Source organism: Pseudomonas cistanchae, assembly GCF_054483635.1.
This window is the reverse complement of sequence record NZ_JBTLWN010000008.1, coordinates 1-52,668: the sequence shown is the minus strand read 5'-3', so window position 1 is coordinate 52,668 and position 52,668 is coordinate 1. Positions and strand designations below refer to the sequence as shown.

At 60.4% G+C, this 52,668-nt stretch carries 47 protein-coding genes and 1 tRNA gene; 20 read left to right on the top strand and 28 right to left on the bottom strand.

Features of this window, described 5'->3' with window-relative positions:
- From ACX0MV_RS20090 to rpsU, 6 genes are all read right to left on the bottom strand, one after another.
- On the bottom strand, window positions 1–1,767 hold a 1,767-nt coding region (locus ACX0MV_RS20090; protein WP_458984275.1), incomplete at its 3' end, for a M10 family metallopeptidase.
- 250 nt (window positions 1,768–2,017) lie between these two features.
- Window positions 2,018–2,094 (bottom strand) — tRNA-Ile (locus ACX0MV_RS20085).
- A 12-nt stretch (window positions 2,095–2,106) separates the two neighbouring features.
- Window positions 2,107–5,841: an EAL domain-containing protein gene (locus ACX0MV_RS20080; protein ID WP_458984274.1), complete on the bottom strand. Its 3,735-nt coding sequence runs from the start codon at window positions 5,839–5,841 to the stop codon at window positions 2,107–2,109.
- A gap of 96 nt (window positions 5,842–5,937) precedes the next feature.
- Window positions 5,938–7,782, bottom strand: a complete 1,845-nt coding sequence (gene rpoD / locus ACX0MV_RS20075; RefSeq protein WP_458984273.1) for an RNA polymerase sigma factor RpoD — start codon at window positions 7,780–7,782, stop codon at window positions 5,938–5,940.
- Window positions 7,783–7,849: 67 nt separating this feature from the next.
- Entirely contained in the window at window positions 7,850–9,820 is a 1,971-nt protein-coding gene (gene dnaG, locus ACX0MV_RS20070; RefSeq protein WP_458984272.1) for a DNA primase, read from the bottom strand.
- 141 nt (window positions 9,821–9,961) lie between these two features.
- Window positions 9,962–10,177 carry a 30S ribosomal protein S21 gene (gene rpsU, locus ACX0MV_RS20065; protein ID WP_003296736.1) on the bottom strand — a complete coding sequence of 72 codons (216 nt, stop codon included), beginning with the start codon at window positions 10,175–10,177 and terminating at the stop codon, window positions 9,962–9,964.
- Window positions 10,178–10,382: 205 nt separating this feature from the next.
- Between rpsU and tsaD the strand changes: the two genes are divergently transcribed.
- Window positions 10,383–11,408, top strand: coding sequence for a tRNA (adenosine(37)-N6)-threonylcarbamoyltransferase complex transferase subunit TsaD (gene tsaD, locus ACX0MV_RS20060; RefSeq protein WP_458984276.1), 1,026 nt, complete (start codon window positions 10,383–10,385; stop codon window positions 11,406–11,408).
- 39 nt (window positions 11,409–11,447) lie between these two features.
- On the opposite strand, the gene plsY is transcribed toward tsaD, so the two are convergent.
- A complete protein-coding gene (plsY, locus tag ACX0MV_RS20055; RefSeq protein ID WP_458984271.1) occupies window positions 11,448–12,017 on the bottom strand; it encodes a glycerol-3-phosphate 1-O-acyltransferase PlsY in 570 nt (189 codons plus the stop codon).
- Window positions 12,018–12,090: 73 nt separating this feature from the next.
- Between plsY and folB the strand changes: the two genes are divergently transcribed.
- A complete protein-coding gene (folB, locus tag ACX0MV_RS20050; protein WP_458984270.1) occupies window positions 12,091–12,447 on the top strand; it encodes a dihydroneopterin aldolase in 357 nt (118 codons plus the stop codon).
- A complete protein-coding gene (folK, locus tag ACX0MV_RS20045; protein WP_458984269.1) occupies window positions 12,438–12,974 on the top strand; it encodes a 2-amino-4-hydroxy-6-hydroxymethyldihydropteridine diphosphokinase in 537 nt (178 codons plus the stop codon). Before folB ends, folK begins: the two co-directional genes overlap by 10 nt.
- Window positions 12,975–13,138: 164 nt before the next feature.
- On the opposite strand, the gene ACX0MV_RS20040 is transcribed toward folK, so the two are convergent.
- The 11 genes from ACX0MV_RS20040 to ACX0MV_RS19990 form a co-directional block, all read right to left on the bottom strand.
- A complete protein-coding gene (locus ACX0MV_RS20040) occupies window positions 13,139–14,368 on the bottom strand; it encodes a multifunctional CCA addition/repair protein (protein ID WP_458984268.1) in 1,230 nt (409 codons plus the stop codon).
- Window positions 14,369–14,604: 236 nt separating this feature from the next.
- Complete coding sequence (locus ACX0MV_RS20035) at window positions 14,605–16,173, bottom strand: SpoVR family protein (RefSeq protein ID WP_458984267.1); 1,569 nt, start codon at window positions 16,171–16,173, stop codon at window positions 14,605–14,607.
- Window positions 16,170–17,441, bottom strand: coding sequence for a YeaH/YhbH family protein (locus ACX0MV_RS20030; RefSeq protein ID WP_458984266.1), 1,272 nt, complete (start codon window positions 17,439–17,441; stop codon window positions 16,170–16,172). Before ACX0MV_RS20030 ends, ACX0MV_RS20035 begins: the two co-directional genes overlap by 4 nt.
- A 99-nt stretch (window positions 17,442–17,540) precedes the next feature.
- A complete protein-coding gene (locus ACX0MV_RS20025; RefSeq protein WP_458984265.1) occupies window positions 17,541–19,463 on the bottom strand; it encodes a PrkA family serine protein kinase in 1,923 nt (640 codons plus the stop codon).
- A gap of 277 nt (window positions 19,464–19,740) precedes the next feature.
- Window positions 19,741–20,070, bottom strand: coding sequence for a thiosulfate sulfurtransferase GlpE (gene glpE, locus ACX0MV_RS20020; RefSeq protein ID WP_458984264.1), 330 nt, complete (start codon window positions 20,068–20,070; stop codon window positions 19,741–19,743).
- Window positions 20,067–20,888: a symmetrical bis(5'-nucleosyl)-tetraphosphatase gene (locus ACX0MV_RS20015; protein WP_458984263.1), complete on the bottom strand. Its 822-nt coding sequence runs from the start codon at window positions 20,886–20,888 to the stop codon at window positions 20,067–20,069. The genes glpE and ACX0MV_RS20015 overlap by 4 nt, the downstream gene beginning before the upstream one ends.
- On the bottom strand, window positions 20,888–21,268 hold the full coding sequence (gene apaG, locus ACX0MV_RS20010) for a Co2+/Mg2+ efflux protein ApaG (protein WP_458984262.1): 381 nt from the start codon (window positions 21,266–21,268) through the stop codon (window positions 20,888–20,890). The genes ACX0MV_RS20015 and apaG overlap by 1 nt, the downstream gene beginning before the upstream one ends.
- Before the next feature lie 184 nt (window positions 21,269–21,452).
- Window positions 21,453–22,256 carry a 16S rRNA (adenine(1518)-N(6)/adenine(1519)-N(6))-dimethyltransferase RsmA gene (gene rsmA, locus ACX0MV_RS20005; RefSeq protein WP_458984261.1) on the bottom strand — a complete coding sequence of 268 codons (804 nt, stop codon included), beginning with the start codon at window positions 22,254–22,256 and terminating at the stop codon, window positions 21,453–21,455.
- A 140-nt stretch (window positions 22,257–22,396) separates the two neighbouring features.
- A complete protein-coding gene (pdxA, locus tag ACX0MV_RS20000) occupies window positions 22,397–23,389 on the bottom strand; it encodes a 4-hydroxythreonine-4-phosphate dehydrogenase PdxA (RefSeq protein WP_458984260.1) in 993 nt (330 codons plus the stop codon).
- A 140-nt stretch (window positions 23,390–23,529) separates the two neighbouring features.
- Entirely contained in the window at window positions 23,530–24,822 is a 1,293-nt protein-coding gene (locus ACX0MV_RS19995) for a peptidylprolyl isomerase (RefSeq protein WP_458984259.1), read from the bottom strand.
- Entirely contained in the window at window positions 24,803–27,571 is a 2,769-nt protein-coding gene (locus ACX0MV_RS19990; protein ID WP_458984258.1) for an LPS-assembly protein LptD, read from the bottom strand. The genes ACX0MV_RS19995 and ACX0MV_RS19990 overlap by 20 nt, the downstream gene beginning before the upstream one ends.
- Before the next feature lie 126 nt (window positions 27,572–27,697).
- Here ACX0MV_RS19990 and ACX0MV_RS19985 point away from each other — a divergent pair, with 126 nt between their 5' ends.
- From ACX0MV_RS19985 to ACX0MV_RS19975, 3 genes are read left to right on the top strand one after another with little or no spacing between them, the layout of a single operon-like run.
- Window positions 27,698–28,723 (top strand): aminoglycoside phosphotransferase family protein, encoded by a 1,026-nt coding sequence (locus ACX0MV_RS19985; RefSeq protein ID WP_458984257.1) that lies wholly within the window; start codon window positions 27,698–27,700, stop codon window positions 28,721–28,723.
- A complete protein-coding gene (murU, locus tag ACX0MV_RS19980) occupies window positions 28,720–29,391 on the top strand; it encodes an N-acetylmuramate alpha-1-phosphate uridylyltransferase MurU (RefSeq protein ID WP_458984256.1) in 672 nt (223 codons plus the stop codon). The genes ACX0MV_RS19985 and murU overlap by 4 nt, the downstream gene beginning before the upstream one ends.
- 1 nt (window position 29,392) lies before the next feature.
- Window positions 29,393–30,154, top strand: coding sequence for a TerB family tellurite resistance protein (locus tag ACX0MV_RS19975; protein ID WP_458984255.1), 762 nt, complete (start codon window positions 29,393–29,395; stop codon window positions 30,152–30,154).
- A gap of 13 nt (window positions 30,155–30,167) precedes the next feature.
- Here the strand turns inward: ACX0MV_RS19975 and ACX0MV_RS19970 are convergent, their stop codons facing one another.
- Complete coding sequence (locus ACX0MV_RS19970) at window positions 30,168–31,178, bottom strand: alpha/beta hydrolase family protein (RefSeq protein WP_458984254.1); 1,011 nt, start codon at window positions 31,176–31,178, stop codon at window positions 30,168–30,170.
- 132 nt (window positions 31,179–31,310) lie between these two features.
- On the opposite strand from ACX0MV_RS19970, the gene rpe reads away from it, so the two are divergent.
- The 6 genes from rpe (at window position 31,311) to trpC (ending at window position 36,934) form a co-directional block, all read left to right on the top strand.
- Window positions 31,311–31,985, top strand: coding sequence for a ribulose-phosphate 3-epimerase (rpe, locus tag ACX0MV_RS19965; protein WP_458984253.1), 675 nt, complete (start codon window positions 31,311–31,313; stop codon window positions 31,983–31,985).
- The gene (locus tag ACX0MV_RS19960) at window positions 31,982–32,674 is read left to right on the top strand and encodes a phosphoglycolate phosphatase (RefSeq protein ID WP_458984252.1); all 693 of its coding nucleotides are present in this window, start codon (window positions 31,982–31,984) and stop codon (window positions 32,672–32,674) included. The genes rpe and ACX0MV_RS19960 overlap by 4 nt, the downstream gene beginning before the upstream one ends.
- A gap of 267 nt (window positions 32,675–32,941) precedes the next feature.
- The gene (gene trpE / locus ACX0MV_RS19955) at window positions 32,942–34,450 is read left to right on the top strand and encodes an anthranilate synthase component I (RefSeq protein WP_458984251.1); all 1,509 of its coding nucleotides are present in this window, start codon (window positions 32,942–32,944) and stop codon (window positions 34,448–34,450) included.
- An 11-nt stretch (window positions 34,451–34,461) separates the two neighbouring features.
- Window positions 34,462–35,058: an aminodeoxychorismate/anthranilate synthase component II gene (locus tag ACX0MV_RS19950; protein WP_458984250.1), complete on the top strand. Its 597-nt coding sequence runs from the start codon at window positions 34,462–34,464 to the stop codon at window positions 35,056–35,058.
- A complete protein-coding gene (trpD, locus tag ACX0MV_RS19945; RefSeq protein WP_458984249.1) occupies window positions 35,055–36,101 on the top strand; it encodes an anthranilate phosphoribosyltransferase in 1,047 nt (348 codons plus the stop codon). Before ACX0MV_RS19950 ends, trpD begins: the two co-directional genes overlap by 4 nt.
- Window positions 36,098–36,934, top strand: coding sequence for an indole-3-glycerol phosphate synthase TrpC (gene trpC / locus ACX0MV_RS19940; RefSeq protein WP_458984248.1), 837 nt, complete (start codon window positions 36,098–36,100; stop codon window positions 36,932–36,934). The genes trpD and trpC overlap by 4 nt, the downstream gene beginning before the upstream one ends.
- A 52-nt stretch (window positions 36,935–36,986) precedes the next feature.
- On the opposite strand, the gene crp is transcribed toward trpC, so the two are convergent.
- A complete protein-coding gene (gene crp / locus ACX0MV_RS19935) occupies window positions 36,987–37,631 on the bottom strand; it encodes a cAMP-activated global transcriptional regulator CRP (RefSeq protein WP_458984247.1) in 645 nt (214 codons plus the stop codon).
- 233 nt (window positions 37,632–37,864) lie between these two features.
- On the opposite strand from crp, the gene ACX0MV_RS19930 reads away from it, so the two are divergent.
- Window positions 37,865–38,287 carry an OsmC family protein gene (locus tag ACX0MV_RS19930; protein WP_458984246.1) on the top strand — a complete coding sequence of 141 codons (423 nt, stop codon included), beginning with the start codon at window positions 37,865–37,867 and terminating at the stop codon, window positions 38,285–38,287.
- Between the two features lie 235 nt (window positions 38,288–38,522).
- Window positions 38,523–39,317, top strand: a complete 795-nt coding sequence (gene speD / locus ACX0MV_RS19925; protein ID WP_458984245.1) for an adenosylmethionine decarboxylase — start codon at window positions 38,523–38,525, stop codon at window positions 39,315–39,317.
- A 68-nt stretch (window positions 39,318–39,385) separates the two neighbouring features.
- Here speD and coq7 read toward each other — a convergent pair whose 3' ends face one another.
- Complete coding sequence (coq7, locus tag ACX0MV_RS19920; protein ID WP_458984244.1) at window positions 39,386–40,033, bottom strand: 2-polyprenyl-3-methyl-6-methoxy-1,4-benzoquinone monooxygenase; 648 nt, start codon at window positions 40,031–40,033, stop codon at window positions 39,386–39,388.
- A 118-nt stretch (window positions 40,034–40,151) separates the two neighbouring features.
- Window positions 40,152–40,490 (bottom strand): histidine triad nucleotide-binding protein, encoded by a 339-nt coding sequence (locus tag ACX0MV_RS19915; RefSeq protein WP_458984243.1) that lies wholly within the window; start codon window positions 40,488–40,490, stop codon window positions 40,152–40,154.
- Window positions 40,491–40,568: 78 nt separating this feature from the next.
- Here ACX0MV_RS19915 and ACX0MV_RS19910 point away from each other — a divergent pair, with 78 nt between their 5' ends.
- Window positions 40,569–42,050 carry an AAA family ATPase gene (locus tag ACX0MV_RS19910; RefSeq protein ID WP_458984242.1) on the top strand — a complete coding sequence of 494 codons (1,482 nt, stop codon included), beginning with the start codon at window positions 40,569–40,571 and terminating at the stop codon, window positions 42,048–42,050.
- 12 nt (window positions 42,051–42,062) lie between these two features.
- Here the strand turns inward: ACX0MV_RS19910 and ACX0MV_RS19905 are convergent, their stop codons facing one another.
- From ACX0MV_RS19905 to hemJ, 4 genes are all read right to left on the bottom strand, one after another.
- Window positions 42,063–42,848 (bottom strand): SDR family NAD(P)-dependent oxidoreductase, encoded by a 786-nt coding sequence (locus ACX0MV_RS19905; RefSeq protein ID WP_458984241.1) that lies wholly within the window; start codon window positions 42,846–42,848, stop codon window positions 42,063–42,065.
- Between the two features lie 48 nt (window positions 42,849–42,896).
- The gene (locus ACX0MV_RS19900) at window positions 42,897–43,874 is read right to left on the bottom strand and encodes a DUF805 domain-containing protein (protein WP_458984240.1); all 978 of its coding nucleotides are present in this window, start codon (window positions 43,872–43,874) and stop codon (window positions 42,897–42,899) included.
- Between the two features lie 188 nt (window positions 43,875–44,062).
- The gene (locus tag ACX0MV_RS19895; RefSeq protein WP_458984239.1) at window positions 44,063–45,025 is read right to left on the bottom strand and encodes an NAD(P)H-dependent flavin oxidoreductase; all 963 of its coding nucleotides are present in this window, start codon (window positions 45,023–45,025) and stop codon (window positions 44,063–44,065) included.
- Between the two features lie 17 nt (window positions 45,026–45,042).
- A complete protein-coding gene (gene hemJ / locus ACX0MV_RS19890; RefSeq protein WP_458984238.1) occupies window positions 45,043–45,471 on the bottom strand; it encodes a protoporphyrinogen oxidase HemJ in 429 nt (142 codons plus the stop codon).
- Window positions 45,472–45,605: 134 nt separating this feature from the next.
- Between hemJ and argC the strand changes: the two genes are divergently transcribed.
- From argC to erpA, 4 genes are all read left to right on the top strand, one after another.
- A complete protein-coding gene (gene argC, locus ACX0MV_RS19885; protein ID WP_458984237.1) occupies window positions 45,606–46,640 on the top strand; it encodes an N-acetyl-gamma-glutamyl-phosphate reductase in 1,035 nt (344 codons plus the stop codon).
- Window positions 46,641–46,756: 116 nt separating this feature from the next.
- The gene (locus ACX0MV_RS19880; protein ID WP_458984236.1) at window positions 46,757–47,371 is read left to right on the top strand and encodes a DUF6776 family protein; all 615 of its coding nucleotides are present in this window, start codon (window positions 46,757–46,759) and stop codon (window positions 47,369–47,371) included.
- A 9-nt stretch (window positions 47,372–47,380) separates the two neighbouring features.
- Complete coding sequence (locus tag ACX0MV_RS19875) at window positions 47,381–47,791, top strand: bactofilin family protein (RefSeq protein ID WP_458984235.1); 411 nt, start codon at window positions 47,381–47,383, stop codon at window positions 47,789–47,791.
- Window positions 47,792–47,868: 77 nt separating this feature from the next.
- Window positions 47,869–48,219 (top strand): iron-sulfur cluster insertion protein ErpA, encoded by a 351-nt coding sequence (gene erpA / locus ACX0MV_RS19870; protein ID WP_458984234.1) that lies wholly within the window; start codon window positions 47,869–47,871, stop codon window positions 48,217–48,219.
- Window positions 48,220–48,281: 62 nt separating this feature from the next.
- Here the strand turns inward: erpA and ACX0MV_RS19865 are convergent, their stop codons facing one another.
- Both ACX0MV_RS19865 and ACX0MV_RS19860 read right to left on the bottom strand, forming a co-directional pair.
- On the bottom strand, window positions 48,282–49,373 hold the full coding sequence (locus ACX0MV_RS19865; protein ID WP_458984233.1) for an anhydro-N-acetylmuramic acid kinase: 1,092 nt from the start codon (window positions 49,371–49,373) through the stop codon (window positions 48,282–48,284).
- Window positions 49,374–49,376: 3 nt separating this feature from the next.
- Window positions 49,377–50,786, bottom strand: coding sequence for a peptidoglycan DD-metalloendopeptidase family protein (locus ACX0MV_RS19860; protein WP_458984232.1), 1,410 nt, complete (start codon window positions 50,784–50,786; stop codon window positions 49,377–49,379).
- A 197-nt stretch (window positions 50,787–50,983) separates the two neighbouring features.
- On the opposite strand from ACX0MV_RS19860, the gene tyrS reads away from it, so the two are divergent.
- The gene (tyrS, locus tag ACX0MV_RS19855; protein WP_458984231.1) at window positions 50,984–52,183 is read left to right on the top strand and encodes a tyrosine--tRNA ligase; all 1,200 of its coding nucleotides are present in this window, start codon (window positions 50,984–50,986) and stop codon (window positions 52,181–52,183) included.
- The last annotated feature ends 485 nt before the right edge of the window (window positions 52,184–52,668 follow it).

Sequence of the window (52,668 nt, the reverse complement as noted above, 5' to 3'; positions counted from 1 at the left end):
CAGTAGGTCTGAGCCTGAACCGCCAGTGGCTTGAGCCACTGCGGCAGATAGATTGGCGGTGATGCCTTTGGTTGCATAAGTATAGGCAGCCGTGTCGGTGCCAGCGCCACCATCCAAGATATTGTTACCAGCTCCAGCATAAATTAGGTTGTTAAGATCGTTACCTGTTGCATTGGCGGAGCCACTCGATAAGATGCGCAGATTTTCGACATTGGCGCCAAGGGTGTAGGCAGAGAGGTAGCTGTAAACGGTATCGGTGCCGCCAGTGCTGGCTACGGCATTGGTTTCGCTGATGACATCGGCAGCGCTCTCGACGAAGTAAGTATCGTTACCATTACCGCCAATCATCCGGTCCGCACCAGAACTGCCATTTAAGATATTGGCCGCTGAGTTGCCTATCAACGTGTCGCCATATTTGCTGCCAGTGAGATTTTCAAAGTTCTTCAGTAGGTCTGAGCCTGAACCGCCAGTGGCTTGAGCCACTGCGGCAGATAGATTGGCGGTGATACCTTTGGTTGCATAAGTATAGGCAGCCGTGTCGGTGCCAGCGCCACCATCCAAGATATTGTTGCCGGCCCCGGCATAAAACACATTGTTAAGATCGTTACCTGTGGCATTGGCGGAGCCACTCGATAGGAGGCGCAGATTCTCGACATTGGCGCCAAGGGTATAGGCAGATAGGTAGCTGTAAACGGTATCGGTACCGCCAATGCTGGCTACGGCGTTGATTTCGCTGATGACATCACCGATGTCTTCTACGTAATAGATGTCGTTACCATCGCCGCCGCTCATAGCGTCGGCCCCTGCGCCACCATTGAGTGCGTTGGCCCACTGATTGCCAATCAGCGTATCGGCATAAATCGAGCCCAGGGCATTTTCAATTCGCGCGCCGTAAGCAATAGCCAAACCATTGTTGATTGAGCTGATGGAGCCCGATGTTTCGTACTTTAAAAAAGACTGTCCGATAGTGCTGAAGGTGCCTGGGTTCAGGTTGAGCGTAACCGCAGCATTCTGATTGCTGGCATTTAAGGTATCAACGCCGCCTGCGTCCCAGATGGTTTCGAAAACGGGCTTGTTTGCTGCCCATTGGTAGGTGTTGTTCCCAGTTTGCCACTGCATGTTCGCGCCATACATATGCTGTATGGCAGCTATATCCAGCAGCATCGGCGTCGTCGGCTCAAAACTGTAAGCATCGGTATAGCTCATTACGGTATAGCGCACATCCTCGTACTCGATAGGCAGTACATTTGGATTGCCGCTGTCGTTTTCGAACGAATGCTTCAGACCGAGGGCGTGACCGATTTCATGGACGAAGGTGAGATAGTCGTAGGTACCCGGTGTTGGATTGGCAGCAGAGGTCGACGGGCCAATCCAGACATCGCCTGACACCGGAGCGTCGCCCGGCAGATAAGCCCATGCGGCAATGCCAGAGCCCATGTCCGCATAACCCCCGAAGCGAAGGTCGCCTGCGTTGAGGAGCGAATCGGTGGTCAGCGAGAAATCTATATTTGCCACTGTGGCCCACGCGTCAAGCGCCTGGGTTACTGCAGTTTTTTGATTGCTACTCAGCTGGTAGCTGTTGAGATATTCGTCGTCGTACGAATAATTGCTCGCGTAGTACGAACGGCTGGAAAGAAAACTGTAGGAAAGCGTTGCGCCTGAGCCTAGAGGGCCACCCCACTTGATGCCGTACATCAGGCTATCAATAAGAACATCACCTGAAAGGATAATTTCGGTGGAGAGGGTAGATCCGTTGGGCCTTGGCATGGCGATTTTCTATCCGTGGTGGTCTCAGGAACACTCATTTCCTTGTGGTAATGATGTGTCGGTTCGGGCGAAAGCGTCTTCATGCGAACCTATAGCGGGCCGCAATTGTACTTTCTGAATCGCCGAAGGGAAGAGCCGCAGTTGAGTAAACGCTAACTAATATGATGGGCGGTGGAGCGCCGCCATTATTGATGTCCCGCGTAACCGAACAGCAGAAACAAAAAAGCCGCGCAATGCGCGGCTTTCAAGTTGGTGGGCCCAGCAGGACTCGAACCTGCGACCAAGGGATTATGAGTCCCCTGCTCTAACCAACTGAGCTATAGGCCCGAAGGCGCAGGATTATACCGGCGCCTTTCTGCCAGTGCCAAGGGAAGTACGTGGGGCGAGGAAGTTATTGGCGAAAGCGTCGGCGGGCAGCGGGCGGCTGATGACGAAGCCCTGGATCTGCTCGCAACCTTCGGCGGCGAGAAACTGTTCCTGCTCGGTGGTTTCCACGCCTTCAGCGATAACCGTGAGCTTCATGCTGCGACCCAGGGCGATGATGGCGCGGGCGATGGCGGCGTCGTGCGGGTCGTCGGGCAGGCCGCGGACGAATGACTGGTCGATCTTCAGGGTGTCCAGCGGCAGGCGCTTGAGGTAGCTGAGTGAGGAGTAGCCGGTACCGAAGTCGTCTATCGCCAGTTGCACGCCGAGGTCCTTCAGCTTGTGGAGGATGGCCAGTGCTTCTTCGGCCTGGTTCATGATGAAGCCTTCGGTTATTTCCAGCTGCAACAGGCGCGGGCTGAGGCCGCTTGCATTGAGCAGCGCTGCTACGCGATCGACCAGTTGGACCTGGCGCAACTGTGCGCCGGCCAGGTTGACCGAAAGCGGGCCGAACGGCGCGTGGCCGGCTTGCCAGTCGCGCATCTGTCGGCAGGCCTGCTCCAGCACCCAGTCGCCCAGTTGCAGGATCAGCCCGGCTTCTTCGGCGATTGGAATGAAGCGATCCGGCGGGATGTCGCCAAACACGCTATGCGGCCAGCGTATCAGCGCTTCAGCGCCGACCAGTTCGCGGGTCTGCAGGCATAGTTTGGGTTGGTAATACAGGCGCAAGTCGCCGTTCTCCATGGCGCGGCGCAGCTCCTGCTCCATCGCCATGCGCTCGTTGGCCTGGAATGTCAGGGTGCGGGTGTAGAACTCGATGCGGTTACGCCCCTTGGCCTTGGAGTGGTACATGGCCGCGTCGGCGTTTTTGACCAGGGTCGCGACGTCTTGACCATCATCCGGGTAGAGGCTCACGCCGATACTGGCGCTGATGAACAGGTCATGGTCGTCTACCTGGAAAGCGGGTGCGAAACAGTCCAGCAGCTTGCTTGCGACCAGCTGCGCATCCTGTGCGTTGTGCAGACCGGGCAGCAGGATGATGAATTCGTCACCGCCGAGGCGGGCGACGGTGTCGATATCGCGCAGCTGGCTCTTCAGGCGCCCGGCAATGCCGGTGAGCAACTGATCGCCAACCGGATGGCCAAGACTGTCGTTGATGTGCTTGAAGCGATCCAGATCAATGAACAGCACGGCGCCTTGATGGTTATCGGTGCGCGAGTGCTCCAGTGCCGCGCGCAGCCGCGTTTCGAACAACAGACGGTTGGGCAGACCGGTCAACGGGTCGTGGTGGGCCTGGTGGTCGAGGCGCGCCTGGGCGTGTTTCAGTGAGGTGATGTCGGAGAACACACCAACGAAGTGGGTAATCTGGCCGGCCTTGTTGAACACGGCATTGATGGTCAGTAGTTCGGGGTAAGGCTCGCCGTTCTTGCGTCGGTTCCAGATTTCCCCTTGCCAGTGGCCATGCGCTTCGAGCTGATGCCACATGGTGCTGTAGAAGGCGCTGTCGTGTTGGCCGGATGCCAGTAGCTGCGGCGTCGCGCCGAGCGCCTCATCCTCGCTGTAGCCAGTGATTTCGGTAAAGGCGCGGTTGACTGCGACGATGCGTTGCTGGGTGTCGGTGATCATCACGCCTTCGGCGGTGCTCTCGAAGACGGTGGCGGCCTGCTGCAGTTTTACCTGCATGACCTGACGCTCGGTGACATCGCGAGCGATGGTCAGCAGGCAGGGCTCGTCGCCGATCGGAATGAGCTGCGCGGACAGTTCGCACAGGCGAATCTGGCCGTCGCGGGTGCGGATGGAGGCCGTCATGTCGCGCACGCTGCCGTGCAGTTTCACCTGTTCGATCATGCGCGCGCGGTCCTGTGGGTTGGCCCAGATGCCGAGGTCGAGGGTCGAGCGGTTGGCGACTTCGCTGAGGCTGTAGCCGGTGATGCGGCTGAAGCCTTCGTTTCCGTCGAGCAACAGACCATCACTGGCGCGGGTGATCAGCAGGCCGTCGGGTGAAGCATGGAAGGCCTTGGCGAACTTCTCTTCGGAGATCTGCAGCTGCTGTTGGGTTTCCTTCAGCAGACTGATGTCGCGCACTACCACCATCAGCGCCTTGTTGTCGGCGAGCTGGACGGTCTGCGCGGAGATCAGCCCGGTAAAGACGCGCCCGTCGCGGCGGCGGAACGGAATTTCCAGGTTATGCAGGCTTTCGCTCTGCAAGCGCTGCAGCAGCGTCGGCCCAATGCCTGGGACGCCCCAGATGTCGAGCTCGGTCGCGGTCCGGCCGATGGCCTCGGCGACGGGGATGCCGGTTTGCTGCTCAAAGGCATCGTTGACCTCCAGCAGACGCCCTTCCTCCAGGCTGGCGATCACCAGAATGTCGGGGCACTGCTGGAAGACCGAGGCAAACTTCTGCTGCGAAAGACGCAGGGCCTGCTCGGTTTGCTTCGCTTCGCTGATGTCGATCATCAGACCGCTCATCAGCAACTGATCGCCTTGCTTGCTCAGGGTAACAATGTCGCGAATCCAGAGGATGCGGCCGTCGGCGGCAAACATGCGGTAGTCGAGGCTGTGATCGCGGTGGGCGGCGCACTCCTGACGACAGTAGTCCGTCGCGCGTTGCAGGTCGTCCGGGTGCAGGTTTTTTGCCCAGAAGCCAGGTTGTTTCCAGTCGGCCAGGGGGTAGCCAAGCAGCTTTTCCGCATGCTGCGAGACAAAGGTGAAGGTGAAGTCAGAGAGCTGCGCCTCCCAGGCGATTGCCGAAAGGTTCTCGACCAGGCTACGGTAGTGCTGCTCGCTGGTGCGCAGCTCCTGTTCGAGCGCATTGCGGGTGGCAATTTCAGCGCTCAGGCGGCGATTGATGCGTACCACCGCCGCGATGATGGCGGTCAGTACCAGTAACGCCGGCAGGCCGTACAGCAGAATCGTCGGCCAGAGGCTGCGCCGCTCAAGATCGGTACCCACCCACTGCGCTTGCAGCTCGGCGATTTCGGCGCGGCTCATGTCGGCGAAAAGCTTGTCGAGGATGCCGACCAGGATCGGCTGATCGCGGGGTGTCGCCATTGCCGGCTGATAGCGATAAGGCGTGTCGCCGCTGATATACAGGCCTTCGAGCTTGAGCTCGCGCAGGCTCCAGGTGCTGGACGCCAGGTCGCCCACCAGCGCATCCGCCTGACCGGTGGCCAGTGCCTGCAGCGCCGCGCTCACCGAGGGCAGTGGCAGCAGAGTCAGGTCCGGGTGTTGGCTGCGCAGCAGTTCGTGGGGGGCGTAGTCCTCGACCACCGCGACTTTCAGGCCGTACAGCTCATCCATGGTCTGCGGCCGCGGGCCATCGTTCCGCGCGAGGATGACAATTGGGAAGTCCAGGTAGGGCCGGGTGAACGACAGGTAGGCCTGCCGCTCGGGGGTCGCCATCACGCCTGGGAGCAAGTCGATCTCGCCGCGTTTGGCCTGGCGCAGCACATGAGCCCAGCTGCTCGGTTCCACCGGCTCCATGCGGATGCCGAGGCGCTTTTCGATCAGCTTTATATAGTCGGCGGACAGCCCCTGATAGCGCTCCTCCTTATCGCGAAACTCGAACGGCGGCCAGGAGGCGTCCACGCCCAGGCGCAGGACCGGGTGCTCGGCAAGCCAGGCACGCTCCTCGTCGCTCAGGGTCAGGGCTGCTGCCGGTGAAATCCATTGGACCAGGCACAACAACAGGATGGCCGAAAGTCGCCGCATGGCAGTCTCGCGTGGAAGGGTATTTGTCGAGTGTAGACCGCTGGCGGCGCGGCGCCGCAGATAGCAAAACCCCCGGTTTGGGCCGGGGGTTTGCTTTTACTCGTCGAGGAAGGAGCGTAGGTGCTCGCTTCGCGTCGGGTGGCGCAGCTTGCGCAGCGCCTTGGCTTCGATTTGACGAATTCGCTCGCGGGTTACATCGAACTGCTTACCAACCTCCTCAAGGGTGTGGTCGGTATTCATGTCGATGCCGAAGCGCATGCGCAGTACCTTGGCTTCACGCGCGGTGAGGCCGGAGAGTACTTCGCGGGTGGCTTCCTTGAGGCTCTCAACGGTGGCGACATCGATTGGCGACTGCATGGTCGAGTCTTCGATGAAGTCACCCAGATGAGAGTCTTCGTCATCACCGATCGGGGTTTCCATGGAGATCGGCTCTTTGGCGATCTTCAAGACCTTGCGGATCTTGTCCTCGGGCATCTCCATGCGCTCGCCCAGCTCTTCCGGGGTCGGTTCGCGACCCATTTCCTGCAACATCTGCCGGGAAATGCGGTTGAGCTTGTTGATCGTCTCGATCATGTGCACCGGAATACGGATGGTGCGCGCCTGGTCGGCAATCGAGCGAGTGATCGCCTGACGAATCCACCAGGTGGCATAGGTCGAGAACTTGTAACCACGGCGATATTCGAACTTGTCCACCGCCTTCATCAGGCCGATGTTGCCTTCCTGGATCAGGTCGAGGAACTGCAGGCCGCGGTTGGTGTACTTCTTGGCAATCGAGATCACCAGACGCAGGTTCGCTTCAACCATCTCTTTCTTCGCGCGACGAGCCTTGGCCTCGCCGATCGACATGCGACGGTTGATGTCCTTGATTTCAGCGAGGGTCAGCTGGCTTTCTGTTTCTAGAGCAGACAGCTTTTGCTGGCAGCGCTGGATGTCGCCCTGCAGGTTGCCAATGGCTTCGGCGTACTTGGCTTTGCCCTTGGCCAGGCCTGCGGCCCAGGCTTCGTCGGTTTCGTGGCCTGGGAAGAGGCGCAGGAAGTCGGCGCGTGGCATGCGTGCATCACGCACACAGAGCTGCATGATGGCGCGCTCTTGGGCGCGCAGACGATCCAGGGCGCCGCGAACGCGAATCCCGAGCGCATCGTACTGCTTGGGCACCAGCTTGATCGGCATGAACAGCTCGGCGAGGGCTTTGAGCTCGGCAATACCTTGCTTGCTGCCACGTCCGTGCTTTTTCAGGGCCTTGTTGGCTTTTTCCAGCTGATCAGCGATTGCCGTGAAGCGGCGCAGGGCTTCTTCCGGATCCGGACCGCCGTCGCCTTCTTCTTCCTCTTCGTCGCTGCTGTCGTCTTCGCTATCGTCGTCCGTGGCCTCTGCGTCGCCATCTTTGGCGGGCACAGGGGCTGCGGCTTCGGCGGGTACGATGCCGTCATCTGGGTCAATGTAACCGCTCAGTACTTCAACCAGACGGCCACCTTCGGTGGTCACGCGGTTGTATTCGCTGAGAATGCTGTCGACGGTGCCCGGGAAGTGGGCAATCGCCCCCATGACTTCGCGTATGCCTTCCTCTATGCGTTTGGCGATTTCGATCTCGCCTTCGCGGGTAAGCAATTCCACGGTACCCATTTCACGCATGTACATGCGCACTGGGTCGGTGGTGCGACCGATATCGGTTTCAACGGCAGCGAGTGCAGCAGCGGCTTCTTCAGCAGCTGCTTCGTCGGTGTCGGCCTCGGCCAACAACAGGGCGTCCGCATCCGGAGCACTCTCGAATACGTTGATCCCCATGTCGTTGATCATGCGGATGATGTCTTCCACCTGTTCCGGATCGGAAATATCCTCCGGCAAGTGGTCATTGACCTCCGCGTAAGTCAGGTAACCCTGCTCACGACCACGGCTGATCAATTCTTTCAAACGAGATTGCTGTTGCGCTTTACCGGACATAACACCCTATCCACTGAAGGTCTTGGCGGGCTAAAAATAAGCCGCAGATTATACCCGAGGAAGACCCTTACGCGCCAGTTGGGCTCGGGACTAATGGAGATTCATTTCGGCTGAGCAGGTTGCGCAGCTGATCTTTCTCCTCTGCGCTCAACTCGCTCTGACGGGCTTTGCGCAGCAATTGTTCCAGGCTGCGCTCGCGTTGGCGATCAACAAGACTAGTTATAGTGTCGAAAAACTGTTGTTCAAGGTTATCGGCCGAAATCAGCCATTCCTTTTCTGCCAGGGCCCGAAGTAAGCGGCCTTGCTCGGTGCCATGCCAGCGCGCGATCAGTTGCAGCGAGCGCAGTTTGGGGTTCTTCTGCAGGGCGCCGAGCAAGGCGACCAGCAGTTGGGCGTAGGTGTCGTCTTCTGCCGCGAAGTGGCTGACGTCGGCAACGTTGGCCGCCAGTTCGGGGTGATGCAGTAAGGTGCGTAATGCACTCAGGTGAGGCGACTCGACGTTAACTGCGGTACGCGGTGCGCGGGGTGTGAAATCACCGCGCCCCTGTTTGCGCCACTTGCCGCCTTCCTTCTTCCAGTTGCTTTTGCCTGAGGTGCGCTCAACGCCGATCTGGCTGGGGTTTTCATATTCGTTGCGACTGGGCGCAGCGTCGTAATAAGCGCTGTCGGGGATCGTCAGGTAGTCAGGCTGATCGGCGTGGGCGGTACTTGGCGCGGCTTGCGTGGATCGTCCTGCGGGCGCCAGCTGGCTCAAGGCTTCGCCGCTCAGGCCGGTGATTTCGGTCAGCCGCTGGCGCATCAGCGTGCGCAGGTTGTTGCCTGGAATCTTTTCAATCAATGGCGCGGCCAGCGTTACCAGGTGGGCCTTGCCTTCCAGCGAGCGCGGGTCGGCTTCTTCGCTCAGTTGCTGGAAGAAGTAATCGGCCAGCGGTTGCGCGTGCTGGTTGATGCGGGCGCGAAACGCGTCGGTGCCTTCGCTGCGCACCAGGGTGTCGGGGTCTTCGCCGTCGGGCAGAAACAGAAAACGCGCGCGCCGGCCATCTTGCAGGCTTGGCAAGGTCGCTTCGAGGGCGCGCCAGGCGGCATTGCGGCCCGCAGCGTCGCCGTCGAAGCAGAACAATACGCTGGGCACGACACGAAACAGGCGCTTGAGGTGCTCTTCGCTGGTGGCGGTGCCGAGGGTGGCGACGGCGTTGCGCAGGCCTTGTTGCGCCAGGGCGATCACATCCATGTAGCCTTCAACCACCATGATCTCATCAAGGTCGCGGTTGTGCTTGCGCGCTTCGAACAGTCCGTAAAGTTCCTGGCCTTTATGGAAGACCGGTGTTTCCGGCGAGTTCAGGTACTTGGGCTTCTCGTCGCCCAGCACCCGGCCGCCAAAAGCGATCACGCGGCCGCGGCTGTCACGGATCGGGAACATGATGCGGTCGCGGAAGCGGTCATAGCGCTTGCCGCTCTCGGCGTTTTCGATCAGCAGACCAGCGTCGATCATTGCCTTTTGCTGCAGGCTGTCGCTGGCCAGGTGCTTGAGCAGGTTGTCCCAGCCGGGCGGTGCGAAGCCCATGCCGAAGTCACGAGCAATCTCCCCGGACAGGCCGCGGCCTTTCAGGTAATCAATCGCGGCTTTACGTTGCGGGTGACTTTTCAGTGCCTGCTTGTAGAACTCGGCGGCGGCAGTCAGTAGCGGGTAGAGCGGCGAATCAGTGGGTTGGCGCGGCTTGTTGCTGCGGCCGCCTTCCTCGCGTGGCACGTCCATGCCGGCACGCTTGGCCAGGTCCTCGATCGCCTGGGGGAAATCCAGCTGATCGTGGTCCATGACGAACCCGAGCGCATTGCCGCCAGCGCCGCAGCCGAAACAGTAGTAGAACTGCTTGTCCGGGCTGACACTGAATGATGGGGTTTTTTCTTTATGGAATGGGCAGCAGGCCGTGTAGTTCTTGCCAGACTTTTTCAGCTGGATGCGCGACGCCACCACGTCGACGATGTCGGTGCGGTTGAGCAGATCATCGATAAAAGACTGTGGGATCAGGCCGGCCATAGGCACTCAGAATACTGCCGTGCGAAACGGCTGGACAGGTGCGCATAAACAGAAAAACTCCGACCATTCGCCAGCAAGCGAAGCGGAGTTCAAATGCAATGCCCGGCCGAAGCCGGGCATTCAGGCGTTACGCAGTACGTATTAGTACAGGCGAACGCTGCGGCGCTGTTCGCGCTGCACTTTCTTGGCGTGACGCTTAACAGCAGCAGCTGCCTTGCGCTTACGCTCGGAAGTCGGTTTTTCGTAGAATTCGCGGCTGCGAACTTCAGCCAAAACACCGGCTTTTTCACAGGAGCGCTTGAAACGACGCAGAGCTACGTCGAAGGGTTCGTTCTCTTTAACTTTGACGGCTGGCATCCAGGGCGTACCTTCTTTATTACCGGGGGTGACGTTGCTCCTGGCAGATGGCGCTGGAGAACGTAGGTTTTTAAGGGTTGCGGATGTTACCGCCTAGTCACCAGGAATGCAAAGCCTCTGATCGAAAAGCGCTGGTCGGGTCGTCGCGGCCGCTATTATCATGCGCGCCTTCGAAGTTGCACCTCTCTACTACAAGGCACTGCCCATGCTGGTTCTGGGATTGGAAACCTCCTGCGACGAGACCGGTGTCGCGCTTTATGACAGTGAGCGTGGCTTGCTGGCCGACGCACTGTTCAGTCAGATCGATCTGCACCGTATCTATGGCGGCGTGGTGCCCGAGCTGGCCTCCCGCGATCACGTCAAACGCATGCTCCCGCTGATTCGCCAGGTGCTGGGGGAGGCCAATTGCATCGCTGGCGATATTGACGCCATCGCCTATACCGCAGGTCCCGGTCTGGTGGGTGCGCTGTTGGTCGGCGCGTCCTGCGCCCAGGCGCTGGCCTTCGCCTGGAATGTGCCCGCGCTGGGAGTGCACCACATGGAGGGCCACTTGCTGGCACCGATGCTGGAGCAGCAACCACCGAAGTTTCCGTTCGTCGCCTTGCTGGTTTCCGGCGGCCATACCCAGTTGGTGCGGGTCGATGGCATCGGCCAATACCAGTTGCTAGGCGAATCTCTCGACGATGCTGCGGGCGAAGCGTTCGATAAAACCGCCAAGCTGATGGGCCTGCAGTACCCAGGCGGGCCGGAGATCGCACGATTGGCGGAGCGGGGTGTAGCGGGGCGCTTCAAGTTCCCGCGGCCGATGACCGACCGTCCAGGGCTTGAGTTCAGCTTCAGCGGCTTGAAGACCTTCACCCTGAACACCTGGCAGCAGTGTCAGGCCGCGGGTGACGATTCCGAGCAGACCCGCTGCGATATCGCCCAAGCGTTCCAGCAGGCGGTGGTCGACACGCTGACCATCAAATGCCGACGCGCGCTCAAGCAGACCGGCCTGAACAACCTGGTTATCGCGGGCGGGGTAAGTGCCAACAAGGCTTTGCGTGCATCACTGGAAAAGATGTTGAGCGAGCTAAACGGCCAGGTGTTCTACGCTCGCCCCGAATTCTGTACCGATAACGGCGCGATGATCGCCTACGCCGGATGCCAGCGTCTGTTGGCTGGCCAGCACGAGGAACTAAACATCAAGGTGCAGGCGCGCTGGCCGATGGAGCAACTGCCAGCGCTGTAAGCGTGCAAGTGTTGGATGAGCCGGGTTCAGCTTGCTGATTCAGAAATGCCGCTCACGGCCGGCGAAAAGGTCGCGTAAATTGCTGCGATGGCGCCAGACGATCAAGCCGGTCAGTACGCACATGGGCAGTAATGCGGCCGGTTGCTGCCAGGCCAGTAGCGGCAGGGTCAGGGGGGTGGCGATCAACGCCGCGAGCGAGCTGGTGCGGGTCAGCGCGAATGTCAGCAGCCAGGCGCAGATAGCGAGCAGCGCGGCAGGTGGATAGAGACCCAGCAGCATGCCGGCCGCCGTGGCGACACCTTTACCGCCCTGGAAGCGAAAATACAGCGGATATAAATGGCCAACCACCGCTGCCAGACCGAGCCAGGCCTGTTGTTGCACGCTAAAGCCGAGTGCTGCAGCGAGCAGTACCGGCAGCAAACCTTTGAACAGATCGCCGATCAGCGTGAAAATGGCCAGGCGTTTACCGGCGACCCGCAGCATGTTGGTGGCGCCGGGGTTGCCCGAGCCGCTGGCACGAGGATCCGGCCCGCCGTTCAGACGGCTGAGCAGAATGGCAAAGGACAATGAGCCAAGCAGGTAGGCGAGGATCGCCAACAGCCAAAACATGGTATCCATTCCGGGCGAGGAAGCCCTGATTCTAACTAGGTGCGACCTCCTTGTCGTGCCGCGGAGAGCGTGCTTGGACACAGTCTTTATCGAAGGTCTAGAGGTCGATACGGTGATCGGCGCCTACGACTGGGAGCGTACCATTCGTCAATGCCTGCGCCTGGACCTTTGCCTGGGGTGGGATAACCGGCCCGCTGCCGCCGACGACGATCTGAGCAAGGCGCTCGACTATGCGCGCGTGTCGGCGCGCATTCAGGATTTTTCCCGCGAGTCGGAATTCATTCTGGTGGAAACCTTTGCCGAGCGCCTCGCGGAACTGTTGATGAGTGAATTTCAGATCCCCTGGGTTCGGCTCAAGCTGACCAAGCCAGGTGCGGTGCCAGCGGCCAGTGGCGGCGTCGGCGTGGAGATCGAGCGCGGATGTCGCTAACACCCGTTTTGCTTGGGCTGGGTAGCAATATCGAGCGCGAAGCCCACCTGCGCAATGGCCTCGACGCGCTGTCGGCCATTCTTGGCGATATGCGCTGCTCGCCGGTATTCGAAAGTCAGGCCGTCGGCATCAAGAGCGGGCCTTTCTTCAATCTAGTGGTGTCGGGCTTCAGCGAACTGCCGCTGGGCGAGCTGGACCGTCGCCTGAAATTCATCGAGGCGGATAACGGCCGCTATGCACCCGACCGCAAGGGCTTGCCGCTGGATATCGATGTGCTGTTGTACGGCGATCTGGTCGGCAACTTCGACGGGTTGATTCTGCCGCGAACAGAAATTCTCAAGAACGCCTTTGTGCTCTGGCCGTTGGCGCTGTTGGTTCCCGAAAGCCTGCATCCCGGCGAGCAGCGCAGCTTTAGCGACCTTTGGCAGAACGCACGGATCGACCAGCAGCTATGGCCGGTGGCCTTTCAGTGGCGCCAGGATGAGCTGACACCGGCCGCGCTCATTCAAGCCTTTGCGCAGACGTAGGGCGCGCATGCTGGAGGCTTGCCCGCCATTGAGCAACTAGCGGTGGACCAGGCTTTGCCATGCCCCTTCTGCATCCTTATCGTCTTTTGTTCAGCTCGTAGGATGCGCCGCGCAGATTTTTGGTGCGCACGGCGCACCCTACCTTTGCGGCCTCTACGCAATGGCTACATCTCCAGCGTCTTTTTATAGGCCTTGAGCGCTTTCAGGCGTTCCAGCTTCAGCGCCTCGCCCAGTTGTGAGCCTTTAAACCCTTGCTCCAATAACGGCTGTACCGCCACGGCGCGAGCCGCCTGCATGGCGCCGCGCAGGTAATCGGCTTGCGGGTAGTCGCGCTGTTCGAGGCCGAGTCGACCACGCGCGTCCATCTCGCAGGCGGCAATGAACTCTTCGAAGCGCTGTGGGCGGCGATACACATCGAAATGCTGCAACAGCTCCAGCAAGGTCGAGGCCTTCAGCTCCAGCGCCCGGTGGCCATGGGTATGGTATTCACCGACCAGCAGCGCCAGTTCCTGACAGTCCTTCGGTGCCTTGCTGCGTTCATTGATGGCGCGAATCAGCCTGAGACCGCGCTGCTCGTGAGCGATATGCCGGGGCCAGTCCGCCTCTGCCGTCAGGCCCTTACCGACATCATGCAGCAGGCACGCCCAGCGCACGGTCAGCGGCTGGTGATGTTCGGCGCACTGGCGCAGCACGCTCAGCACATGAACGCCGGTGTCTATCTCGGGGTGATGGGCTGCCGGCTGCGGTACGCCAAATAGGGCGTCTATCTCAGGCAGAAGAACTTTCAAGGCGCCGCAGTCGCGCAGCACCTGAATGAACACGTCAGGGCGCGGCTCCAGCAGTGCGCGGGAAATTTCCTTCCAGCTGCGCTCCGGCGTGAGCGCATCGAGCTCGCCGGACTCGCTGAGCTGCCTCATCAGCGCCAAGGTTTCAGGCGCGACCGTGAAGCCGAGGGGCGCATAACGAGCGGCGAAGCGGGCAACTCGCAATACCCGCAGGGGGTCTTCGGCGAATGCGGGAGATACATGGCGCAAGAGCCGTGCGGCGAGGTCGCGCTGGCCGCCATGGGGGTCGATGACCGTGCCGTGATCGTCCTCGGCCATGGCGTTGATGGTCAGGTCACGGCGGATCAGGTCATCTTCGAGGCTCACGTCAGGGCTGGCGTAGAACGTGAATCCGCCATAACCCCGCCCGCTTTTTCGTTCGGTGCGGGCCAGTGCGTATTCTTCGCCGGTATGTGGATGGAGGAACACCGGGAAGTCAGCGCCTACGGGACGATAGCCGAGTTCACGCATCTGCTCGGCGGTTGCGCCGACCACCACCCAGTCGATCTCGCTGATCGGCCGCTCCAACAAGCGATCCCGCACAGCGCCGCCCACTCTGTAAACCTGCATACCTGATTCCTCCGTTGCCGCAGAGCATAACGGCGACGGGGGCGAGCGGCCATGGTTAAGAGTTTTGAAGGTTGGCGAGGCTTCGCCATAACGGCGGCGTCATTTCCGCTACGCGCGGGTTTATAGGGTGAGTTGGCGACGCCCGTAAGGCGGAAAATCCTAGATATGTCCGCCTTACGGGGCCGCACACTTATAACAATGAGAGGTCTGCAAGCGCCCTATTTGTCGGCCGCAGGCTAAATGGGCGGGATGATCAGGTCGAGCCGCGGCTGCTCCTTGTCATGGGCAGCTTCGGCTTTGGCCGGTACGTGATGCACGCTGATCAGCTGCTCGCCCTGAAGCACCTCCAGGTGGATGTCAAAACCCCAGAGGCGGTGCAGGTGCTTGAGCACCTCTTCAGTCGAGTTGCCCAACGGTTTGCGGTCGTGCTGCTGATGACGCAGGGTAAGCGAACGATCACCACGGCGATCGATGCTCCAGATCTGCACGTTTGGCTCGCGATTGCCCAGGTTGTATTGCGCGGCCAGGGTCTCGCGAATGCTCTGGTAGCCGGGCTCGTCATGAATGGCCGGGACCAGCAGTTCGTCCTTCTGGTCATCATCGAGGATGCTGAACAGCTTCAGGTCCCGGATCACCTTGGGCGACAGGTACTGGAGAATGAAGCTCTCGTCCTTGAAGCTGTTCATCGCGAACTTGAGTGTCGTCAGCCAATCGCTACCGGCGATATCGGGAAACCATTTCCGGTCTTCTTCGGTCGGCGCCTCGCAGATTCTGCGGATGTCGCGGTACATGGCAAAGCCTAGGGTGTACGGATTGATGCCGCTGTAATACGGGCTGTCGAACGGCGGCTGATAGACCACGCTGGTATGCGACTGCAGGAATTCCATCATGAAGCCGTCGGTCACCAGGCCTTCGTCGTACAGGTCATTCATCAAGGTGTAATGCCAGAACGTCGCCCAGCCTTCGTTCATCACCTGGGTCTGGCGCTGGGGGTAGAAGTACTGGGCGATCTTGCGCACGATGCGAATCACCTCGCGCTGCCAGGGCTCCAGCAGGGGCGCATGTTTCTCGAGAAAATACAGGATGTTTTCCTGCGGCTCAGCCGGGAAGCGCTTGCTGTCCTGGTCCTGGCCTTTGCTCGCACTCTTGGGGATAGTGCGCCACAGGTCATTGACCTGCTTCTGCAGGTGTTCTTCGCGGTCCTTCTGCCGGCGTCGTTCTTCCTCGGCTGAAATGGGGTAGGGCCGCTTGTAGCGATCCACGCCGTAATTCATCAGTGCGTGGCAGGAGTCGAGCAAGTCTTCAACCGCATCGATGCCGTGGCGCTCTTCGCACTGCATAATGTACTGCTTGGCGAATACCAGGTAGTCGATGATCGAACTGGCGTCCGTCCAGGTGCGAAACAGGTAGTTGCCCTTGAAGAAACTGTTATGCCCGTAGCAGGCATGGGCGATCACCAGTGCCTGCATGCAGATGGTGTTTTCTTCCATCAGATAGGCAATGCAAGGGTCGGAATTGATCACGATTTCGTAGGCCAGGCCCATCTGGCCACGGCTGTAGGATTTCTCGGTGCTGAGGAAATGCTTGCCATAGGACCAATGGTGGTAACCCAGCGGCATGCCGACCGAGGCGTAGGCATCCATCATCTGCTCGGCAGTGATCACTTCGATTTGATTGGGGTAGGTGTCGAGCGCATAGCGCTCGGCAATGCGGCCGATTTCGCGGTCATACGTGCGCACCAGGTCGAAGGTCCATTCCGAGCCGGTGGAGATCGGCTGACGCCGTTTGTCTCTGGCATGGGTCATGTCGAAAGCCTCCGCTGAAACAGTTCGCGGAATACGGGATAGATATCGCCAGGCGTCACCAACTGCTGCTGGGCGAAGGTCTGGGCAAAGGCGGCGCTGACCTGCTCGTACTCGAACCACAGCGCCTGGTGCTCGCGCGGGGTGATCTCAACGTAGGTGAAGTACTGCACAAACGGCATGATCTGATTGACCAGGAGGTCCCGGCAGATCGGCGAATCGTCATTCCAATTGTCGCCATCCGATGCCTGCGCGGCATAGATATTCCATTCGTTGATCGGGTAACGCTCGACCATGATCTCCTGCATCAGCTTGAGCGCGCTGGAGACGATGGTGCCGCCTGTTTCGCGCGAGTAGAAGAACTCCTCCTCGTCGACCTCTTTGGCACTGGTGTGGTGGCGGATGAACACCACTTCGATCTTGTCGTAGTTCCGCTTGAGAAACAGGTAGAGCAGGATGAAGAAACGCTTGGCGATGTCCTTGGTGGCCTGGGTCATGGAACCGGAGACGTCCATCAGGCAGAACATCACAGCCTTCGAGCTTGGGTTGGGATGCTTCACCAGTAGGTTGTACTTGAGGTCGAAGGTGTCGAGAAAGGGCACGCGCTTGATGCGCGCCTGAATCTTGCTGATTTCCGCTTCGAGCTGCTGGATATCGCCGAAATTGTCCGGCTCTTCGATTTTCAGACGAGCCAGCTCGGCCACTGCGGCCTTCAACTTCGCACGACTGCTGCCGGACAGCGCGATGCGCCTGGCGTGGGCGGAGCGCAGGGTTCGTACGATATTGATGCGCGAGGGATTGCCTTCGTTGCTGATGCCTGCGCGCACGGTTTTGAAGGTGTCGCTGCCAGTCAGGTGACGCTTGACCAGGTTGGGTAGCTCCAGGTCCTCGAACATGAAATCGAGGAACTCTTCCTGGGTAATCTGAAAGACGAACTCGTCCATGCCTTCGCCGGAGTTACCGGCTTTACCTGCGCCGCGCCCGCCGCCACCGCCTTGTGGGCGTGGGATGCGTTCACCGGTGGTGAACTCCTTGTTGCCCGGGTGCACGACGGTCTGTTTGCCGCCGCGGCCATGGTGCAGCACGGGCTCGTCGATGTCGCGGCCGGGAATGCTGATCTGTTCGCCGTGCTCCATGTCGGTAATGGAGCGCCGACTGACGGCCTCTTCCACGGCCTTCTTGATGTGGTCACGGTAACGCCGCAGGAAACGCTGGCGGTTCACCGTGCTTTTGTTTTTGCCGTTCAAGCGTCGGTCAATCACATAGCTCATGGGCCCCTCCGAGGAGCTGCACGCCACAAGCCGCAGGCTGCGCGGCCGACCATCGCGGGCCGGCTCGATGCAATCTAAGGCTTGCTGCTTAGGGCTGCGTTACTGCGATTTGCGAACCCGCAGATACCATTCGGACAGCAAGCGCACCTGCTTGTCGGTGTAGCCGCGCTCGACCATGCGAGTGACAAAGTCGTTGTGCTTCTGTTGGTCTTCCTTGCTCGCCTTGGCGTTGAAGCTGATGACCGGCAGCAGGTCCTCGGTGTTGGAGAACATCTTCTTCTCGATCACCACCCGTAGCTTTTCGTAGCTGAGCCAGGTCGGATTCTTGCCGTTGTTGTTGGCCCGTGCGCGCAACACGAAGTTGACGATTTCGTTGCGGAAATCCTTGGGGTTGCTAATCCCGGCCGGTTTTTCGATCTTCTCCAGTTCCTCGTTGAGTGCCACGCGATTGAGGATCTCGCCGGTTTCCGGGTCGCGGTATTCCTGATCCTGAATCCAGAAGTCGGCGTACAGCACGTAGCGGTCGAAGATGTTCTGCCCATATTCGCTATAGGACTCCAGATAAGCGGTCTGGATTTCCTTGCCGATAAACTCGATATAGCGCGGCGCCAGGTACTCCTTGATAAAGCGCAGGTAGCGCTCACGGGTTTCGGCCGGGAACTGCTCCTGTTCGATCTGCTGTTCCAGTACGTAGAGCAGGTGCACTGGGTTGGCAGCGATCTCGTGCGGATCGAAGTTGAACACCTTGGAGAGGATCTTGAAGGCGAAGCGGGTCGACAGGCCGTTCATGCCTTCATCGACGCCGGCGGTGTCGCGGTACTCCTGAATCGACTTGGCCTTGGGGTCGGTGTCCTTGAGGTTCTCGCCGTCATAAACGCGCATCTTCGAATAGATGTTCGAATTGTCCGGCTCTTTCAGGCGGCTGAGGACTGAAAATTGCGCGAGCATCTTCAGGGTATCTGGCGCGCAATGGGCTTTGGACAGTGAGCTGTTGATCAGCAGCTTGTCGTAAATCTTTATCTCATCGCTGACCCGTAGGCAGTAAGGCACCTTGACGATATAAATGCGGTCGATGAAGGCCTCGTTGTTCTTGTTGTTACGGAAGCTGTGCCATTCCGACTCGTTGGAGTGGGCGAGCAGGATGCCACTATAGGGGATCGCGCCCAGGCCCTCGGTGCTGTTGTAGTTGCCTTCCTGGGTCGCGGTCAGCAGTGGGTGCAGCACCTTGATCGGCGCCTTGAACATCTCGACGAATTCCATCAGGCCCTGGTTGGCCCGGCACAAGGCGCCCGAGTAGCTGTAAGCGTCGGCGTCGTTCTGCGGATATTCCTCAAGCTTGCGGATATCCACCTTGCCGACCAGTGCCGAGATGTCCTGATTGTTCTCGTCACCCGGCTCGGTCTTGGCGACGGCAATCTGGTTGAGAATCGAAGGGTACAGCTTGACCACGCGAAACTGGCTGATGTCGCCGCCAAACTCCTGCAAGCGCTTGGTCGCCCAGGGCGACATGATGCTGTTGAGGTAGCGCTGTGGGATGCCGTATTCCTCTTCGAGGATGGCACCGTCTTCGGCCACGTTGAACAGGCCGAGGGGCGATTCGAATACCGGGGAGCCCTTGATGGCGTAGAACGGCACCTTCTCCATCAGGTGCTTGAGCTTCTCGGCCAGCGAAGATTTGCCGCCGCCGACCGGGCCGAGCAGATAGAGGATCTGCTTCTTCTCTTCCAGACCCTGGGCGGCATGGCGGAAGTAGGAAACGATCTGGTCGATGCACTCTTCCATGCCATGGAAGTCGGCGAAAGCCGGATAGCGGCGGATCACCTTGTTGGAAAAAATGCGCGATAGCCGTGAGTTAGCAGACGTGTCGAGCAGCTCGGGCTCGCCGATAGCCATCAGCAACCGTTCGGCTGCGCTGGCATAGGCACTGCGATCCTGCTTGCAGAGCTCGAGGTACTCCTGAAGGGAGCACTCCTCCTGGCGAGTCGATTCAAAACGTTGCTGGAAGTGGCTGAATATACTCATGACTTCACCTCGCTCGATACGTGGAGCCGGGTGGGGATCGGTCGTGTGAGCAACTGGAAGCCGCCACTTGCATGGCTGGAAGCCCCCCAGACTCCTAAGATGATACCGATGGCCCGTTATGCCGCTTGGCCGGCTCTACCTTGTTTTGGATGGCCTGAACTAAAGGATAGTTCGTAATCGGCAAGGTCAAGGGTCGATCAACGATAACAGGATATTACTGGCTGACCGGTTGGCGCGGCAGGCCACGACTGGCGGGGGCTGAGGGGTATTAAATTTTTTACTCGGGCGGGGTTTGCTCGGTTTCCGTCGGGTAGGTTGCGCGCCACAGCTCAAACCCGCCGTCCAGGCTGTATACGTCGGCAAAGCCTTGGCCTACCAGGTAAGCCGCTGCGCTTTGGCTGGAGTTGCCGTGGTAGCAGGCCACGATCAATGGCTGATCGAGGTCGGCCTGGCGGATGAAGTCATGCAGCGAGTGATTATCCAAATGCAACGAGCCGCTGATATGGCCATTCGCGAAGCTCTGCGCATCGCGGATATCCACCACCACCGCGCCCTGCGCGCGCAGGGTCTGCGCCTGCAATGGGACGATACGTTTGAATTCGCTCATGGTTGCTCCTCGCACGCGCAGCTGTGGCGCTCGCCGGTGTCGATATTGATTAACGTCATGGCGCCGCCCCATACGCAGCCGGTGTCTAGCGCTATTACCCCCGGTTCGCTGCAGCGACCCTCAAGGGCTGCCCAGTGACCGAAGATGATGGTTATGCCGCGGGTGCTGCGCTGGGAGTGGCTGAACCAGGGGGCGAAACCGGAGGGGGCGGTGTCGATGCCTTCCTTGCTTTTCAGGTCGAGGGTGCCGTCTGCCATGCAGAAGCGCATGCGGGTGAAGTAATTGGTGATCACCCGCAGGCGCGCGACTCCGCTCAGGTCTTTATCCCACACGTCCGGCTGATTGCCGTACATGCTGTCGAGGAACAGCGGCAGGCGCGCGTCGTCGAGTAGCACCTGCTCCACCTCGGCCGCGCGTTTCAATGCTTTTTGCAGTGTCCATTGCGGCGGGATGCCCGCGTGGACCAGGGCGGTTTTGCGTTCGGCGTCGTAGTGCAGCAGTTTTTGCCTGCGCAGCCAGTCGAGCAGCTCGGCGCAGTCGGGCGCTTCGAGAATCTCCTGCAGCGTGTCGTTCTTTTTCAGCCGTTCGATATTGTGCGCGGCCGCAAGCAGGTGCAGGTCGTGGTTGCCGAGCACGCAGGTCAGTGCATCACGCATGCCGTACAGAAAGCGCAGGGTGTCGAGGGACTGCGGGCCGCGGTTGACCAGATCACCGACCAGCCACAGGCGGTCCTTGGCTGGGTCGAAGGCCACCCGTTCCAGCAGGCACTGCAGCGGTTGCAAGCAGCCTTGCAGGTCGCCAACGGCGTAAGTCGCCATCAGTGCAAGGCTCCCGGCACCGCTAGGCGAAAGGGCGCGATGCTGGCGTCGAAACGTTTGCCGTCCTCGGCGAGCATCTGGTAGCTGCCCTGCATGATGCCCACCCGCGTGGCCATGAGCGTCCCGCTGCTGTAAGTGTGGCTCTGTCCCGCGGCGATGTGCGGTTGTTCGCCCACCACTCCGGCACCGCGTACCTCCTGCACCCGGCCGTCGCCATCGGTGATCACCCAGTGGCGTGACAGCAGTTGCGCCGATAATTGACCATTGTTGGTTACGGTAACTGTGTAGGCGAAAGCAAAACGGTTCTGTTCCGGCTCCGACTGCTCGGGCAGGTAGCGAGTGGCGACGCTGACGTCAACTTGGTAACGAGGATCTGACATGCAAACCTGCTTATATCCGTTGCGTGTATGCGGTCCTAAAGACCGTCCGAAGCTGAAGTGCTCAGGCCGCGCAATGCGGCTGCTGCATATTGGCAACTCGCTGAGCACGATGATGCGACCTGGCCGTGCTGCATCTGACCACTGGCCGCAGGAGTTGTGGCCAGTTTTTTATCGGCTACTGCAGTCACTCGCTGCTTGATTGAGCAGCCAGTACGTCCGCCAGGCGCACAAATGCGGCCAGATCCAACTGCTCGGGACGCAGGCTGCCATCCACCCCGGCGGCTTCGATGGCCTCGGCCGTGAGCAACGCCTTGAGCGTGTTGCGCAAGGTCTTACGACGTTGGTTGAAGGCCTCGCGCACGACCCGCTCAAGCAGGTGGTGATCCTTCGCCGGATGGGGCAACACCTCATGCGGTACCAGTCGAACTATAGCCGAGTCGACCTTGGGTGGCGGGTTGAAGGCGCCAGGGCCGACATTGAACAGGTGCTCCACGCGGCAGTGATACTGCACCATGATCGACAGCCGACCCCAATCGCCGCCGCCGGGTTCTGCGGCGAGGCGCTCGACGACTTCCTTCTGCAACATGAAGTGCATGTCGCGGATCAAGACGGCGTTGTCGAGCAAGTGGAAGATCAATGGAGTGGAAATGTTGTAGGGCAGATTGCCCACCACGCGCAGGCTATGACTGGCCGGGTTGAGGCTGGTGAAATCGAATTTCAGCGCATCGCCCTGGTGCAACTGGAAGCGTGGCTGCGCGGCGAACTTGTCGTTGAGAATCGGGATCAGGTCGCGGTCCAGTTCGATCACGTCGAGCTGCGCGCCGCTGTCCAGCAGACCCTCGGTCAAGGCGCCCTGTCCAGGGCCGATTTCCAGCATGCGCTCGCCTTCGCGGGCGTGGATCGCGCGCAGGATGCGGTGAATCACCCCGGCGTCATGCAGGAAGTTCTGGCCAAAGCGCTTGCGGGCGCGGTGTTGGTATTCGGGCATTCAGGCCACTCCAGGCTTCAAGCCGCGTGCTTGAAGCGATTTACGCATGAGGAAAAGCGCGGCAGTTTAACAGTGAAGCGCCGCCAAGCCTCAAGACATCGGCCCGGTAGCTATGGCAAGAGGGTGATGATTGGTTGAGATCAGGCTTTGCTGGCAGCCATTTCGTATGCAGTTTCCAGCGCGACCTGCAGGCTTCCGCTGTCGATCCTGCCGGTGCCTGCGAGATCGAGTGCTGTGCCGTGATCGACCGAGGTACGGATGATCGGCAGGCCCAGGGTGACATTCACCGCCGCGCCGAAACCCTTGTATTTGAGCACCGGCAGGCCCTGGTCATGGTACATCGCCAGGACCGCATCGCAGGCGTCGAGGTGCTTCGGAGTGAACAGCGTGTCGGCCGGTAGCGGACCTATCAGGTCCAGACCTTCGCCGCGCAGTGTTTCCAACGTCGGTTCGATGACTTCGATTTCTTCACGGCCCAGGTGGCCGCCTTCGCCTGCGTGCGGATTAAGACCGCAGACGAGAATCCGTGGCCGGGCGATACCGAATTTACCGCGCAGGTCGGCATCGAGGATGCGTGCAACCCGGCTCAGCCGCTCTGCGGTGATAGCCGCTGCGACGTCCTTTAGCGGTAAATGGGTGGTCACTAGCGCGACCCGCAAACCTCGAGTCGCGAGCATCATCACCACCTGCTCGGTTTGGGTAAGCTCGGCCAGAAACTCGGTGTGCCCAGAGAAGGCGATGCCAGCCTCGTTGATTACGCCCTTGTGCACTGGTGCGGTGATCATTCCCGCGAACGCGCCGTCGATGCAGCCTTGACCCGCTCTAATCAGCGTCTCCAGTACGTACGCGGCGTTTGCCGGGTCCAGTCGGCCGGCCACGACAGGAGCGGCGAGGGGGGTATCCCATACATACAGGCTTCCCGCAGGCGCAGCTTGCCGGGGCCAGTCGCCCGGTTCGCAGGAAATCAAGCGGATATTCAGACCGAGTCGCTGGGCGCGCTCTGCCAGTAGCTTCTCACTGGCGATCACGACGATCGGCTGCGGTTGTGCGGTACGCGCAAGCACCAGGCACAGGTCCGGGCCGATGCCTGCAGGCTCGCCGGGAGTCAATGCGAATAGGCTCGAAGCGGTCATGATGGCCTCTCGATGGGTGCGCCAAAACGCGTGGCGCGGGGTTCAAGGGTTTAGCTGACTAAACGTATTCGCTGGCGAAAAAAAGCCCGACTCTGCGATGCGCATGGAGCCGGGCTTGATAGTACGCCGGATTCAGCCTGTCAGAGCTTGGTCTCGACATAGGCTTCGTCACGGATCTGACGCAACCAGGCCTGCAGTTCCTCATCGTATTTGCGATTGCGCAGCAGGTTCATGGCTTGCTGCTCGCGGAACTGTTCGCTGCTATCGGTGGCACGGCGGCCCATGACCTGCAGCACATGCCAGCCGTACGGGCTCTGGAACGGCTTCGACAGTTCGCCGCTAGCCGTGTTGTTCATGACCTCGCGGAACTCGGGCACCAGCGCGTTGGGGTCGATCCAGTTCAAGTTGCCGCCATTCAGTGCCGAACCAGGGTCTTCGGAGAAATTTTTCGCCAGTTCGGCAAAGTCTTCACCTGCGACAATTCGCTCGTACAGGCGCTCGACCAGGCGCTTGGTTTCCGCTTCGCTGCGGATCTCGCTCGGCTTGATCAGGATGTGACGGACGTTGACTTCGTCGCGAACCAGGGTTTCTCCGCCGCGCTTTTCGAGCAGCTTGAGCAGGATGAAGCCGCCGGGTGTGCGAATTGGCTCAGTCACTTCGCCAACCGGCAGGCTGCCGATCATCGAATCGAACGGCGGAGGCAGCTGGGCTGCCTTGCGCCAACCCATCTCGCCGCCTTCCAGGGCGGTTTCGCTGGCTGAGCGCGCGATTGCCATCTGGGCGAAGTCGGCCCCTTGGCGGAGCTCCTGATACACCGCTTGGGCTTGGCGTTCGGCAGCTTGAATGGCTTCAGGCGAAGCGCCTTCCTCGACCGGTATAAGGATGTTAGCCAGGCGGAATTCTTCCGAAAGCTGCATTTTGCCGAGGTCGGACGCCAGGAAGTTCTGCACCTCCTGATCCGTTACCTGAATGCGCTCAGCCACCCGGCGCTGGCGCACGCGGCTGATAATCATCTCACGGCGCACCTGGTCACGAGCCTCGTCGTAGGAGAGGCCATCCCTGGTCAGCGCCGCACGAAACTGCTCGATGCTCATGCCGTTGCGCTGAGCAATGGTGCCGATGGCCTGATTGAGTTCTTCATCGGCGATGCGAATGCCGGAGCGATCACCAATCTGCAGCTGAATGTTCTCGATGATCAGTCGCTCGAGCACCTGCTGGCTGAGCACGTCCTCGGGAGGAGCCTCAGCACCACGCTTGGCGATGGTCTGCTGTACTTCACGCACGCGTGAGTCCAGCTGACTCTGCATGATGACGTCGTTGTCGACGATCGCGACAACTCGGTCCAACGGTTGCACCGCGGCCTGCGCTGCAGTACCCAGAAACAGCGCGCCCAGCAAGAGTGGGCGGATGGAGTCAGAAAGCTTGATCTTCACGTTCACGATAACCTTGAATGCCGTCGTCGAGGAATGTCTCGACTTTATTGCCAACCACGCCGCCTAGGCCCTTGAGAACAATCTGCAGGAAAATCCCGCGGTCCGGCTCATCATTGAGCGAGGGGTTCAGGCTGACTTCGTCATAGTCGATCCAGTACCGGTTGATCAGCCGCAGCTTCCAGCAGCAATTGTCGTACTCGAAACCGCCGAAGGCTTCCAGGGTGCGGTTGCGGCTGTAGTCATACTGCCAGCGGGAGATCACGCTCCATTGCGGCACGATCGGCCAGATGACCGAGAAATCGTGCTGGCTGATCTTGTAGTAGTCCTTGATGTAATTGGGCGAGCCAGGCGTACCGTAGTCGCCGCCACCAACAACCCAGTTACCTGTGGTTTGGTCATAACGCACGGTGTCGTTGCGGTAGCGATAACCGGCGTTAATCACCTTGTTCGGATTAGCTTCCGGCTGGTAGTGGAACATTGCGCTGCCCGAGCGAGTGCGACGAGTGTCCGGGTCCCAGTTAAAGTCGGAGTTGAAGCGCCAGTCGCGGTTGAAGCGATACAGGTACTCAAGTGCGTAAGGCGATACCGAAGCCGTCGAGTCCGAACGGGTGCGGTAGTCGATGCCCGGCAGTTGTACCTGGCGGTCTTCGAAGTAGAAGGCCTGGCCAATGCTGAAGCGCTGGCGTTCGAAGCCGTTGGTTTCGATCCAGCGGCTGGTTACCCCCAGCGACAGCTTGTTTTCATCGCCGATACGGTCTTTGCCGGAGAAGCGGTTTTCCCGCCACAGCGAAGCGTAATTGAAGGTGGTTTCGCTACTATCGAATATTGGAATGTCGGTCTGGTCTTCTTCCGGCACGTATAGGTAGAACAGCCGGGGTTCCAGGGTCTGCCGGTAGCCTTTACCGAAGTATTCGGTATTGCGGTCGAAGTACAGGCCACTGTCTACGCTGAACATGCCAATGCCGCGGCTTTGACTGCTTTTGTATTCCTGCTCGGCGAGCAGAGTATTTTCACCCTGCTGATCAAGGCTCAGATCATAGTTGGTCTGCAGATATTTGACCTGCGGCTTGACGAAGCCCCAGTTCCACTCGAGTGGCAGACTAACGCTCGGCTCCAGGTGCAAGCGCTCACCATTTGCGCGGGCCAGACCGCGAACCCGGGTGTCGTACCAGGGTTGTTCCACCACGCCGTCTTCCTTGATGAAGTTTCCTGAGCGCAAGTCGCGATCAAAACGAACCAGCTCGGTGCCGTAATTGAAGTTAAGGCCAGCCGGCTCGAACGGCAGCTTGCCGTCCAGGGTGATCTGCGGCAACCGGTTGTACGGCGTGATATCGGTGATGGTTGCCAGTTCATAAGCGTGGGCGTTCAGGCGCGCGGTATAGCTGTCGCCCCGATAGGTCAGGGTGCCGCGCTGGTTGACGTAGCTAGTGGTATTGATGCCGAGATCGGTGCTCAGATCCTGGAAATAGTACGGGTCGCTGATGTCGGTGTAGTCGACCTCTGCCAGCAGGCGGGCATCGAGGCCCTGTTTGTGCTGCCAGCTATACGCCCAGCGCTGATCTTCATACTCTGATTGCAGCTTGCGATCATCATTGCTGTCGCTGAGGTAGGCTGCGCCGACCTGGCCTTCGCTGCTCTTGGTCAGGTAGCGGAACTCACCCTCGGTCAACAACCCGCGATCGCTCATGTAGGTCGGGTAGAGCGTGGCGTCGTAATTGGGAGCCAGGTTGAAATAGTAAGGCGTTTGCAGTGTCAGGCCGTTGTCGCTTGAGCTGCTGATGCTCGGCGGCAGGAAGCCGGACTGGCGACGGTCATCGATCGGGAAATAGATGTACGGGGTATAGAACACCGGGATGTTCTTCACCCGCAACGTCACGTTGGTCGCAGTACCAAAACCGGTGGCCGGGTTCAGGGTAATGTTGTTGCCTTTGAGGTGCCAGGCGTTGCTGCCAGGCTCACAGCTCGTATAAGTGCCGTCCTTCAAGCGGATCACTGCAGCTTCGTCACGCTTGGCATAAAGCGCGTTGCCGCGCACATGGCCTTCATGCATCACGTATTCGGCGTTCTCGACTTTGGCTTCGCCATTATCGAGTTGCAGTTCGGCGCGATCACCGACTACCAGAACACCCTGGTCGCGAAGGCGCACATTGCCAATCAGCTCACCGCGATTTTCTGCCTGACGCAGGTTGGCTTCGTCGGCCTCGATCTGCATGCTCGATTGACGCAGCACCACATCGCCGGCCAGCGTGGCCACCTGTTGTTCCTGCTCATAGCGCGAGGCTTTGGCGGAAACGAACATTGGCGCTTCGGACATCGGCGTCTGGTCGTTCATGCCTGGGCGAGCAGGCTCGACATAGGCGCCCGCACAATAAGGACCGGCTTCAGCCAGCTGAGCGGCTGTCAGCTCTTCGCGCGGGACCCAGTCCAGATGGCTGTAGTCGACGCTGCGTGATTTCAGACCTTTGCCACGGCTTTCAGTGACCAATATAGGTCCGGCCGCCTTGGCTTCACGGGGTTCGCTTTCTGCATCACCGTTCGCACTCAGCGCTGTATCGCGTGGTGCCGGGCGTGCTGGCAGTGCGGCGTTGGTGGTTTTGGGCGAACATGCCCAGCCACCCGTTGCGGCAGCCTTGCAGTCATACTGCTCGGCAGCAACGACAAACTGGCTTGCCATCGGCTGCATAGCCAACAAGCCAGCTGTGACCAGAAATGGGAATTTCTTACGGAACGCGGGGTATTTTACTGCCATCTTATTTTTTTCCGGGCTTCCTGCGCGCTATAGGCCCGGGGGCCGCACGCCTCTCGATGGGCTGAAAAAGATGCTGGATAATAAAGCATGACCCGCACAACGGCTAGCGCCGTCGGAGACCTCGCAATGCCCGATGAAGATGTACGCCTGCAAGACCTTGAAGAATGGCTCGCCAAGCAGCTGCCGCCGCTGTTCGCCAGCCGTGGCTGGGGGGCGGTTCCAGCGGCGGGCCTGACCTCTGCCAGCAGCGATGCCAGTTTTCGCCGTTATTTTCGCTGGGAAGGGGGTGGCCGTACCTTAATTGTGATGGATGCGCCGCCGCCACAGGAGGACTGCCGCCCGTTCGTCAAGGTCGCCGCCTTGTTCGCAGGTGCAGCGGTGCATGTACCGACCATTCTGGCCACGGATCTGGAACGGGGCTTTCTGCTGCTCGATGACCTGGGGCGACACACCTACCTGGACGTGATTGATCCGGAAAATGCCGATCGGTTATTCGCCGACGCCATTGACGCCCTGCTGAGTTTCCAGCAACTGCCGATGGACACGCCGCTGCCTGCTTATGACGACGCCTTGCTGCGCCGCGAGCTGCAGCTGTTTCCCGACTGGTACATACAACATCACCTCAACGTCACGTTGAGCGAATCTCAGCTGGCCGCCTGGCAACGGGTCTGCCAGGTGTTGATCGACAGCGCACTGGCGCAGCCGCAGGTGCTGGTGCACCGCGATTACATGCCGCGCAACCTGATGCTGAGCGAGCCCAACCCGGGGGTGTTGGACTTTCAGGATGCCGTGTACGGCCCGGTGACCTATGACATCACCAGTCTGTTCAAGGACGCCTTCCTCAGCTGGCCGGAGCCACGGGTGCGTGGCTGGCTGCAGGACTATTGGCGGCAGGCCCGCGTACGGGGCATTCCGGTGCAGGATGACGTGGAGGAATTCCTCCGCGCCAGCGACCTGATGGGCGTGCAGCGTCACCTCAAGGTGATCGGCATATTCGCGCGCATCTGCTACCGCGACGGCAAACCCAAGTACCTGGGCGATGTACCGCGCTTCTTTGCCTACATACAGGAGGTGTTGGCGCGTCGGCCCGAGCTGGCCGAATTGCACGAGTTGCTGGTGAGTCTGCCACGTGGGGTGGAGACGTCGGCATGAAGGCGATGATTCTGGCTGCGGGCAAAGGCGAGCGCATGCGCCCATTGACGCTCCATACACCCAAACCACTGGTTCGGGCCGCTGGCGTGCCATTGATCGAGTACCACGTGCGGGCGTTGGCCGCCGCCGGTTTTCGCGAACTGGTGATCAATCACGCCTGGCTCGGCCAGCAGATCGAGGACTACCTAGGGGACGGTGAGCGGTATGACGTGAGCATCCGTTATTCGGCGGAAGGCGAGCCGCTGGAAACCGGCGGCGGCATCTACCGCGCGTTGCCGCTGCTGGGCGAGGAGCCGTTTCTGGTGGTCAACGGCGATATCTTCACTGACTACCCATTCGCTGATTTGCACCGTCCGCTGACGGGGATGGCCCACCTGGTGCTGGTCGATAACCCTGCGCACCACGTCACGGGGGATTTCTACCTGCACGACGGGCGCGTTCAAGACGCTTGCGCCGATCAGGCCAGCCTCACCTACAGCGGAATCGCGCTGCTGTCGCCGCAGCTGTTCCTCGGCGCCAAGCCCGAGGCATTCAAGCTCGCACCTTTGCTGCGCCGCGCCATGGCGGAGCAGCAGGTGACCGGCGAACACTTCCCCGGACGCTGGGTGGATGTCGGTACCCATGAGCGTCTCGCCGATGTCGAGCGTCTGCTCGCGCAGGAGCGCTGAGATGATTTGGCCGGTGACGCTGCTCGGCGCCGTTGCCGGTTGGGCCATCGCCGATATTCCGGGCGCCTTGCTGGGTGGGCTGCTGGGGCAGGTACTGGACCGCCGTCTGCGTTTGCGTAGTTGGGCCGACCTGCGTGTCAGGATGGGCGGCAAGGCGCTGCCGGGTGACGACGAGTTGCTGTTCGTGCTGCTCGGGCGCTTGGCCAAATGCGACGGCAGGGTGCTGCAGGTTCATATCCGGCAGGCGCGCGCGGAAATGCAGCGTCTCGGGTTGGATGAAGCCGCGCAGCGCCGCGCGATCGAGGCCTTTGCCCGCGGCAAGACCGGGCGCGACAACTTGCGCGCACCGCTGGTGCGCCAGCAGATGCAGGCAGAAGCCCTGTTGCGTGCTTGCTGGCGCATGGCCTGGGTGGATGGCGAGGTGAGCCAGGCAGAGCGCGAGCTGATCCTGCTGTGGGGCGAATGGTTGGACATTTCGCCAGCCAGTCAGGACGCGATGAGGAGTGCCTATGCACCCAAATCCGCGCCCATCGCCACAGCCGGTGGTAGTAGCTATCAGGCCGCTCTGCGCCTGCTCGATGTGGCGGCCGACAGCGAGCCGGCACAGATCAAGCGCGCCTACCGGCGTCTGCTCAGCCGGCACCATCCGGACAAGCTTGCCGGCAGTGGCGCCAACCCCGAGCGGGTGCGCGAGGCGACCGAAAAAACCCGCGAGCTGCACCAGGCCTATGGCCTGATTCGCCAGCGCCACGGCTTTCGTTAAGGCTGCGTCGTGCCTATCTCGCCGGTTGCAGATGCTGGGTCAGCCAGCCGCGAATACGCCGGTAGAGCTGCTCCTGCTCGGCTGGCGGATTGCCGGGCAACGCCTTCATCGCGATCTGAACGTAAGCGGGATGCTGATGCCGTTTACTCGCATGCATGCGCTTGAGCGCCGCCTGGCGATCAGCCAGTTGATCCTTGTAATAGAAGTCGCCGGTGGCCAGCTTCAGGCCCGGGATCAATTCATCCAGTGCTGGGCCATAGCCAGCCGGTAACTCGGCGGCGACCAGCAGCAGATTCTTCACCGGTGCGGCCGGGTGTTCGGCGAGGTACTGCGCTGCCCAGTAGGCGCCGCTGCCATGGCCCAGCAGCACGATACTGGTGGCTTGTTGCTGTATGGCGAAGGCGATGCCGGCGTCGATACGAGCCGCTATCCGCGCTGCATGATTTTTGCGCTGAGTTTCCGGGTCGTCCGATACAGGGGCTGGCGCTGCTTCGCTTGCGTCCGTTGCAGCGGTATCGGCGCCGGCGTCTTCGCCTGCAGCGGGCTCCTGCGCCGGAGGTGTTTCGGCGGCGGGTGCTGGCTCGCCTGCAGGTGCTGGCGTGTCGGCAACTGCGGCGCTGGTTCGCGGCGGCAGATAGGGCTGGTTGGGGTCGGGCAGCATCAGGCTCAGGCTGTGCCAGCCGGCGTTGGGCAATTTCTGCCGCAGCGGCCCCACCGTATTCGGCCAGTCGGCGCTTTCGCTATCGCCCGGCACGATGATCACCACCCCGCTCGGCTTGCCCACATTAGCCGGCAGCCAGAGGGCGAGAAAAGTCTCGTCAGGTGTCTGCAACTGTTGCTGCTCGGCGGTTTCCACTTGCTGCGTCAGCGCGGTGGCGGTGGCCTGGCTGCGCTCTTCTAGCGGTGCGCGCTCCTGCGCTGCGGGTGGCGCGGCTGCGTCGTCGGCGGGCGGTTCCTCCTGTGCCTGGACATGCAAGCCCGCGAGCAGCAGAAAAAGAGCAACGTAGCGATGGCGCAAGGGCATGATGACTTCTCCAGCGGATATTCGGTTCAGCCTAGCCGTTTTGCTCGGCCTTTGTCAGGCCGGCGCGGTGGCGCTCGAACGCATGCCGGGCTGGTACAATGCGCGCCTTCGTGAACCCCTCTGAGGTGCGCCATGCAACCCTTCGCCATCGCCCCGTCGATCCTCTCCGCCGACTTTGCCCGCCTGGGGCAGGAAGTGGATAACGTCCTTGCTGCTGGGGCCGACATCGTGCACTTCGATGTGATGGACAACCACTATGTGCCGAATCTGACCATCGGCCCGATGGTCTGCGCCGCGCTGCGCAAGTACGGCATCACTGCGCCGATCGATGCGCACCTGATGGTCAAGCCGGTGGATCGCATCATCGGCGACTTCATCGAGGCGGGCGCCAGCTATATCACCTTCCACCCTGAAGCCTCCGAGCACATCGACCGCTCGCTGCAGCTGATTCGTGACGGCGGTTGCAAGGCCGGCCTGGTGTTCAATCCGGCGACGCCGCTGGACGTGCTCAAGCACGTGATGGACAAGGTCGACATGATCCTGCTGATGAGCGTTAACCCAGGGTTTGGCGGGCAGAAATTCATTCCCCATACCCTCGACAAGCTGCGCGAGGCGCGTGCGTTGATCGACGCCAGCGGCCGGCAGATCCGTCTGGAGATCGACGGCGGGGTCAACGTACAGAACATCCGTGAAATCGCCGCAGCCGGCGCTGATACCTTTGTTGCCGGCTCGGCGATCTTCAATCAGCCGGACTACAAGGCAGTGATCGACGCCATGCGGGCCGAGCTGGCGCAGGTGCGCGGTTGACGCCGCTGCATGAGCTGTTCGACGGGCAGCTACCGCGGCTGGTGATGTTTGACCTGGACGGCACGCTGGTCGATTCGGTACCGGACCTGGCGGCCGCGGTGGACGCCACCTTGCTCGCGCTCGGCCGCGCCCCAGCAGGCGTTGAGTCGGTGCGTCACTGGGTCGGCAATGGCGCGCGCGTGCTGATACGACGGGCTCTCGCTGGCGGCCTGCACCACGTGGATGTCGCGGAGTCTGAGGCCGACCAGGCCCTCGCGTTATTTCTGCAGGCTTACGCGGACAACCATGAACTGACGGAGGTTTATCCAGGCGTGGTGGAGACACTCGACTGGCTTCGCGCCTGCGCGATTCCGCTGGCGGTAGTCACCAACAAGCCGGAGCGATTCGTCGCACCGTTGCTGGCCGAGAAGGGGTTGGCCGAATATTTCCGCTGGACTGTCGGCGGCGATAGCCTGCCCCGGCAGAAGCCCGATCCTGCTCCGCTGCTGCATGTCATGGCGCTCGCTGGCGCAACGGCGCCGCAATCATTATTCATCGGCGATTCGCGCAGCGATGTGCTGGCCGCCAAGGCCGCTGGCGTAGCCTGTGTCGCGGTCAGTTACGGCTATAACCATGGTCGCCCCGTTGCCGAAGAAAACCCGGCGCGGGTGCTGGACGATTTGCGCGAGCTGATGGCCGTATCGCGATAGCGTCGGCGTGCCGCGCCTCGTTGCGCCAATGTCCTGTTATCCCGGTGGTGGCGGTTGATTCGGCCAATGGCCTGCGCTAGTGTGGCCGGACTTCAATCCCGCCAAAGAGAGCACCGTGGTGGTTACCTGCACGCGCTGGTCCGCAAGAACCGGTATGAAAATCATCAAGGCCCTGGCCCGTTGGCGCTGGCGCCTCTGACCTGATCTTGGCCGCTCAGTCGGCGCGTTTGCACACGACCGTATACCCCTCAAGCCACGAGGCTGATCATGACCCGCGAAGAATTCCTGCGTTTAGCCGCTGCCGGCTATAACCGCATTCCTGTTGCCTGTGAAACCCTGGTGGATTTCGATACACCCCTGTCCATCTATCTGAAGCTGGCCGACCAGGCCAACACCTACCTGCTGGAGTCTGTCCAAGGCGGCGAGAAGTGGGGGCGCTATTCGATCATTGGTTTGCAAGCACGTACCGTGCTGCGCGCTTATGGTCACGAGGTCAGCGTCAGCGTGGAGGGTCGCGAAGTAGAGCGCCACCACTGCACAGACCCGCTGGCCTTCGTCGAGCAGTTCAAGGATCGCTACAAGGTGCCGACGCTTGCAGGCCTGCCCCGTTTCAATGGTGGTCTGGTGGGCTACTTCGGTTACGACAGCGTGCGTTATGTCGAGCCCAAGCTCGCGGCTGGCGTCAATCCCGACCCGCTGGGCACGCCGGATGTGCTGTTGATGGTGTCTGATGCCGTGGTGGTGTTCGATAACCTCGCCGGCAAGATGCACGCGATCGTCCTCGCCGATCCGGACGAGGAGGGCGCCCTCGAACAAGGGCAGGCGCGGCTGCAGGAGATTCTGCACAAGCTGCGTCAGCCGATTACCCCGCGCCTTGGCGTAGATCTGGCCGCGCCGGCGGGTGCCGAGCCGGATTTCATTTCCAGCTTTAAACGCGATGACTACGAAAATGCGGTCAAGGCGATCAAGGAGTACATCCTCGCCGGCGACTGTATGCAGGTAGTAATCTCCCAGCGCATGTCGATCCCTTTCAAGGCCGCGCCTATCGACCTGTATCGGGCGCTGCGTTGCATTAACCCGACGCCCTACATGTACTTTTTCAACTTCGGCGACTTCCACGTGGTCGGCAGCTCGCCCGAAGTGCTGGTGCGTCTGGAGGACGGTCTGGTTACGGTTCGCCCGATTGCCGGCACCCGCCCGCGCGGCGCCAATGAGGAGGCTGACCAGGCTCTGGAAGAGGATCTGTTGTCGGACGCCAAGGAAGTCGCCGAGCATCTGATGCTGATCGACCTGGGGCGCAATGATGTCGGTCGGGTTGCCAGCACCGGCAGCGTCAAGCTGACCGAGAAGATGGTGATCGAGCGCTATTCCAACGTCATGCACATCGTGTCCAACGTCACCGGTCAGCTGAAAGACGGGCTGACCGCGATGGACGCACTGCGCGCCATTTTGCCGGCCGGCACCCTGTCCGGTGCGCCGAAGATTCGTGCGATGGAAATAATCGATGAGCTGGAGCCGGTCAAGCGCGGCGTCTATGGCGGCGCCGTCGGCTACCTGGCCTGGAACGGCAACATGGATACGGCGATCGCCATTCGCACTGCGGTGATCAAGGACGGCGAGTTGCACGTCCAGGCCGGCGCGGGGATCGTCGCCGACTCGGTGCCGGCGCTGGAGTGGGAGGAGACGCTGAACAAACGCCGGGCGATGTTCCGCGCCGTGGCGCTGGCCGAACAAACCGCCTCCGAACAAGCCACCCCTGCCCAGACCGACCGTTGAGGAGTTCCGCCATGCTGCTGATGATCGATAACTACGACTCCTTTACCTACAACGTGGTGCAGTACCTGGGTGAACTCGGCGCTGACGTGAAAGTGATCCGCAACGACGAGCTGAGCGTCGCCGAGATCGAGGCGCTGCAGCCCGAGCGCATCGTGGTCTCGCCGGGACCCTGCACGCCGACCGAGGCCGGGGTATCGCTGGCCGTGATTACGCATTTTGCCGGCAAGCTGCCGATTCTCGGCGTCTGTCTGGGGCATCAGAGCATCGGTCAGGCCTTCGGTGGCGATGTGGTGCGTGCCCGCCAGGTGATGCACGGCAAGACGAGCCCGGTTTTTCACAAAGACCTGGGTGCCTTTGCCGGTTTGAACAATCCGCTGACCGTAACCCGCTACCATTCCCTGGTGGTCAAGCGCGAAACGTTGCCGGACTGTCTGGAAGTCACCGCCTGGACTCAGTTGGAAGACGGCTCGGTCGACGAGATCATGGGGCTGCGCCACAAGACCCTACATATCGAAGGCGTGCAGTTTCACCCGGAGTCCATTCTGACTGAGCAGGGCCACGAGCTCTTTGCCAATTTCCTCAAGCAACAAGGAGGCGTGCGCGGATGAATATCAAGGAAGCCCTGAATCGGGTGGTTAATCAGCTCGATCTGTCCACCGCGGAAATGCAGGACGTGATGCGCGACATCATGACCGGCCAATGCACCGACGCGCAGATCGGCGCGTTTCTCATGGGTCTGCGCATGAAGAGCGAGACCATCGACGAGATCGTCGGCGCCGCGCAGATCATGCGCGAGCTGGCCGCCCCGGTGCGAATCAACGCCGAACGGCTGGTCGATACTTGCGGCACCGGCGGCGATGGCATGAACATCTTCAACGTCTCCACGGCCGCGGCGTTCGTCGTCGCGGCGGCAGGCGGCAAGGTGGCCAAGCATGGCAACCGCGCCGTGTCCGGCAAAAGCGGCAGCGCCGACCTGCTCGAGGCGGCCGGGGTGTATCTCAACCTCACCCCCGAGCAGGTAGCGCGCTGCGTCGAAAGCGTTGGCGTGGGTTTCATGTTCGCGCCTGCGCACCATGGCGCGATGAAGCATGCGATCGGCCCACGCCGCGAATTGGGCCTGCGCACGATCTTCAACATGCTCGGCCCGATGACCAATCCGGCTGGCGTCGAGCACCAGGTGATCGGTGTGTTCAGCCAGGCGTTGTGCCGGCCACTGGCCGAGGTGCTGCAGCGTCTGGGTAGCAAACATGTGCTGGTGGTGCATGCGCAGGACGGTCTCGACGAGATCAGCCTGGCGGCACCGACCTTTGTCGCTGAATTGAAGGACGGGCTGGTTAGCGAATACCGGATCCAGCCGGAAGATTTCGAGATAAAGAGCCAGAGTTTGATTGGCCTGACGGTGGACACACCGCTGCAGTCGCTGGAGCTGATCCGCGATGCGCTGGGCAAGCGCCGCACCGAGAACGGCCAGAAAGCGGCCGAGATGATCGTGCTCAACGCTGGCGCCGCGCTCTATGCCGCCGACCATGCCACGAGCCTCAAGCAAGGTATCGACCTTGCTCATGATGCGTTACATACCGGTCTGGCCTGGGAAAAGCTGGACGAGCTGGTGTCCTTTACCGCCGTGTTCAAGCAGGAGAGTGAAGGATGAGCATTCCCACCGTTCTGGAAAAAATCCTCGCGCGTAAGGTTGAAGAAGTCGCCGCACGCCGCGCCGTTGTCGCTCTGGATGAAGTCGAGCGGCTCGCTCGCGCGGCGGATGCGCCCCGCGGTTTCGCCCAGGCGCTGTTGCGCCAGGCTGGGCTCAAACAGCCGGCAGTGATCGCGGAAATCAAGAAGGCCTCGCCGAGCAAGGGCGTATTGCGCGAGCATTTCGTGCCCGCCGAGATCGCCCGCAGTTACCAGGCGGGCGGGGCCACCTGTTTGTCGGTGCTGACCGATGTGGACTTTTTCCAAGGCGCTGATAGCTATCTGCAGGAAGCACGCGCCGCCTGCTCGCTGCCGGTGATCCGCAAGGATTTCATGATCGATCCCTATCAGATCATCGAAGCGCGCGCGCTCGGGGCGGATTGCATTCTGCTGATCGTCTCCGCGCTGGATGACGGGCTGATGGCCGAGTTGGCTGCTACGGCGAAAGCCTTTGACCTGGACGTGCTGGTGGAAGTGCACGACGGCGCCGAGCTGGAGCGCGCCTTGAAAACCTTGGATACGCCGCTGCTGGGCATCAACAATCGCAACCTGCACAGTTTCGACGTCAGCCTGGAAACCACCCTCGATCTGCTACCGCGCATTCCACGCGATCGTTTGGTCGTGACCGAAAGCGGCATTCTCAACCGCGCCGACGTCGAGTTGATGGAGATCAGCCAGGTTTACGCGTTTCTAGTCGGCGAAGCCTTTATGCGCGCCGAAAACCCGGGCGTGGAACTGGAGCGGCTGTTTTTCCCGGGGCGTAAGCGGGTTGTTCTGCAACCGGATGTCGACTGAAAAAGCGGGCATAAAAAACCGACGCAAGCGTCGGTTTTTTTATGCGTGGCCTTCAGCGGGTGCCGAACACCACCATGGTTTTGCCTTTGACGTTGACCAGGCCCTGTTCTTCTAGAGCCTTGAGAACCCGGCCGACCATTTCCCGCGAGCAGCCGACGATGCGGCCGATTTCCTGGCGGGTGATCTTGATCTGCATGCCATCCGGGTGAGTCATCGCATCCGGCTGTTTACACAGGTCTAACAGCGTGCGCGCGACCCGGCCGGTGACATCGAGAAAAGCCAGGTCGCCGACCTTGCGCGTGGTGTTGCGCAGGCGCTCGGCCATCTGGCTGCCAAGGGCGAAAAGGATGTCCGGATCCTGCAGGGTCAGCTCGCGAAACTTGGTGTAGCTGAGCTCGGCCACTTCACATTCCGTCTTGGCTCTGACCCAGGCACTGCGTTCTTTTTCGCTGCCATCCTTCTCAAACAGGCCCATCTCGCCGAAGAAGTCGCCGGCATTGAGGTAGGCGATGATCATCTCGCGCCCATCATCATCCTCGATCAGGATAGTGACCGAGCCTTTGACGATGAAGAACAGGGTTTCGCAGCGATCACCTGCGTAAATGATCGTGCTCTTGGCGGTGTAGCGACGTCGGTGACAATGCGCGAGTAATTTGTCGAGATTTTTTATCTTTGGTGTGAGGGTGATTGCAACCATGCCCGAATCCCGAATTTATAAGAGTAAGCCGTTGTCTGGTCGGCATTTTTTAATTTTTTATCCAAACAAGTGTGCCAGTAAACAGACGTCAGCTTAACAAACACTCCGCAGAAGGCCGCATTTTTGCGACGCGGCTAACATCTAGCCGGGGAACTCCGCCCTATCCGTGCCTTGCTGGGCTGCCAAAAGTGCTGTGCTAAGCTGCGCTCCTTTTTAACAGCGGAGCCTGAGTAATGAAAGCGCGCGTTCAATGGGCCGGCGAAGCCCTGTTCATCGGTGAGTCCGGTAGCGGCCATGCGGTGGTGATGGATGGGCCGCCAGAGAGCGGCGGCCGCAACCTGGGCGTGCGCCCGATGGAAATGCTGTTGATCGGTTTAGGCGGCTGCAGCAATTTTGATGTGGTCAGCATCCTCAAGAAATCCCGACAGGCGGTTGAGAGCTGCGAGGCTTTTCTCGAGGCCGAACGTGCCGACGAAGACCCGAAAGTGTTCACCAAGATCCACCTGCATTTCGTGGTCAAGGGTCGGGGTCTTAAAGAAGCGCAGGTCAAGCGCGCCGTCGAACTCTCCGCCGAGAAGTATTGCTCCGCCTCGATCATGCTTGGTCGCGCGGGCGTTGAAATCAGCCATGACTACGAAATCGTCGAGCTCGGCTGAAACAGCGGCTCGGCGCTGACACCCTTTTATCATCTAGCCGCTGCAAACTCTGGCAGCGGGCTGTCTTCCTCTGCATAATGCGCGCCTTTTTCAGGGGCGCATGGCGCCTCGAACCACACAACCAAAATCGCCATCGCGAAGAGGTGTTAACCGTCCTACGCAGCTGTGTCGTTCGCAGTTGACGGGCATGCTCGACCACGCGGCCACGCCGCTTATATAAAGAGAGTTCCCTACGGTGAAAAGCAAACTCAAGCTCCACGGGTTCAATAACCTGACCAAGACCTTGAGCTTCAACATCTACGACATCTGCTACGCGGAAACGCCGGAAGACCAGCAGGCCTATGTGCAGTACATCAATACCGAGTACGACGCCGAACGCCTGACGCAGATACTGACCGATGTTGTCGACATTATCGGTGCCAATATCCTCAACATCGCTCGCCAGGATTACGATCCGCAGGGCGCCAGCGTGACCATCCTGATTTCCGAACAGCCGGTGGAGCCGACGGAAAGCCAGATCGAGGAGTCGCCCGGTCCGTTGCCCGAGACCATCCTCGCGCACCTGGATAAAAGCCATATCACCGTGCATACCTACCCGGAAATCCACCCGGTGGAAGGCATCGCGACCTTTCGCGTGGACATCGACGTCTCGACCTGCGGTGTGATCTCGCCGCTGAAGGCGTTGAACTACCTGATCCACCAGTTCGATTCGGACATCGTCACCGTCGATTACCGTGTGCGTGGCTTCACCCGCGACGTTGAAGGCAAGAAGCACTTCATCGACCATGAGATCAACTCGATCCAGAACTACCTCTCCGATGACACCCAGGCGGCGTACCAGATGACCGACGTCAACGTGTATCAGGAGAATCTGTTTCACACCAAGATGCTGCTCAAGGATTTCGAACTGGATAACTACCTGTTCGGCGACGCCACCCGCAGCCTGACCACGGAGCAGCGCGAGCAGGTCGAAGCCCGTGTGCGCCATGAAATGCTGGAGATTTTCTACGCGCGCAATATGCCGCGCTGATTCAGACGTTGCGTCTGGAGGTAGAAATAGAAAGGGCGCCATTGGCGCCCTTTTTTGTGGTCATCGATTCAGATGCGGTAGCTGCTTTTGGTCATCACTTTCGAGATGAGCGTCATGCCGAACTTCACCGGTGCCGGAAAGCGCACGCCACCAGCCTCTATCGCGCTGGTCGCATGATGCGCTTCGTCTGCACGCATCTGCTGAAGAATCGCCCGCGATTTCTCATCGGCCAGGGGAATCTGCTCCAGGTGCTCGTCGAGGTGCTTGACCACTTGGTCTTCGGTGGCAGCAACAAAACCCAGGCTGACCTTGTCGCTGATCAGTCCCGCCACCGCGCCAACTCCGAATGACAGGCCATAGAACAACGGGTTGAGCACGCTGGTCTGGCTGCCAAGCTGCCGAATGCGCTGCTCGCACCAGGCCAGGTGGTCGACTTCCTCATCGGCCGCGTGTTCCATGGCGGCGCGCACCTGCGGCAATTTAGCGGTCAGGGCCTGGCCCTGATAAAGCGCCTGGGCGCAGACCTCGCCGGTGTGGTTGATGCGCATCAGGCCGGCGATATGCTGGGCTTGCTGTTCATCCAGGTCCGCTTCCGGCTGCACGATGGCCGGCGAGGGGCGACTCGGCTGGCCGCTGAACGGCAGCAGCGTGCGCAATGCAGCATCGGCTTGCAGCAGCAGGCGATCAACGGGTGAGTAGTGACGTTGGCTGGCCATCAGGCACCTCCGGCGGAAACGACGGTTTGCAGTTTACTTCAATCGCCGCGCCGAGGCCGACGCGCGATTGTCGCAGGGCTTGACGCCTGTTGTTGCACAGCGATCAACTGCGCTGCGATCAACCCGGCGGCCAGCTCATCTGGCGCTGACCCAGTACATGCATATGGATGTGATAGACCGTCTGTCCACCTTGTTCGTTACAATTCATCACCACGCGGAAGCCCTCGTCGCAGCCTTGTTCTTTTGCCAGGCGCTGGGCCGTGAAGAGAATGTGCCCGGCAACCGCCTTGTCCCCTTCGGTCAGGTGGTTGAGGGTGCTGATGTGCTTTTTCGGAATCACCAGGAAATGCACGGGCGCTTGCGGGCTGATGTCGTGAAAAGCGATGACCTGATCATCTTCGTAGAGCTTGCGCGCAGGGATTTCCCCGGCGACGATCTTGCAGAACAGACAGTCCATGGACAGTCTCCCGGCCTGTTGAAAGAGGCCCGAGTTTAACGGTGACGAGCTAGCCAGGCCAGTGAACAAGGAGCGTGTGTGAAAAACGATATTCATGATTTGGGGCTGGTGCTCGATTCGAAGACCAAGCTGATCCTGATCGAGTCCTGGGATGAGCCGCGGGTGCTGGAAACCCTGACCGGGTTGGCGGTGAAGCGTGGGCTGGGCCTGCACATCTGGTCCATTACCGAGGGGTTGCAGCGCCTGGGGTTTGCCGGTGGTGCCGTTGGCGAGCAGACCGGCCAGGAGCCTGAAGCCGCGTTGAAGCTGATCAAGGCCGATCCGCAGGCCAATCTGTACGTGATGTGCGACCTGCATCCCTTCCTAAGCGATAACCCGAAGCTGGTGCGACTGCTCAAGGAAGTGGCGATGCGCGAGGCGCCCCAGGCTCCGACGCTGGTGCTGGTGTCCCATGCCTGCAAACTGCCGGCCGAGGTGCAGCGGTTCGCCGCTCGTTTCAGCCTGGCGCTGCCCACCGAGGAAGAGCTGCTGGCGATGGTGCGCGAAGAGGCGCTGCGCTGGAGCGAGCGCAACCGAGGCGCTCGGGTGCGCACCGATAACCGCACCCTGCAGCAGGTGGTGAAGAACCTGCGCGGCATGAGCCATGCCGAGGCACGCACCCTGGCACGCAACGTGATCTGCGACGATGGTGCGATCACCCAAGAGGATCTGCCGGAGCTGAACAAGACCAAGTTCCAGCTGCTCGACCTCGATGGCGTGCTGAGCTTCGAATACGACACGGCGCGTTTTGCCGACGTTGGCGGGCTGAACAACCTCAAGCGCTGGCTGGCCGAGCGGCAGGGCATCTTTCTCGACGGCAAGGCGGTGGATCTGCCCAAAGGCATGCTGCTGGTGGGCGTGCAGGGCGGCGGCAAGAGCATGGCGGCCAAGGCCGTCGCCGGGTTGTGGGGTTTGCCATTGCTGCGCCTAGATTTCGCCTGCCTGTACAACAAGTTCTTCGGCGAAACCGAACGCAATCTGCGCGATGCCTTGAAACTGGCCGAGCAGATGGCGCCTTGCGTGCTGTGGATGGACGAAATCGAGAAGGGCCTGGCCAGCGGCGACCACGATGGTGGCGTCAGTCAGCGCGTGCTTGGCACCTTGTTGACCTGGATGGCCGAACGCAAGGCGCCGGTATTCATGGTTGCGACCGCCAACGTGATCGAGCGACTGCCACCGGAATTGGTGCGTAAGGGGCGGTTTGACGAGTTGTTTTTTGTCGACCTGCCGGACCCGGGCGTGCGTGCCGAGATCTTTCGCATCCATCTCAGCCGCCGCGAGCTGGACCCCGCAGGTTTCGATTTGAATGGGTTGGCCGCGGCCTGCGATGGCTTTTCGGGTGCGGAAATTGAGCAGGTGGTGGTCAGCGCGCTGTATGCGGCGCAGGCGCAGCAGCAGACGGTGGATCAGGCTCTGCTGCTGAAAAGCATCAGCGCTACGGCGCCGCTTTCGGTGGTCATGGCCGAAGATCTGCACGCCCTGCGTAGCTGGGCCAGTGGCCGGACGGTGAGCGCCAACTGATGTGGGCCTGGCTCAGCTGGCGGCGCCGACACGCCGGTTGAGCCTGGCGACCACACGCCGCACCAGCCAGCGTGGCATAAACCGCGGCGCAATGGTCAGCAAGCGATTGCGCCAGCCGGGAATGATCAGCGCGCGATTCTTCTCCAGCGCCCTGACGGTGATCAGGGCTACTTCTTCGGCGCTCATCAGTGAGGGGCCTAAACGGCGTGTATCCAACCCGGCGTTGCGAAAAAACGCACTGTGCGTCGGCCCCGGGCAGAGCACCGAGACCTTGACACCATAGGCCTTGAGTTCTTCGCGCAGGCCTTCGGAAAGATGCAGAACGTACGCCTTGCTCGCGTAATAGTTGCTCATCCAGGGCCCCGGCTGAAACGCCGCGACCGAGGCAACATTGAGGATCTGCCCGCTGCCCTGGCCAGCCATGACGGTGCCGATTGCGTGGCAAAGCCGGGCCAGCGCGAGAATATTCAGCTCGATCAGGTGTCGCTCCTTGCCCCAGTCCTGGGCGACCAGCGCGCCTGAGCTGCCGCCCCCTGCGTTGTTGACCAGCAAGTCGATGGGCAATGCACTCTGTTCCAGCTCATGCAGCAGCCCGGTCAGCTGTTGCGGCTGGCTCAGGTCGCAGACCCGAAACAGCACCTGCACGGAGAACCGTTGCGTGAGCTCACAGGCAATGCTTTCCAGGGCGTCACGCTGGCGCGCCACCAGAATCAGGTTGCGCCCACGGCGTGCCAGGGCTTCAGCCAGGGCCAGGCCGATTCCGCTGGAGGCACCGGTGATCAGGGCATAACGAAGCATTTTGCGAGTCTCCGTGCCGAGGTCGTCTTGGACCTCGGCAGGCTTGGGTCAGAGCCCGGCGCGGCTGAGGTATTGCTGGTAGGCAGGCAGCGCAATGGCTGCGACGATACCGAGCACCGGAACCAACAGCCAGAGCGCAGCCATGATCTTCACGGCCGTGCTATTGGGCGGGGACGGTGGGCCGAAGCGGTTGGCGGCGGGCGTGCCGGGTACCACCAACATCAACAGCGCCAGTACGCTGCCAACCAGTGGAATGAAGTTCAGCAGAAACAGCCAGCCGGACCAGCCGATGTCATGCAGACGCTGCACGCCGATCTGGACGGCCACCACCATCATGGCAATCACCACGACGCCGACCAGCAGGCCGCCGAGAACTTCCGAGATGGCAAACCCCGCCGCTGCGATCGCAAAGACCGGGATACACGCCAGCATCAAACCCAGCGACCACGCCAGGTAGCGCAAGCGGCCGACACGGCCTTCGGTGGTGAATACCTTCAACGCGCCGAACTCGGGCAAGGTTTCGCCAACCTTGGCCTGTGGTGGTGCATAGGGCGACGCTGCGATCCCTGGCGCCATCGACGGGGCGGGTTCCGCGGCGACTGTAGTTGCGGCCAGCGTTGCTTGGCGGGCGATGTATTTCTCGATCACGACGCCGCAGCCCGAGCAGTCGATAGCTGCGGGCTGTTGCATGCCGCACTTGGGGCAGACCATGGTCTGGCTGGAAGCCGCCGTATCATCGGCGCTCAGCGCAGGGCGGTGATCGTCGGTCTCCACCAGGCTCAGGCTGGCCGCCAGATCGGGCTCCTTGCGCGCGTTGGCTCCCGCCTTCTGCAGCGCGATGAGGTACTGATCCGCTTCGTTTTCCGGAAGGTCGCGCTTGATGGCGATGGGCGTGCCGCTGAACAGGCTGTTGATGCGTGCGGCGTCGCTTTTGAACAGGCGGGCAAGGTTGTCTTTGGCTGTTTCGAGCGTCATATCGGGCATCAACTGACCGTCGAAGACAATCTTGTAACGGGCTTGAGTCATGCAAGCATCCTTGTCAGCGTGAGCGTGGTGGAGGTGACCCAGCCTAACGGGCCGCAGACCGCTAAACAAGCGGACTCGAGCAGATTGTCGACGCCGGCTGTGATGCGCCCAACAATCATCTATGCGTGGCTCTGCGACGCGCTTCGGTATGCCAGCGCCATCCTGTCCCCGGAGCCGGCCGGCGCGACTTATCGGGGCCAGCGTTGTTGCAGCATTTGCGTTTGCGTCAGGGCTGCACGGTATTCACGATCCAGCCGGGCGATCAGTTCGGCGACCGTTGGCAGGTCAGCGATGGCTCCAGCCCCTTGGCCTGCCGACCAGACGGTCTTCCAGGCTTTGGCCTCGTCGCTGATCGGCTTCAGCTTCTCGCCGTAATTGACTTCGCCCTTGTTCTGCAGCTGTTTGAGGTCATAGCCCGCCTGCTCCAGGCTCTGGCGCATAAAACTCGCCGGTACGCCGGACACGGCAGGGGTGTGAATGATATCGGCGGCTTTGGCCTCGATGATCATCTGTTTGTAAGCCGGTGAGGCGTTATTTTCCTGGGTGGCGATGAAGCGGGTACCGAGGTAGGCCAGATCGGCGCCGAGCAGTTGAGCGGCGAGGATTTCATGGCCATGGTTGAGGCAGCCGGCCAGCAGCAGGGTCTTGTCGAAGAACTGGCGGATTTCGGCGATCAGCGCGAACGGACTCCAGGCTCCCGCATGGCCGCCCGCGCCCGCAGCCACCGCGATCAACCCATCGACCCCGGCCTGCGCAGCCTTCTCCGCATGCCGCCGGGTGGTCACGTCGTGGAACACCAGACCACCATAGCTGTGCACGGCGTCGACTACTTCCTTGGCTGCGCCGAGGCTGGTGATGACAATGGGCACGCGATGTTCGACACAGATGGCCAGGTCGGCCTGCAACCGGGGGTTGCTGCCGTGCACGATCAGGTTGACGGCGTAAGGGGCCGAGTTGTCCTGCAAGCCGGCTGTGATTTCCTCCAGCCAAGCCTTGAAGCCACTGCTTTCGCGCTGGTTGAGGGCCGGAAAGCTGCCGACGATACCGCTGTTGCAGCAGGCCAGCACGAGTTGCGGGTTGGACACCAGAAACATCGGCGCTGCAACTACCGGCAGGCGCAGGCGCTGTTCGAGCAGGGCGGGAAGGCTCATGGGAACTCCTTGGCGGTTCAGAAGGGTTTGACGACAACCAGGATCACGATTGCCAGCAGTGCGAATACCGGCGCCTCGTTGAACCAGCGGTAAAACACGTGGCTGCGCTGGTTCTCATCGCGCGCGAAGCGCTTGAGCTGTGCTCCGCAGCCGTGGTGGTAGCCGATCAGGGCTATTACCAGGGCCAGCTTGGCGTGCATCCAGCCTTGGCTGAAGTAATAGCTCGGGTTGAGGCTGAGCAGTGCGATCCCGAACACCAGGGTCGCGAGCATCGACGGCAGCATGATGCCGCGGTACAGCTTGCGCTCCATCACGCAGAAACGTTCGCGGCTGATGCTGTCGTTGCTCATGGCGTGGTAGACGAACAGCCGGGGCAAATAGAACAGGCCGGCAAACCAGCAAACCATGGCGATGATGTGCAGGGCTTTGAGCCACAGATAGAGCATCGGTCGATTCTCCGAGCGGGAAAGTGCTCCGATAGTAGTGATCGCGGCCCAATACGTCATCTGCACGGTTGGCCGTTGGCGGCTGCGGCCTTATCATCGACCGCTTTCCAGTGGTTTCTGCAAGGGGCATCGTGATGATCAAGGTTGGCATCGTCGGCGGCACGGGTTACACCGGGGTCGAGTTGTTGCGGCTGTTGGCGCAGCATCCGCAAGCGCGGGTAGTGGTCATCACCTCCCGCTCCGAGGCGGGTATGCGCGTCGACGAGATGTATCCCAACCTACGCGGCCACTATCCGGATCTGGCGTTCAGCGTGCCTGACGTCGCTACGCTGGGCGCTTGCGACGTGGTGTTTTTCGCCACACCTCATGGAGTTGCCCATGCTTTGGCGGGTGAACTGCTGGCAGCCGGGACCAAGGTGATCGACCTGTCAGCCGATTTTCGCCTGCAAGACGCTGACGAGTGGGCCAAATGGTATGGCCAGCCCCACGGCGCGCCGGACCTGCTCCCTGAAGCGGTGTATGGCTTGCCTGAGGTCAATCGCGAGGCCATCAAGCAGGCGCGTCTTATCGCGGTGCCGGGTTGCTATCCCACTGCCGCACAGCTCGCGCTGATTCCGCTGCTGGAAGCCGGACTGGCCGATACCACGCAAGTGATCGCCGACTGCAAGTCCGGGGTCAGCGGTGCCGGGCGCGGTGCCAGCGTGGGGTCGCTGTTCAGTGAGGCCGGGGAAAGCATGAAAGCCTACGGCGTGAAGGGCCATCGGCACCTGCCAGAAATTCGCCAGGGCTTGCGCCGCGCGGCTGGCAAGGACGTCGGGCTGACCTTTGTGCCGCACCTCACGCCGATGATCCGTGGCATCCACGCCACCCTTTACGCAACGGTACCGGACAAGTCGGTTGACCTGCAGGCGTTGTTCGAGAAACGTTATACCAACGAGCCCTTCGTTGATGTGATGCCAGCCGGCAGCCACCCGGAAACCCGCAGCGTGCGCGGTGCCAACGTCTGTCGGATTGCCGTGCACCGGCCGCAGGGCGGAGACCTGGTTGTGGTGCTTTCGGTGATCGACAACTTGGTCAAAGGCGCTTCGGGTCAGGCAGTGCAGAATATGAATATCCTTTTCGGTCTCGATGAGCGCCTCGGTTTGTCTCACGCAGCCATGCTGCCCTGATGGCAGGCTGGGAGGTCCGGCTTAGCGAGCCGCGCCCTAGCGGGTGGTCGCGGCTCGTGGTGCCGCTGTTGCTTGTGGCGATACCGGCAGCCTTTTATGCCGGCAGCAGTTGGCAGATGCATCGCAGCCAAGCCGCGGTTTTGCAGGCGCAACCGGCGCAGGCGCGCGTGGTGGAGTTGGAGCGCGAGCTGGATCAAGCCCGCCAGCGGCTCGCGGTGGTTGGCAGCGGTGAGAAAGTTGCCCAACAAGCCAATGAGCAAAGCCGTCTCACCATCAAGTTACTTGAAGAGCAAATCTACAAGCAGCAGCAGGACCTGGCTTTTTATAAAGGCGTGCTGGCGCCGGGGAGCCGCCGCGATGGGCTGCGGATCCGCACCTTTGAGTTGCAGGCCACGGACAGGCCGCGGCATTTTCGCTACAAGTTGCTGCTCAGCCGAGTGGGCAAGGATGACCAACCGCTCGAAGGGCAGCTGACGGTTACCGTCGAAGGCCGCCAGGGTGACAAGGATGTCAGCCTGCCGCTGGCGGAGCTGACGCGGGGTATGCCTGATCAGTTGGCCGAGCCTGTGGTGCCGTTTTCGTTCAAGCACTTCCAGGCGCTCCCGGAAGCCGGGCGCTTTGCCGAGCTGCAGCTGCCTGCGGGTTTCGAACCCAGCCAAGTCAAAGTGCGCGCCGAGGTCAAAGGCGAAAAGCCGCTGGAGCGCACGTTCAAATGGATTAATGAAGAGTGATCTTTTCCCATGTGGAATAAAGACAAGAGCAAGACCGATCTTCAACGTTTCAGCGGCAAGACCAGCCTGATCGCTGCTGGCGCCGAGCTGAGCGGCAATCTGCGATTTCAGGGCGCCGTCCAGGTGGACGGGCGGGTCAGCGGCAATCTGTTGACCACCGACGGCATGGTGCGCGTCAGTGTTCAGGGGCAGGTTGAAGGCGAGATCCGTGCACCCCATATCGTGGTGGATGGCGAGGTCATCGGCGACGTGTATGCGGGCGAGCATCTGGAACTGGGCAGTCGGGCTCGGGTGCGGGGTAATCTGTATTACGCGCTGATGGAAATGGCCATGGGCGCCCAGATCGAAGGGCGGTTGTGCCATCTCAAGGATGAGCAGCGACCGTTGGAGCTACCGAATCAACATGAGCCCGCAGAATAGTTGACCGCTTTTGTAGGGTAAGCGGATAATGCAGGGCCTCAACGCAGTATGGCGCCTCGCGCCGGGAGATAGTCAGCATGAGCGTCGAAACCTTCACCCCCACAGCGTTGCAATTCACGCAGGGCGCGGCGAGCAAGGTGAAGAGCCTGGTCGATGAAGAAGGAAATCCGCGTCTGAAGTTACGGGTATTCGTAACAGGCGGCGGTTGTTCGGGATTCCAGTACGGCTTCACGTTTGATGAAGAAGTGGCCGAAGATGACACCATCGTTGAGCGTGAGGGTGTCAGCCTGGTTGTCGATCCGATGAGTTTTCAATACCTGGCAGGGGCGGAAGTCGACTATCAGGAAGGTCTGGAGGGCTCGCGTTTCGTCATCAAGAACCCCAATGCCACAACAACCTGCGGTTGCGGTTCGTCCTTTTCGATCTAGCCGATCTTTGTAGTCACGCGCCGCGCTTATTGCGCGGCGTTTTCGTTTCAGAGGCTGTAACGTCAGGCGGGGTAAATCGCGCCGAGAACTCTCAGGCCTCGCGCCCCGGTTACACTTGGGCGATTAGCCGGCAGGCCCTCCAGACAGCAATGAGCCAGCCAAGCGAACGCCATGGCTTCGACCCAGTCTGCAGGCACGCCGTAGGCTTGCGTGCTGGTTACTTTGCAATTGGGCAGCAGCGCAGCAAGACGGCCCATCAAGGCACCATTACGCGCACCGCCGCCGCAAACCAGCAGTTCTGCGGTTCCTGCTTGCGCCGTCGTCAATGCATCTACCACGCTGCAGGCGGTCAGCTCGAGCAACGTCGCCTGTACGTCTGCGGCGGCAATGGTCGGAAATTGGCGCAGCTGTCGGTCTAGCCAGGCTAGGTTGAACAACTCCCGCCCCGTGCTCTTCGGCCCCTGGGTGCTGAAAAAAGGATCGTTAAGGAAGACTTTTAACAATAATGGCTGCACGTGGCCGCTGGCAGCCCAGGCCCCGTCGCGGTCGTAAGCTTCACCGCGATGTCGATGAACCCATGCGTCGAGCAGCACATTACCCGGTCCGCAGTCGAATCCCTGAACCGGCTTGCTGGCCTCAAGCAGGGTCAGATTGCTGAATCCGCCCAGATTCAACACGGCGCGCGGCCCCTTTGCGGTAGCGAACAGGCTTTCGTGAAAGGCAGGTACGAGCGGGGCGCCTTGGCCGCCTGCAGCGAGATCGCGGCGACGAAAATCACCGACAACACAAATACCGGTCAGCTCGGCAAGTAGCGCCGGGTTGCCGATCTGAACAGTGAAGCCTTGGCTCGGTTCATGGCGAATAGTTTGGCCATGGCTACCTATGGCGCGAATATCGGAAGGTGTGAGGCTGTTCTGCTGCAACAGCAGTGCGATGCCTTGAGCGGCCAGTCGAACCCATTGCTGTTCGGCAATCGCCGCCCGAGCGATTTCATCAGGGCCTGTTGCGCACAATGCCAGCATGTCAGCCCGTAATAGGGCAGGCATGGGCATGTAATGAGTTGCCAGAAGGGAGGTTCGGTTGGTCTGCTCGATCAGCGCGATGTCCAGACCGTCCAGACTGGTTCCAGACATCACACCGAGGTAGTACGGCATCGGTCAGCGCTTGTTGAGGGCAAGCAGCGTGGATTTCTCTTGATCCATACGAGCCATGAGCGGCTTGCTGAGTTGCAGGAAGCGAGCTTTTTCGCTGTGCGCGATAGGGTCGGCCATCGGCAGCTTTTGGCTCAGCGGGTCGACATGCGTACCGTTGACCTGGAATTCATAATGCAGATGGGGCCCGGTCGAAAGGCCTGTAGTGCCGATGTAGCCGATGATTTGGCCCTGTTTCACATGACTGCCCGTCCGAACCCCCTTCGCGAAACCCTGCATGTGTGCATAGAGAGTGCGATAACGACTTCCGTGCTGCAGCACCACGGTATTACCGTAGCCACCTTTGCGACCGGCAAGAGCAACCTTGCCATCGCCAGCAGCCTTGATCGGAGTGCCATGCGGAGCCGCATAGTCGACTCCTTTGTGTGCACGAATCTTGTTCAGAATCGGATGGCGGCGACCGTTGGAGAAGCGCGAGCTGATTCGAGCGAAATCCACCGGAGTACGAATGAAGGCCTTGCGCATGCTGGTGCCGTCTTCGCCGTAATAGCTGGTGTTGCCCTGCTTGTCGGTGTAACGCACTGCGGTAAAGGTTTTGCCGCGGTTGGTGAAACGTGCTGAAAGGATGTTGCCAGTGCCAACTTGCTTGCCGTTGACCACTTTTTCCTCGTAGACCATTTCGAACTCGTCGCCGTCGCGAATATCCATGGCGAAGTCGATGTCGTAGCCGAACACGTTCGCCAAGTCCATGGTGAGCCCATGGGAAAGGCCTGCGCGCTTGGCTGACAGGAATAAGGAGCTGTTGATTACACCGTGCGCGTAGGTCGTTCGCACATCGGGTTTGACCAGTTCGCGCTTGAAGGAAAAGCCTTCGTCATTCTTTGCCAGGCTGATGCTTTCAAGGTCGCTTAGCTTGGTGTTTAGGCTCTCCAACTTGCCCTCTGGGCTTAGCTGGAATTCGAGGGTTTGGCCTACTTTTAGACGGCTTAGCTGTTTTGCTTCTTTGCTGCTGCTCAGTACAGCGTGCAAGGTGGTTGCCGACAGCCCCACTTTATTAAACACGGTAGACAAGGTGTCGCCGTTGGCGACTGTAATGACGCGCCGTCCAAGGTCGACAGGCTGGTCGGCAATTACGGGTTGATTAACGGCTTCTGCCGGTGGCTGAGGCGCGCTGGACTGGGTCGAGGCGTCTTCAATCTGGGCGAACGGAGATGCGGTGGGAGCTTGGTGGGGTTGTTCCGTTTGCTCCAGGGGTTCGCTGCGATTATCGAGTTCAAGATTTAGGTAGGTTTTTTGAGCTTCAACTTCACGAGAGGGGAAAACCAGAAGGGCCAAGCTAAGCATCGCTGCGACACCGCTTGCAGCTAGGATATGGCTCTTGGGATAGAGAGGAGGCGCTTTAGTTGTAGAGGTCATAGGCCACTTTGACTTTGAAGATGGAAAGAAAATGATGAATATGCAGTAACTGTATAAAATATAACCAAATGCCTGGCTAGGCAAGCCTTCAGACTGAATCGTCTTTATGGTGGTGACGGCGAGGGCGAAACTTGTGCTTTGTCTGCGATCTTGTATGGTTGGTTCCCTTTTCGGTTTGAGTGGTCGTGAGTCCTGTCATGAAGTCGGTTGAAGAGCAATTAGCGCTGATCAAGCGCGGTGCGGAAGAAGTTCTGGTTGAAGCGGAGCTGGTCGAGAAGCTCAAGCGCGGTCAGCCATTGCGTATCAAGGCAGGTTTTGATCCGACTGCGCCGGATCTGCACCTCGGGCACACCGTGCTTATTAATAAGCTGCGTCAGTTCCAGGAGTTGGGGCATCAGGTAATTTTCCTGATCGGCGACTTCACGGGAATGATTGGTGACCCCAGCGGCAAGAGCGCCACGCGCCCGCCGCTGACCCGCGAGCAGGTACTGGAGAACGCGGAGACTTATAAAACCCAGGTGTTCAAGATTCTCGATCCGGCGAAAACCGAGGTCGCCTTCAACTCCACCTGGATGGATAAGATGGGGCCGGCTGATTTCATTCGTCTGACCTCGCAGTACACCGTGGCGCGGATGTTGGAGCGCGATGACTTCAGTAAACGGTATTCGACCAATCAGTCTATCGCCATTCACGAGTTTCTCTACCCTCTGGTTCAGGGTTATGACTCGGTTGCCTTGCAGGCGGATGTCGAGCTGGGCGGCACCGATCAGAAGTTCAACCTGCTGATGGGGCGCGAGTTGCAGCGTTCCTATGGCCAGTCCTCGCAGTGCGTCGTCACCATGCCGTTGCTTGAAGGTCTGGATGGCGTGAAGAAGATGTCGAAGTCGCTGGGCAACTACATTGGTATCCAGGAAGCGCCGGGTGTCATGTACAACAAGCTGGTATCCATGCCGGATGCACTGATGTGGCGCTACTTCGAGCTGCTCAGCTTCCGTTCGATGGATGAGATTGATCGGTTTAAGCGGGATGTCGAGCAGGGTGCCAATCCACGTGACATCAAGATCAAGCTGGCAGAAGAGATTGTTGCCCGCTTCCATGGCGAAGAGGCGGCGCTCAATGCCCATCGCTCGGCGGGTAATCGTATGAAGGAAGGCGAGCTGCCCGAGGATCTGCCAGAGATCGAGGTTCTGTCGGCTGAGGATATGCCGATTGCCGCGCTGCTTAATAAAGCAGGCCTGGTAAAGAACGCCGCGATGGCGCGTGATCTGCTGGGCTCTGGCAGTGTACGCGTGGATGGCGAGGTGGTGGATCGCGCTTTCATATATAAGGTGGGTGCTGTGCACGTCTGCCAGGCCGGCAAGAAGGCGTTCGCGCGTATCACGCTTAAGGCCGAGTAGTTGGTTACACGCTTGTGTGGCGGTTGCGACAAAGCCGTTGAAGCGTCAGCTTCAACGGCTTTGTTGTTTCTGCAGGCGGCGCGCAGCAGTTGTGTGGTTGCGGCGCTCGATTTCGTGAGGATTGAAACAAAAGCATAACAATCGGTTGACCTTCGTTTGGTAGTCCCTATAATGCGCAGCTCTTCAGGCGTATGCGGCTCCTTAAACTTCTTATAAAACAAGAGGTTAGATTTAAAAGAGGGGTTGCAAAGCAGCGAAAGTTGCGTAGAATGCGCCGGGCTAACAGGGTGGTGGTTTGATCCTGTTAGTGCTTCGGTCGAGGTGATCGGAAGCGGTGAAAGAGGCGGTTGACAGTGGTTTGAAACGCTGTAGAATTCGCCTCCCGCTGACGAGGAGCTGAGAAGTGATCGAAGGCGCAAGCGGTTGAGTAGAAAGGTTTTCTTCGGAAAAGAACTTCGAAAAACAGCTTGACGGAAGATGAGGCT

Excerpts from the sequence above, each read along its gene's own strand:
- folK (WP_458984269.1), top strand. The coding sequence starts at position 12,438 with ATGTCGCTAACACCCGTTTTGCTTGGGCTGGGTAGCAATATCGAGCGC.
- trpC (WP_458984248.1), top strand. The coding sequence starts at position 36,098 with ATGAGCATTCCCACCGTTCTGGAAAAAATCCTCGCGCGTAAGGTTGAA.
- tyrS (WP_458984231.1), top strand. The coding sequence starts at position 50,984 with ATGAAGTCGGTTGAAGAGCAATTAGCGCTGATCAAGCGCGGTGCGGAA.
- ACX0MV_RS19875 (WP_458984235.1), top strand. The coding sequence starts at position 47,381 with ATGTGGAATAAAGACAAGAGCAAGACCGATCTTCAACGTTTCAGCGGC.
- ACX0MV_RS19905 (WP_458984241.1), bottom strand. The coding sequence starts at position 42,848 with ATGCTTCGTTATGCCCTGATCACCGGTGCCTCCAGCGGAATCGGCCTG.
- erpA (WP_458984234.1), top strand. The coding sequence starts at position 47,869 with ATGAGCGTCGAAACCTTCACCCCCACAGCGTTGCAATTCACGCAGGGC.
- ACX0MV_RS19860 (WP_458984232.1), bottom strand. The coding sequence starts at position 50,786 with ATGACCTCTACAACTAAAGCGCCTCCTCTCTATCCCAAGAGCCATATC.
- ACX0MV_RS19880 (WP_458984236.1), top strand. The coding sequence starts at position 46,757 with ATGCATCGCAGCCAAGCCGCGGTTTTGCAGGCGCAACCGGCGCAGGCG.
- ACX0MV_RS19865 (WP_458984233.1), bottom strand. The coding sequence starts at position 49,373 with ATGCCGTACTACCTCGGTGTGATGTCTGGAACCAGTCTGGACGGTCTG.
- ACX0MV_RS19900 (WP_458984240.1), bottom strand. The coding sequence starts at position 43,874 with ATGACTCAAGCCCGTTACAAGATTGTCTTCGACGGTCAGTTGATGCCC.
- ACX0MV_RS19990 (WP_458984258.1), bottom strand. The coding sequence starts at position 27,571 with ATGGCAGTAAAATACCCCGCGTTCCGTAAGAAATTCCCATTTCTGGTC.
- hemJ (WP_458984238.1), bottom strand. The coding sequence starts at position 45,471 with ATGCTCTATCTGTGGCTCAAAGCCCTGCACATCATCGCCATGGTTTGC.
- ACX0MV_RS20035 (WP_458984267.1), bottom strand. The coding sequence starts at position 16,173 with ATGACCCATGCCAGAGACAAACGGCGTCAGCCGATCTCCACCGGCTCG.
- ACX0MV_RS20080 (WP_458984274.1), bottom strand. The coding sequence starts at position 5,841 with ATGCGGCGACTTTCGGCCATCCTGTTGTTGTGCCTGGTCCAATGGATT.
- crp (WP_458984247.1), bottom strand. The coding sequence starts at position 37,631 with ATGGTTGCAATCACCCTCACACCAAAGATAAAAAATCTCGACAAATTA.
- ACX0MV_RS19930 (WP_458984246.1), top strand. The coding sequence starts at position 37,865 with ATGAAAGCGCGCGTTCAATGGGCCGGCGAAGCCCTGTTCATCGGTGAG.
- trpE (WP_458984251.1), top strand. The coding sequence starts at position 32,942 with ATGACCCGCGAAGAATTCCTGCGTTTAGCCGCTGCCGGCTATAACCGC.
- argC (WP_458984237.1), top strand. The coding sequence starts at position 45,606 with ATGATCAAGGTTGGCATCGTCGGCGGCACGGGTTACACCGGGGTCGAG.
- rsmA (WP_458984261.1), bottom strand. The coding sequence starts at position 22,256 with ATGCCCGAATACCAACACCGCGCCCGCAAGCGCTTTGGCCAGAACTTC.
- ACX0MV_RS19985 (WP_458984257.1), top strand. The coding sequence starts at position 27,698 with ATGCCCGATGAAGATGTACGCCTGCAAGACCTTGAAGAATGGCTCGCC.
- trpD (WP_458984249.1), top strand. The coding sequence starts at position 35,055 with ATGAATATCAAGGAAGCCCTGAATCGGGTGGTTAATCAGCTCGATCTG.
- rpe (WP_458984253.1), top strand. The coding sequence starts at position 31,311 with ATGCAACCCTTCGCCATCGCCCCGTCGATCCTCTCCGCCGACTTTGCC.
- murU (WP_458984256.1), top strand. The coding sequence starts at position 28,720 with ATGAAGGCGATGATTCTGGCTGCGGGCAAAGGCGAGCGCATGCGCCCA.
- plsY (WP_458984271.1), bottom strand. The coding sequence starts at position 12,017 with ATGTTTTGGCTGTTGGCGATCCTCGCCTACCTGCTTGGCTCATTGTCC.
- tsaD (WP_458984276.1), top strand. The coding sequence starts at position 10,383 with ATGCTGGTTCTGGGATTGGAAACCTCCTGCGACGAGACCGGTGTCGCG.
- coq7 (WP_458984244.1), bottom strand. The coding sequence starts at position 40,033 with ATGGCCAGCCAACGTCACTACTCACCCGTTGATCGCCTGCTGCTGCAA.
- dnaG (WP_458984272.1), bottom strand. The coding sequence starts at position 9,820 with ATGGCCGGCCTGATCCCACAGTCTTTTATCGATGATCTGCTCAACCGC.
- apaG (WP_458984262.1), bottom strand. The coding sequence starts at position 21,268 with ATGTCAGATCCTCGTTACCAAGTTGACGTCAGCGTCGCCACTCGCTAC.
- ACX0MV_RS20040 (WP_458984268.1), bottom strand. The coding sequence starts at position 14,368 with ATGCAGGTTTACAGAGTGGGCGGCGCTGTGCGGGATCGCTTGTTGGAG.
- ACX0MV_RS19970 (WP_458984254.1), bottom strand. The coding sequence starts at position 31,178 with ATGCCCTTGCGCCATCGCTACGTTGCTCTTTTTCTGCTGCTCGCGGGC.
- rpsU (WP_003296736.1), bottom strand. The coding sequence starts at position 10,177 with ATGCCAGCCGTCAAAGTTAAAGAGAACGAACCCTTCGACGTAGCTCTG.
- ACX0MV_RS19895 (WP_458984239.1), bottom strand. The coding sequence starts at position 45,025 with ATGAGCCTTCCCGCCCTGCTCGAACAGCGCCTGCGCCTGCCGGTAGTT.
- ACX0MV_RS20015 (WP_458984263.1), bottom strand. The coding sequence starts at position 20,888 with ATGGCGACTTACGCCGTTGGCGACCTGCAAGGCTGCTTGCAACCGCTG.
- ACX0MV_RS19975 (WP_458984255.1), top strand. The coding sequence starts at position 29,393 with ATGATTTGGCCGGTGACGCTGCTCGGCGCCGTTGCCGGTTGGGCCATC.
- ACX0MV_RS20030 (WP_458984266.1), bottom strand. The coding sequence starts at position 17,441 with ATGAGCTATGTGATTGACCGACGCTTGAACGGCAAAAACAAAAGCACG.
- ACX0MV_RS19950 (WP_458984250.1), top strand. The coding sequence starts at position 34,462 with ATGCTGCTGATGATCGATAACTACGACTCCTTTACCTACAACGTGGTG.
- ACX0MV_RS19915 (WP_458984243.1), bottom strand. The coding sequence starts at position 40,490 with ATGGACTGTCTGTTCTGCAAGATCGTCGCCGGGGAAATCCCTGCGCGC.
- pdxA (WP_458984260.1), bottom strand. The coding sequence starts at position 23,389 with ATGACCGCTTCGAGCCTATTCGCATTGACTCCCGGCGAGCCTGCAGGC.
- ACX0MV_RS20025 (WP_458984265.1), bottom strand. The coding sequence starts at position 19,463 with ATGAGTATATTCAGCCACTTCCAGCAACGTTTTGAATCGACTCGCCAG.
- glpE (WP_458984264.1), bottom strand. The coding sequence starts at position 20,070 with ATGAGCGAATTCAAACGTATCGTCCCATTGCAGGCGCAGACCCTGCGC.
- rpoD (WP_458984273.1), bottom strand. The coding sequence starts at position 7,782 with ATGTCCGGTAAAGCGCAACAGCAATCTCGTTTGAAAGAATTGATCAGC.